We start from the raw sequence: 53,255 nt of genomic DNA on the forward strand, positions 1-53,255 counted from the left end.
CGCCGGGTTGCGGGTCTCGAACACGAGGCGCCCGCCGGGGGTCAGGCCCGCCGCGACGCGCTGCAGGGTGGCGTGCCAGACGTCGCCTATCAGGTGCATGGCCACGTTCCCGCTCATCACCACCAGGTCCGCCGACGCCGGCTCGATCAGCTCCGCCGTGCCCTGCCGCCACGTCACCGCGTTCCCGCCGGGGCGGGCGCGCGCCACGGCCAGCATGGCCTCGGCCGGGTCGATCCCGACGACGGCGCGCCCCTCGTCCGCGAGCGTGACGGTCAGCGATCCCGTGCCGCAGCCGAGGTCCACGATGCGCGTCGCGCCGGCCTCCTCCGCGACCTGCCGGAAGAAGGCGTGGTCCTCCCCGGGCGGGTTGTCATGGTCGTAGAGGGCGGCGAGCCGGGCGTCGTCATAGGTGGCGAGGTTCGTCTCGGCGGGGGAGGGGGTCATGGGCCGATCCTGGGCGGGGTACGTGCCGTGCCGGGCGGTCATGCGGCCTCGGCCACGGCGTCGATCTGGAAGCGGGCGCCCAGGGGCAGGCCCGGCACCTGGAGGGTGACGCGCGCCGGGAACGGGGCGGGCAGCGCCTCGGCGTACACGCGGTTGAGGACGCCGAAGTCCGCGTAGTCGACCAGGCAGACCGTCACCTTCACCAGGGCGGCGGGGCCCACTCCGAGGTCCTCGAGGAGCAGGCGCAGGTTCGCGAAGAGGCGCACCAGCTGCTCGGCGGGATCGTCCGAGACGACGGCGCCGGTCTCCGGGTCCTGTCCGATCAGGCCGGAGATGAACCACAGGTCGCCCGCTCGGCGCGCGTGCGAGAACGGGGCGTCCGAGGCGAACAGGCGGTCGCTGAAGTGGTGACGGGGCGAGTCGATGCTCATGGAGCGAACCTAGTCCCCTCTGGGCCTACGCGCGGCGGCGGCGGTCCGGCAGGATCATCACATGACCGAGCCCGCATCCGTGTTCACCTCCGTGTCCGGGACCTTCCACCGCGCCGTGGACGAGCGGTTCCTGGATGCCGCTCTGCAGGGTTCGCGGTCCGCCGGCCGCTACTCGCCGCCAGACGTGCCGACGCTCTACCTGAGCTCGTCCGAGGAAGGCGTCGCCGCCGCGATGGTGGCCCACACGGACGCGGATTCCCCGCAACGGCGGACCCTCGCGTTCCAGGTCGAGGCGGAACGCATCGTGGACCTGCGGGACGCGGTCGCGCTCGCCCGTCTCGGCGTGGACCTCGCCGACGCCGTCGCCCCCTGGAAGCCGGATGTCGAGGCGGGCCGACGGCCGTCGTCGTGGGCGGTCAGGGAGTCGCTGGAGGCCGCCGGTGCGCACGGGCTGATCGACCCGTCCAGGACGGCGCCCGGCCTGTGGCACCTCACCCTGTTCCGCTGGAACGACGACGGCGGGCCGCGCGTCCGTCTCGTCGAAGCCGGGACCTGACCCGGGTTCTCAGTCCTCCCACGGCACCGGTGTCACCGTGCCGTCCTCCCAGTCCTGCCGCAGGATCGCGTAGGCCACGGAGGCCAGGGGCTCCCCGCCCTCGACCGGCCAGCCGCGCCGGTAGTGGGCCTCCTTCACCCAGCCGGCGCGGCGGAACGTGCGGAGCATGGGGAGGTTGTCCTCGCGGGTCTGGCCCTCGAGCCGGTCCACGGCCGGCATGGTCTCGAACACGAGCCGTGTGAGGGAGGTGAGGATCTCCGCGCCCAGGCCCCGGCCCCGGAAGGGTTCGGCCACGCGCAGGTCGAACAGCGGCGTCGGGTCGGTGAGGTCCTCGAGCCGCACGACGCCGACCCGGCCGTGGGCGTCGTCGTCGATCCAGTAGGCGGCGTGGTCCTCGTCGCCCCAGGCGCCGGCGTCGACGGCCTCCTCCGCCTGCCGCCGCGTGGGGCGCGGGTCCACGTGGAACGGCCACGCGTTCTCGCTGAGGAGGGCGACGAGCGCCTCGCGGTCCGGGCCGGCGAGGTCGAGGCGGACGAGGGTGACGGTCATGGACTGAGCGTAGAGGGGCGGGCGGCGGGGCGCGTCCCGGCGTCAGCGCTCCCCGAACCAGAGCCGGTGCGCGGTCGACTCGGTGTCAGCGATGACGCGGGTGATCGCGTCGTCGAGCTCGTCGAGCAGGCGGTCCGAGCCGTCGTCGCACGCATCGCACCCGCAGAACGGGAACCGGGCGCGCAGGTCCTCCACCCGCCCCGCCGAGAGGTGGAGCAGGGGCAGGGTCTCGGGGCCTGCAGGGGTGAGCGACTCCACCAGCCACAGCGGCGCCGCGCCGTCCACGCCGGCGGGCGGGTCCACGCGCAGCGCTCGGTGCACGAGCACGGTCTGCCCGGGGGCGGTCTCACCGTCCGGGGTGACGGTCTCGAGGGGGACCTCGGCGACGGCGGCCCCCGCCTCGGCGAGCACCTCAGCCCATAGCCGGGCCCGGGCGGCCACGATCCGGTAGCGCTGCGGGTCGCTCACGCGCTCGTACTCGGACTCCGACGGGGCACGGTCGGCGTGGGGGTCCGGCCAGGAGGGCAGGGCCAGGGCCGCGTAGCGGTCGGCGACCTCTCCGCGCAGGCGAGCGGGCGTGTCCATGACCCACAACACCTAGTCATCACAATGCCAACCGTCTGAATGGATGGCCCTGATTGGCCAGCCGGGCTCGTCAGCGCTCGTGGAGCAGGACATCGGCCACCTCGTCCGGGGTGTCGAGGTGCACGTCGTGTCCGGCCTGCTGTACCTCCACCACCCGCATGGTCGGCTGCAGCTGGTTCATCCGTGCCACTTCCTCATCCCGCATGAAGCCCTGCCCGCCGCGGATGAGGTCCACGGGGCAGCGCAGGGCCGCCCATTCCGCCCACCGCGCTTGTGCATGCACCGGGCTCAGCGCAGCCCGCAGGACATCCACGTCGAACTGAGGCATGAGGCCCGCGGGCGTCCTTTGCAAGCCTGCCGCCCAGATGGCTCCGGTCTCCCCGCCGCCGAAGAAAGCCGCGGCATCCGCCCGGGAGGGAAACGGTGCCGGCCATCCCTGGAACCACTGAATGGTTCCTTCGGTGGCTTCCGCACCTTCCCCTCCGACTCCTCCCTCCACCAACACCAGGCGGCGGACGAGATCAGCATGGCGGGCGGCCGTCAGCATCGCCGTGTGCGCTCCCATGGACTGCCCCACGAGCACCAGCTCGGTGATCCCCAAGTGATCCGCCACCTCGACGACGTCGGCCACGTGCGCCTCGCGGCTGAGGTCGTCAGGGCGCCGCGTGCTCAGGCCATTGCCGCGCTGATCAAAGGCGACCACTCGGAACCGATGGCGGATGCGGTCGATGACCGGGGACCACTCCCCGGAGCGACCCGCGAGCCCATGAAGCAGAAGGACGGCGGGGAGAGCTCCCCCACTGTCGACTCCGTGCAGCTCGACGCCGGCGTGCGTCACGGTGAATCGCTCCATGGCGCCATCCTGCCTTGTACGCCGCCTGCTCACCCAGGGTCCTTGTTCTGGGGGGAGCAGCGAGACGAGTCGGCCCTTCACGCGGTGTCCGTGCTCAGCTGGCCCACTATCCATGGGGGAGCGCCCATCCGCCGAACGCCCAAACCGTGGCCCGGGCGCGCGACCTCCTGTGCAGTCTTCACCGCATCTCGACAGGGGTTGGCCCTCGAGTCACTTCTTGAGGGTGCGCTGGGCGACGTTCGGCAACATCGCCCCCACCTGCCTGAGGCCCTCGGGTCCAGCCACTGCACCGATGGCAACGGCACCGACCCCGCCCCGCTCCGCGCACAGGCGGCCGACGAGAGGGGCGAGGTAGTGCTGCTCGGTGTCCTTCCGGACCGGCCCGGATCCGGGCCGGCCTACGGATCGGATGGCTCAGCCCTGGGCCGCCACGACGTCCTCGTCGACCCAGTCGCGGGAGCGTTCCACGGCCTTCTTCCACAGCCGCAAAGCACGCTCAGCCTCCTCCTCGTCCATGGTGGGCTCCCAGCGCTTGTCCTCCTCCCAGTTGGCCACGAGCTGGTCCTGGGACGACCAGAACCCCACCGCCAGGCCTGCGGCGTAGGCGGCGCCGAGGGCTGTGGTCTCGGTGACCTTGGGGCGCACGACGGGCACGCGCAGCAGGTCCGCCTGGAACTGCATGAGCAGCTCGTTGGCGACCATGCCACCGTCGACCTTCAGTTCGGTGAGGTCCACGCCGGAGTCCGCGTTCATGGCGTCCAGGACCTCGCGGCTCTGGAAGGCGGTGGCCTCAAGTGCCGCGCGGGCGATGTGCCCCTTGTTGACGTAACGGGTCATGCCCACCATGGCTCCGCGGGCCGTGGCGTCCCAGTGCGGGGCGAAGAGGCCGGAGAACGCGGGGACGAAGTACACGCCGCCGTTGTCCTCCACACTGGCGGCCAGGGTCTCGACCTCCGGGGCGCTGCCGATCATCCCGAGGTTGTCCCGCAGCCACTGGATCAGCGAGCCGGTGACGGCGATCGAGCCCTCCAGTGCGTACACCGGCTTCTGGTCGCCGATGCGGTACGCCACCGTGGTGAGCAGGCCGTTGTCCGAGTGCACCGGCTTCTCGCCGGTGTTGATCAGCATGAAGTTGCCGGTGCCGTACGTGTTCTTGGCCTGGCCGACCTCGAAACACGCCTGGCCGAAGGTCGCCGCGTGCTGGTCGCCCAGGATGCCGGTGATCGGCGTCTCGCGCAGCAGCTGCTGGCCGGCCACGGTGCCCACCTCGGCGGAGGAGCTGACGATCTCCGGGAGCATGGACATCGGGATGCCCATGTCCGCGCAGATCTCCTCGTTCCAGTCGAGGGTGTCCAGGTTCATCAGCATGGTGCGGGAGGCGTTGGTGACGTCGGTGACGTGCCGGCCGCCCGCGCCGCCGCCGGTGAGATTCCACACGAGCCACGAGTCCGTGGTGCCGAAGATGAGGTCGCCGTTCTCGGCGGCCTCCCGAGCCCCGTCCACGTTCTCCAGGATCCAGGCCACCTTGGGGCCGGAGAAGTACGTGGCCAGGGGCAGTCCGACGCGCTCCTTGTAGCGGTCCGCGCCGACGTCGCCGGCCAGGCGCTCGCAGAGGCGGTCGGTGCGGGTGTCCTGCCACACGATGGCGTTGTACACCGGCTTGCCGGTGTTGCGGTCCCACACCACGGTGGTCTCACGCTGGTTCGTGATGCCCACGGCGGCGACGTCGTGTCGGGTCACCTCGGCGCGGGCCAGGGCCTCGCCGATGACCTCGCGGGTGTTCGTCCAGATCTCCACCGGGTCGTGCTCAACCCAGCCGGCGCGCGGGAAGATCTGCTCGTGTTCGCGCTGACCAGTGGACACGATGGCCCCACTGTGGTCGAAGAGGATCGCGCGCGTGGACGTGGTGCCCTGGTCGATGGCCATCACGTAGCGGGGGGTGGTCATGTCCTACTCCTTCGTAGGTGGTCACGGGGGTGTGGGGGTGGCGGGCACGTTCTTGCAGGGGAACGTGCCCGCCGGGGTTGGACGGGCAGACCGCTCAGACGAACAGCGGCGCGGCGAGGCCGGCCAGGACGGCGCCGACGAGCGGGCCGACGATCGGCACCCAGGAGTAGCCCCAGTCCGAGCTGCCCTTGTGCCGGCGATCTCATGCAGGAAGATCGTGCCCATCGACGGGCTCCTTTCAGTGGGTGGGGGCGGCGTCGGCGGCTGCGAGTGCGGCCGCGGCGGTGACGTCGTCGTGGGCGGTCTCGCCGCGGAGGCGGGCGGCGACGAGGCTCTTGTACGCGCGGATCTCACCCGCGATGCGCTCTTCATCCCAGCCCAGCTCGGGGGCCACGAGGGACGCGATCTCCTCGGCTGCCGCGACGCCGCGGTCGCGGACCTCGGTGGACAGGCGCGTGCGGCGCTCGATGACGTCGTCCAGGTGGACGACGCTCTCGGCCCGGGCCGCGTGGACGATCTCGGCGCGCAGGTAGCGCGGCGCTTCGGCGAGAGGGACGCTCAGGGACGGGTCGGCGTCGATCAGGTCGAGCACGTGGCGCAGCACGGTGCCGTAGCGGAACAGGAGCCGGTCCACGCGGGCTTCGTCCAGGCCGTAGTCGGCGGCGATGCGGTCCGCCTCCGCCTCGATCTCCGAGTAGCCGAGGCCGCCGAGCACGGGGATGCGCTCGGTGAGGCTGGGACGGGTCGGGTGGGTCTCGCGCACCACGAAGTCCACGACGTCCTCGGCCATGGCCCGGTACGTGGTCCACTTGCCGCCGGCGACGGCGGTGAGGCCGGGGGCCACCTCGGTGACGGTGTGCTCGCGGGAGATCTTGGTGGAGCCGCCGTCGGATCCGGTGACCGGCTGCAGGAGCGGGCGCAGGCCGGCGTACGTGGCGATCACGTCGTCTCGCGTGAGGTCCTCCTTCAGCACCGCGTTGGCGTGCTCCAGGATGTAGTCGATGTCGTCCGCGGTGGCGGCCGGATGGGCCACGTCCTCCGCCCACGGGCTGTCCGTGGTGCCGATCACCCAGTACTCGTCCCACGGGATGAGGAACAGCACGGACTTCTCCGTCTTGGTGATCACTCCGGTGGCGGCGTCGGCGCGGATGCGGTCGCGGGGCACGGTGATGTGGGCGCCCTTGGAGGCGAGCACCTCGAGGCCGCCGTCAGCCTCGGCCAGCTCCTGCTGCTCCTGGGTCCACACGCCCCCGGCCAGGATGACGGCGCGCGCGTGCACGTCGAACTCCTCGCCGGAGGTCTCCTCCCGGACGCGCACGCCCTGCACGCGGCCGTCGTCGCCGCGCAGGTAGCCGGTGACGGCGGTGTAGTTGGCGGCCACGGCGCCGTGGTCCACGGCGGAGCGCACGACCATCATGGCCAGGCGGGCGTCGTCGAACTGGGCGTCGGCGTACTCCACCGCGCCGACGATCTTCTCGTCGTCGAGGGAGGGGAAGGTCGCGGCCATGGAGCGGCGGCTGAGATGGCGGTGTGCGCTCACCGCGCGGCGGCGGCCGAGCGACTGCATGGCGTCGTACATGGTGACACCGGCGCCGATGAAGCCGCGGTCGATCACCTTGTGGAAGAACGGGAAGACGAAGCGCAGGGGGCGCACCAGGTGGGGCGCGGTCTGGGTGAGCAGCAGGTCGCGCTCACGCAGCGCCTCGTACACCAGCTTGACGTCCAGCATCTCGAGATAGCGCAGGCCACCGTGCATGAGGCGAGAGGAGCGGGACGAGGTTCCGGAGGCCCAGTCGCGGGCCTCGACGATGCCCACGTCAAGGCCGCGGGTGGCCGCGTCGAACGCGGCGCCCACGCCGGTGGAGCCGCCGCCCACGATCAGGATGTCAAGGGGGGCCTCCGGGCTGGTGGCCCGGAGGCGGGCGAGATGATCCTCCCGCGTGGCAGCGGAGAGGGGCACGGTTCGCAGGGTCGGCATGGAGAGGTTGCTCCTTCATCAGTGGAGGCACAGCGTAGTGGCGTGGCTCACGATGCCCGGTGTCATATCACGAGACCCGGTATCAGTGCGATCCGAGGTCCATGGTGTCACTTCCGCACCGCGGGTACCCACGCGGCGGCCACGCGCCGGGTGGGCGTGGTCAGGCTTCCTCCCGCATGGCGGGTTCACGGAGATCGGGCCCGTCCCCGGCTGCGCGGATCTGGTGGCCCTGACGCGGAGGTCGCGACCGCCACCGGGCTGGGGGAGGTCGTCTTCACAGCAACCTACGAGCCTGTGATGCCCGAGACTCCCCGCCCAGACGGATGGCTCCTTGACCTGGAGATCCTCGCGGACCTCGGTCGGCGCACCTGGTACGTCGCGGCTCCGCAGATCCCAGCGAACCGCCCCATCACCCGTGCCGCTACCGTGACCCCATGCCCACCCTTTTCGCCGACCTCGCCGCGCGCCGCGGCGTCGTCTTCCCGCTGCGCACCGAGCGGCTGACGCTCACCCCGTTCGCCGCCGAGCTTCGGGAGAGCCGCCTCGCCGCCGGCGACCGACTGACAGTCCGCGCGGGCGAGTCGATCATCGACGTGGGGAAGCTGGCCGTGCAGGACGCGTGGAGCCAGGGCGGCCCGCGCGAGGAGGCCCGCGACGCACAGGGGGAGATCGGCTCGACCATCCACCCGATCCATGCCGGCCAGGGCTACGCCACCGAGCTCGCCGGCGCCCTGCTGAAGCTCGCCTTCACAGGCCTGGGCGTGCATCGCGTGGACGCGGCGGCCTTCGCGGACAATGCGCCCAGCCTGCGCGCCTCGGGGAGCAACCTGCCCCCGTGGGACGCCGACCGCTGGGCCGCCCACGTGGACCGTCTGACCGCCATCGCGGAGGGGAGCGGCGGGCCGGGCCGGAACTGAAGGCACATGCCTCCCGTGCCCGACCTGCCCGCCTGCCTCGAGTGCAAGCCGCTGACCCGCTCCGTCGTCACCGGCTACGCCGCGAAGGTGACCGCCGAGGCGCTCGCGGCCCTCGGCGTCGACCTCGCCGACGCCATGGCCCTGTGAAGGCCGGCCGTGGAGGCGGGGGAGGAGCCGTCGTCGTGGGCGGTGCGCCGCCGCCTGGGGGAGGCCGGTGCGCACGGGCTGATCGACCCGTCCAGGACGGCGCCCGGCCTGTGGCACCTCACCCTGTTCCGCTGGGACGAGGGCGGTGCGCCCCGGGTGACGCGTGCCCCCGGCGGTGTCACTGCTGGCTCTGGAGCATCTCCACGACGTACCCGATGAACAGGGCGAGCGGGAAGCTGGCGACAGCCAGCGCGCCGGACAGCAGCGCCAGCAGAACGCGTTTCGCCGCAGCGAAGCAGAGCGCGGACAGTGCGTAGCAGCCGATGATCAGGGCGAAGAAGACCATCGTCTCCCGAGGCGTCTCCGAGCCCGTGATCAGCAGGAGAACCAGGATGCCGGTGGAGACGGCGAAGAATGACATGCCGACGACGCCGGCCGCCTTCTCTCTCATCATGGCGTCCATTCTCCGTCGGGGCCGACGGGAGGAGCGGTCGACGCGGTATCCCGGGTCATCCCATTGAAGTCCTGCCCCGCCTGGATCACCAGCGCGGACTCGCCCGCGGCGTCGGCGACCCCGTGCGTGTGCGCATCCAGGAGGTCACGCGCACGTACGTGACCGTCGCTCCAACCGTGAACGGCGCCGTGGGGGAGGTCGCCAAGAGCATCGACCCCGCTGCGAGCATCACCCTGTCCCTGCCCACCGAGCGGCTGTGCCCGGCGTCGTGAGGGCGTGTGGGGAGCCACGGGCATTCTGCGCACCAAAGTTGCTCAAAGTTATGGCAAGCATGCCCCAACATTGGTTCGAGTCCTCATAACTATGGATACTTATGGGATGGACCTTGGACCCCTCCTCGCCGCGGGCGAGACCCTGGACGTCGAGTTCAAACGACGCCTGGGGAAGGACGACCTCTACCAGGCCGTCGTCTGCATGGCCAACGGCATCGGGGGACGCATCCTCGTCGGGGTCGACGACGACGGCACCGTCGTCGGGACGACGGCCGACCATGGCGGTGCCGTGGACGCAGACCTGCTGGCCGGTCGCATTCAGAACGGGATCGAACCACCGTTGAGCGTGGACGTGGAGGTGGTGCCGTGGGAGGGCAAGGACGTGGCAGTCATCACCGTCCCCCAGGCGAAGTCCTCGTTCGTCGGCACGCGCAAGGGGTTGTTCGTCAAGCGCGTCGTGGGGCCGGACGGTCGCCCCGCGTGCATGCCCATGACGCCCATGGACGTCCTGCGGGCTGGGTTTGACGTCGTCGGCCTGGACTATGCCCGGGCGGAAGCGCGCGGGGCCGAGTGGGGCCACCTCGATCCAACCGAGTTCGACCGGTTCCGGCGACTGGCCGGCCAATCGGCTGGTGACAGCGGGCTTGCGGAACTCACGGATGCGGAACTGCTGCGGACACTGGACCTCCTCACTCCGGACGGCGGCATCAGTCTCGGCGCGGTTCTGGTCTTCGGCACGTCGGATGCGCTGAGCAGGTGGGCCCCGACTGCGGAAGTCCTCTTCCAGGACTCCCGACCCCACGGTGTGGAAGCGAATGAGGACCTGCTGCTTCCCCTGTTGAACGCATTCGAGGAGATCGAGACCCGCTTGGCTCTGCGGAACTCCATCACACCCGTGGAGGTGGGCCTCGTCCGCGTCGATGTACCTCTGCTGGCCGAGAGCGTGCGGCGCGAGTCGATCGCCAATGCCCTTGTGCACCGTGATTACGCCGAGGCGGGGCCGATCCAGGTGACCCTCACCGGGTCCACGTTCTCCGTCGCAAGCCCTGGCGGGTTCCCCCGTGACGTTTCGCCGGCCAACATACTGAACCGCTCGGCTCCTCGCAGCCCTGCCCTGGCGAATGTGTTCAAGCGCGCCGGGCTCGTCGAGCGCCGGGGCAAGGGTGTGCAGGACATGTTCGCCTCGCAGCTCCGAGCTGGCCGGGGTGCGCCGGACTACAGTCGCTCCACGCATCGGTCCGTGATCGTCGACATCCCCTTGGGTGATGAGGACAGGGAGCTGCTGATCTTTCTGGCCCGCCGGCAGAACGAGGGCCAGCGTGCACTCACCCTGACCGAGCTGCGGGTGGTCCACGAGATCAAGCACGGGGGGCCTGCGGGGGCGGCGGAGGCAGCGGAACGCCTTCGACTGCCCGTGGCGGACGTGCGCGCAGCTGCCACCGCGCTCGTTGAGGCCGGCGTCCTGGAATCGAGGGGGAACAGCCGGGCGCAGCGGTACATGCTGACCGCGCGGTTCTACGAGCTGGCCGAAGACCGAGCCGCCTACCTGCGCCTGCGTCCGGTCGACCGAATCCAACAGCGACGGCTGATTGCCGATTACATCCGCGAATACGGATCCATCACCCGCAGCAAAGCCGCGGAACTGTGCCAGATCGCGCCCACGGCCGCGCGGGCAGTGCTCAAAGGCATGACGGAGGAGGGTCTCCTCGAACTGCGCGGGGAGCGGCGCGCAGCGCACTACGTGCTCCCGGACTCGTAGCGGTGTGCTCGACCGCGCGCGCCGAGGCGATCGCGCGGCTCAGCAGTGTCCGTGCACAACGATGGCTCCTACGCAACGATTGATCCATATCGTTGCGTAGGATGCCCTTATGGGCACGGATCAGACCATCAGCACGGCCGTCGGCTGGGAAGAGCGTCCCTGGACCGCGGACCCGGATGACGCCGGCGTCCTCACTCGGCGCGCTCGCGTGCGCGCGTCGGGCCCGTATCGAGCTGCGCTCCCAGCCCGTATCGCCCGACTCGGGTTCGACCTGCCCTCCGATCTGGCGACCGAGGTCGAGGAGGCGACGGCCGCCGTCGTGCGCTTCGACGCCGAGATCAGCCACGCCCTCCCGGGGCTCACTGGAGAGATCGCGCCGATCGACGCGGTGCTTTTGCGCACCGAGTCCGCGTCCTCCTCGCAGATCGAGCACATCACCGCGGGCGCGCGAGCCCTCGCCCTGGCGACTCTTGGCGAACGCACCCGCCCCAACGCAGCGCTCGTGGCGGCGAACGTGAAGGCCATGGGGGCTGCTTCCCGGCTGGCCGCCGACCTGGACGAGCCTGCCCTGCTGGCCGCCCATCGTGCCCTCATGGATGGTCAGGAGCATGCCCGGCCGGGCGCCTACCGCGATGCGCAGGGGTGGATCGGGGGAGGGGCGCCCACGCCGCACACGGCGCAGTTCGTCCCGCCCCACCCGGAGCGCCTGCATGCCGGGATGGACGATCTCTTCGCCTACCTGCGACGCACGGACGTGCCCGCCCTCGTGCAGGCCGCCATCGCGCACGCCCAGTTCGAGACCATCCACCCGTTCGCGGACGGCAACGGCCGCACCGGGCGCGTCCTCGTGCACGCCGTGTTGCACCGGGCCGGCGCGATCACCCGTATGGGGGTGCCCCTCTCAGCGGGACTCCTCACGGACACGGCCGGATACTTCGACGCCCTCACCGCCTACCGCGACGGCGACCCCGAGCCCATCGTGCGCCGCTTCGCGATGGCCGCCCTGGCCGCCGTCGGCAACGGCCGGGAGCTCGTCGCGGACCTGGACGAGGCTCTGACCGGCTGGCGCGAGCGGCTCACCGCCCGGCGGGACGCGGCGGTCTGGCGGGCGCTCGCGGTGATCATCGCTCAGCCTGCCGTGACCGTGGACCACCTGGCCCAGGTGCTGGGGGTCTCGCGCCCGGCCGCCCAGCGGGCCGTGGACCAGCTTGTCGAGGCCGGCGCTCTGCAGGCCGTGTCCGCTCAGCGTCGGAACCGGGTGTGGCTGGCCACCGAGGTGCTCGCCTGTCTGGACGAGTTCGCCGCGCGTGCGGGCCGCCGGGGCTGACGGGGGGTGGTCTACAGGGCTGACCAGCCTCAGTGCCGTGTGTCGTGCCCCGACCATCCGGGCGGGCGTCGGGTTGCGGGCGTCCATTTGCGCCACCACCCGGTGCAGGCCGTACGTCTCGAACCCCAGGTTCAGCAGGGACACCGATCCGGCAGGGCCGGCGAGGTCGTCCTCCCGGTGCGGGCGCGGCGTCAGCCGCGCGGTGCGCAATGGCCAGTCAGGGGCGGGGCCGCCGGCAACCGCGCCCTCCCCGCGCACCCCTGACCTGCACAGGACTCGGCTGACAGCCGCCCGAAGCCACCGCCGGCGTCATCGACTGGTTTCGCGCCTGGCTCATCCCCTTCGCCACCGTGGACGACGCCGTCGCCCACCTTGGCGGCGGGCCTGCCGCCCGGGTGTGGGCCGAGGGGCTCGAGGAGACGGACGCCGGCCGGGTGCCACGCTTCGACGTCGACGTGCTGGAGGCCGCCCTGCGGCCCGTCCACGAGCGGCCTCGGTGGGAGGAATGGGGGCAGGTCACCGCGCCAACCCTGCTGATCACCGGGGAGAACGGGTACGTGCCCGCCGGAGAGCTGGACGAGATGCGTCGGCGGCGCCCGGATGTGCGGCACGTGCAGGTGCCCGGCGCAGGGCACGACGTGCACCTGGACGCGCCGGAGCGGGTGGCCGAGCTCGTGCGGGGGTAATGGTCGAGGTCATGGTGGACGGAGGCGTGGTGGGCTCGGACTTCCCGTGGGACTGCTGGTCGGGTGAGACCACGCTGCAGGCGGCACTGGCCGAGAACCTGGAGCAGCTCCTCTCTCCGTTTGCGGGGGAATCCCGCACCTGACCCGTATAGAACCCGTCTGACAGTCAGTTCCCCCCGGCACGATGGATTCATGACCCACCTGGTCTCCTGGGAACCCCTCACGCTCGACCTCGCACCTGAGGATCCCGCTGGCCTCCTCGCCCGCCTGTGCATGGCCGGGGTCGTGATGAACGAGTGTGCTGAGCGCCTGATCGCCGACCCGCGGATGCGTGTCGAGGGGCTGATCCGGGTGACCGTCGTCGAGCGCACGCTCACCTGGATGGCCGACGTCGTCGACGACACCACGGACCCAGAGCCACTCGCTCGTCTCGACATGGCCACCGCCCAGCGGCTCACGATCAAGTGTGCGCGTGCCCGGAGGCGAATGGGGGTCGTAGAGGGGAGTGAGGTCAGTCCTGTTCCCTCGTCACCCCCCACCCCCGTAAACGCCCATGTCAGAGCGGGGGCAACGCACCGTAGCCGATGTGCTCCGGCAGGTAGCGCCCCCTCCCGTCCCGCCGCATACCCCTGGGTGGACGACCCGGTGCAGACTGTGACCGTCTCCTCCAGGAAAGGACAGGGCCATGGCACTCCCCCAGCGCATCAAGGAGCTCCGCACCCGCAACGGGCTCTCCCAGGCCGCGCTCGCGGACCGGCTGCACGTCTCCCGGCAGGCGGTGACGAAGTGGGAGGCGGGACGCGGCATTCCCGACGTGGACAACCTGCGGGCGATGGCAGCCCTGTTCGGAGTCAGCGTGGACCATCTGCTGGACGGCACCGGAGACGACGCGACGCCCGCCGTGCTACGGCATCCCGTGGACGTCGCCTCCCTCGAGCCGTACAAGCCGGCCGGCCGACCCCTGGGCGCGAAGAGTCACCGGGCCGTGCGCGAGGCCTTCCCTGACGCGGTCATCTACCCCCTCGCGCGGATGCGGTCCAATAACCGGGTGCAGGAGTTACTCGAGTGGGGGCTGATGCTCGCCTTCGACACCCCTTATGGACTCTTCGGTCTCAGCGACAGCCTCAGCAACCGGGACGCCCACTACCTGGTGCAGGAGAAGAACCGCCATGTGCTCGCCCGCGTCACGCCCAAGGCAGTCGAGGGCAAGGAGCTGCCGGAACCTGTCGCGGGCCGCACGTTCACCTTCGGGGCGGACCGGTTCCGTCGAACGAGCCACCCCCTCTGACCTGGCTGGGGCCGGCGAACTGCTCCTCCGGTCGTTGCCTCGGTCCTGGATGTGGAGGTCGAAAGGATCGTGGACCTGCGTGACGCCGCCGCACTTGCGACCCTCGGCATCGACCTCGCCGACGCCTGGAGGAGGCCGGTGCGCACGGGTTGATCGACCCGTCCCGCACGGCCCCCGGGCTGTGGCATCTCACCCTGTTCCGGTGGAACGAGGGCGGAGTGCCCCGAGGACCGGTGGATCCTGGCGCAGTGAGGACTCAGCGATCCATCGCAAGGGCGCCTACCGTGTCCAGGACCCTCCGTAGGCTCGAGGTGCAGTCGGGGTAGATGCCCCGGACGAAGAGAGGACATTGGTATGACCACCAAGGCGGGGCTCATCGCGGCCGCTTCCGACACGCTGCACACCGGACCTCGGCTGTTTGCAAGTTTGGAAGCAGGCGCGACGGTCTTCGGTGGGCCTGACGGTGAGGTCGTGCCGGATTCGCCCGGGCTGTACGCGGTGGTCGCGCAGGATCCGAACGTGGTGCAGACCGAACTGCGCTTGGACGCGTCTGCCAGCGCAGGCGACGTGCTCTACATCGGGAAGGCTGAGGACAGTCTGCGCAAACGTCAGGCCGGTAAGCATTTCGCGGACGGCGGGACCGCGCGCTCCACCCTGCGCCGCACCCTGGCCGCACTCCTGGTGGATCGGCTGGACCTGAAGCCGCTTGCCGTCGCCTCCGCGGGCCGATTCACCCTCACCCCGGAGAGCGGCGAGCAGCTGACCATCTGGATGCGGCGTCACCTCGCCGTCCGCGTGTGGCAGGCACCCGCCGGGTTCGCAGAAGTGACGCCGCTCGGTGGCATCGAGAAGTCTGTGATCGACACGCACACCCCGCCGTTGAACCTCACCTACGGCGGCACCAGCCCCGAAGCACAGCTGCTCCGCCAGCGCATCCGGAAGGCCCGCACGGCCATGGCGGAGCAGGCGAAGCGTGGTGTGGACGTGGTGCAGGCCGACTCGTCGGCGTGCGCGACCGTCGGCGACTTGTTCCGCCGCCGCCCCCGCCAGTACGGGCTGCGGGGAAGCATCGGTCTCTGGGAGGAGCTCGCTGAACGGCTCGACGACACCCCCATGCCCACCAGTGAGTATGAACTCGGCCGGCTCCTGCACGATGCGCTCGAACGCTCCCTCGAGGGGGCCGAGCCCTACGACGAGGACAAGGTCAACGTGGAGCGGTTCAACCGCGGAGGCATGAGTCAGGGCCTCGTCCACCTGCCCTGGTGGGAGGACCAAGCCATCCCGCTCCTCCTCGACCGCTGGGGAGCCTGGGCGGACACCCAGGGTCTCCTCGGCCCGGAGGACTTCATCGGGAGCTGGTGACCCGACAGTGTGTGGTGCCTGCCGCCGTCCTCGATGGCTTCCTTCGCCTCCGGCCGGGTGACGCGCGGGCGCACAGGGAAGGGCCACGCGTTGCCGGTGAGCAGCGCAATGAGCTCCGCGCGGTCCGCGCCGGCGGGGTCGAGACGGGTGATGGCGACCGTCATGGGGCGGGGGTGGGTGCCGGCATCTTGCGCCCCTCCCCACCCGCGCCCCTTCCGAGCCCGACACAATGCATACATCCATGCATGCATCTGATTATTCTGGCCCGCATGACTCCACTCTCCGACCCCTTGTGGGGCAGTCGTGCCACGGCTGCCGGCCGCCTGGCCCACGACGTCGCCTGGCGCATCGTCCGCGGTGAGATCCACGCGGGGGAGATGCTCACCGAGGTCCAGCTCTCCACGGAGGCCGGCATCTCCCGGACGCCGGCCCGGGAGGCCCTCCTCCAGCTCGAGAGCTGGGGTCTGGTGCGGCTCCTCCCCAAGAAGGGTGCGGCCGTGCAGGCCCTCACGCCGCAGAGCGTGGCCGACCTCACGGCCCTGCGCGGCCTCCTCGAGTCCACCGCCCTCGCCACGGTCGCCGCGCGGCCCGACGCCGTCGGGCCCCTCGTCGCCACGCTCACCGCCAACCTGGAGCAGCAGCGCGCCGCCCTGGACGCAGGCGACCTTGCGGCGTTCTCCGCACTGGACGTGCGCTTCCACCGGGACGTGATCGCCACCTGCGGCAACGCCGCCTTCGACGAGGTCGTGCGCACCTTCGCCCCCCGCCTGGCCCGCCTCATCCACGCCGCCACCGGCGGATCCGTCGACGCCGCCCGCCGCCTCCTCGACGGGCACGCAGAGATCTGCGCTCAGCTGGCCGCCGGGCGCGCCGCAGACGCCCAGCGCGCCCTCCAGGCACACCTCGACGCCGCGGGGACCGGCGTCGTCGTCCCCGGCCTGCTGACCGTAGGCCCGTCCGAGGCAGGTGAACCCCGATGATCGAGGGCCTGCTGATCCTGCTGCTCTGCCAGCTGGCGGGCACGCTCGTGGCCGACACACTGCACCTGCCGATCCCCGGGGCCGTGCTGGGCATGCTCCTGCTGCTCGGCCTGCTCGCGTGGCGTCGGCCGGCCGAGGACGCGCCGGTGATGACGGCGAGCCATCACCTGCTCCAGCACCTGCCGCTGCTGTTCGTCCCGGCGGGCGTCGGCGTCGTCGCGGTGCTGGGCCTCATCGGGGAACACCGGGCGCTGATGCTGGTCGGCTTCGTGGTGCCCTGGCTGCTGGGGTTGGTGGTCACCGCCGGCGTCGCCGCCCCGCTCGCCCGCCGCCTCACGGACGGGGAGGACGCACAGTGAACGCCGCCGAACTCACCGACTCCCTCGCCGAGGCCTGGGACGCGCTCCTGCACACACCGCTGTTCGGCATCGCGCTGACCCTCGCCGTGGCCGTGCTCGCCCGCCGCCTGTGGCTCGCCGCCCGGCAGACCGCCCTGCTCACGCCCGTGCTCGTGACGATCGTGCTGGTGGCCGCGTTCCTGGCCCTGACCGGCATCGACTACGAGACCTACATGATCGGCGGCAGCTACCTCACCTTCCTGCTGGGCCCTGCCACCGTGGCCCTCGCCGTCCCCCTGTACCGGGCCGGGCCTGACATCCGGAAGCTGCTGCTGCCGATCGCCGTCGGGGTCACCGTCGGCTCGCTGACCGCCATGGTGAGCGCCGTGCTGATCGTGCGGCTGATGGGCGGGAACGCCGCGCTGGCCGCCACGTTCGCCCCCAAGTCCGCGACGACGCCGATCGCCATGGCCGTGGCCGACGCCGGCGGCGGGATCGTCTCCCTCGCCGCCGTGCTCCCCGTGCTCACCGGCGTGCTCGGCGCCGTGTTCGCCCCCTGGGTGCTCGACCGGCTGCGCGTGCGCGACCCCCGCGTGCGCGGCCTGGCCATCGGCGTGAGCTCCCACGGCATCGGCACCGCCCGCGCCCTCGCCGAGGGGCCCAAGACCGGCGCGTTCTCCGCCCTCGCCATGGCCTGCTCCGGCGTGCTCACCGCCCTGCTGGCCCCGCTGGTGCTGGCGATGACGGGGTGAGGGGCCGGGCGGCCTTCTTACCGTGTCCGCCCCGCCTGCCACCCTGGTCCTCTTCCTTCCCCGCGGGCCGCCCGCCGGCCCGCGCAGGCGCGGTGACGCGGCCCGGTCCTGCGAACGAGAGGACCCCACCCATGATGGGCCCGTCCCACGCGGCCACCGGCGCCGCGGCCTGGCTGGCGCTCACGCACTGGCAGTCGCCGATCGCCGTGCTGCACCTGCCCGCCGAACTCCAGCTGCTCGGCGCCGTGACCACCGCCGGCGCGGCCATGATCAGCGACTGGGACCACCCCCGCGCCACCGTCGTCCACGCCCTGCCGCCCCTGACCGAGTGGATGAGCCGCGGCATCCGCCACGTGGCCGGTGGGCATCGGCGCGGCACACACTCGCTGGTGGGGATCGCGGCGTTCACCGCCATCGCGACGGCGGCCGCCTCCATCCAGGTGCCGATCGCGGGGCACGTCTACACGCCGGGGCAGGGGGTCATCGCCGCGTTCCTGGCGGCCGTGGCCGCCAAGGCCCTCCGACTGCTCCCGAACCGGGGATGGAGGGCCGCGTGGGCGCTCGGCATCCTGGTCGCGATGGCGGCGACCGTCCTCAGCGCCGGGCTGTGGTGGATCCCCGCCTCCGTGGCCGTCGGCGTGAGCGTGCACATCCTCGGCGACGCCCTCACCAACAACGGGGTGGCCCTGCTCTGGCCGCTCAGCCCGGAGCCTCCCGCGCGCCTGTGGTGGTGGCAGTCCTCCGGACGGTTCCGGCTTCCCCTGCTCGGCCGGACCGGGTCCTGGCGGGAGTGGGCGTTCGTCTCGGTGGTCACCGCGTTCACCGTGGTGCGGGCCGTGCGGCTCGTCCCGCTCGCCGCGCGGGGGGTGGCGGCACTGTTCTGAGCGGCCTGGGCCCCAGACGACAGGAATTTGCTCGTGAGTTCCATCCGGTGGGGTGAGGCTTGCTGGTAGACCATCTTCCAAGCGAAACAGCGGGCACTGTCGAAGAGGGCGGTGACAGGCATCAATCCCTCTCGGTGTCGACGACTCCGTCGCCGGTGAGCGGTTGGGCCATGGAAGCAGTTCCGTGATCGTGTACTGCGGTGTCTGGAACGTGGACACGAGGCCAGGTCCTTTCCTTCAGGGGAGCGGGGATCTACGTCATGCCCCCCGGCTGCGCCAGGGCCGTTCGGCGGGCCAGCCCGTATGCCATTGACCGGCCTCTCCCGCCGCTGAGAGGGTCGGGCCATGGCGGAAGGAGCCTCCCGATGACCCGCGTCCACGTCCTTGCCACTGGTGGCACGATCGCCTCGCGCTCTGGCGAGGGGTCCGGGGCGACGGCTGGGGACTCCGCTGAGGTCCTGCTCGAGGGCATGGACGCGACCGCCGACGTCGAGGTCACCAGCGAGGACGTGATGACGGTCGGCAGCTACCGGCTCGGCCTGCCGGAGCTGGCCACGATCGCCCGCGTCTCACGCGAGCGCGCGGAAGAACCCGGCATCGACGGTGTCGTCGTCACACACGGCACTGACACCATGGAGGAGACCGCGTTCCTCGCGGACCTGCTGAACGGCACGGACACCCCCGTGGTCTTCACGGGGGCCCAGCGCGCCGCCGACCACCCGGACACCGACGGACCCCGCAACCTCCGCCAGGCCGTCCTCGCCGCTGCTCACCCGAACGCTCGCGGACTCGGCGCCCTCGTCGCCTTCGACGGCCTGCTGCTCTCGGCACGCGGCACCCGCAAGGGGCACACGATGGTCAGCCAGCCGTTCACCGGCGGCACGCTCGTGGGCACGACGCACGGGGATGAGTTCCGCCTGCACGCTCGCCCGCATCGACCCGGCACCCTCGACCTCCCGGACTCCGGGCTGGACGGCGTCCGCGTCGACCTGATCACCGCGTACCCGGGCGCGGACCCCGCGGCCCTGCCGTCCGCCGTCGATCGCTGCGCCCACGGCATCGTGCTGGCCGGCACTGGCCTGGGCAACGCCGGGCCCGGACACGCGGAGGCGGTGGCCGACGTCGTCGCGCGAGGGGTGCCCGTCGTACTGGCCACCCGCACCCTGGCCGGCCCCGTCCTCGGCGTCTACGGCCGCGGCGGCGGCGCGGACATCCTGGCCGCCGGTGCCGTGGCGGCCGGCGAACTGACCCCGTTCCAGGCCCGCATCCTGGCCGCCGCCCTGCTGGCGCATCGGCCGGATCCCCACGAGTTTGCGGCGCGGTTCACCCGGCTGCGCTGACCCCACCCACGATTCCGAGGAGGAACCCCCATGGCGAAGAAGATCTACGTGAGCGTCGGCATCGATGTGGACGCGGTCGGCGGCTGGCTCGGCTCGTACGGCGGCGAGGACTCCCCGGGCGACATCTCCCGCGGCCTGTTCGCCGGTGAGGTGGGTGTGCCGCGTCTGCTGCAGCTCTTCCAGCGGCGCGAGCTGCCGGTCTCCTGGTTCTGGCCGGGGCACTCGATCGAGACGTTCCCGGAGCAGTTCGACGCCGTCGTCGCCGCCGGTCACGAGATCGGCGTGCACGGGTACTCACACGAGAACCCCATTGCCATGACCCGGCAGCAGGAGACCGAGATCCTGGACTACTGCACGGACCTGATCGAGCGCCGCTCGGGCACCAAGCCCGTGGGCTACGTGGCGCCGTGGTGGGAGTTCTCCAAGGTGACCAACGAGATCCTGCTCGAGCGGGGCTTCCTCTACGACCACTCACTCATGCACGACGACCACACCCCGTACTACGTGCGCGTGGGGGACAGCTGGACGAAGATCGACTACGAGGCCGCGTCGGCGCACGAGTGGATGAAGCCGCTCGTCCGGGGCGAGGAGACCGACCTGATCGAGATCCCGGCGTCCTGGTACCTGGACGACCTGCCTCCCATGATGTTCATCAAGTCCAGCCCCAACAGCCACGGCTTCGTCTCCCCGCGGGACATCGAGCAGCTGTGGAAGGACCAGTTCGACTGGGTGCACCGCGAGATGGACTACGCGGTCTTCCCGATCACGATCCACCCGGACGTGTCGGGCCGCCCGCAGAACCTGCTCATGCTGGAGCGGCTGTTCGACCACATCCAGGGGCACGACGGCGTGGAGTTCGGGTTCATGAAGGACGTGGCCGCGGACTTCGCCCGCCGGTTCCCGCGCGAGCGCGGCTGAGCGCGGATGTGCGGGGCGTGCGGACGCGGGGTGGCGTCCCCGACGACGGCGCTCCTCAACGAGCACGGCCTCAAGCGGCGGGCCCTGGCGCGGCTGCGCGGCGAGCTCGCCCCGGGGTGTCGACTCACGCTCGAGGGGGACGCCTGGACGCTGGTCCGCCGCTCGGGGCGCGGTGAGCACCACGCCGATGTCGAGGGGTTGATCGCCAGCCTCGAGGGCGGCGCCGCGGGGGACTGGGTCGGGGCCGAGCCGCCACGGGAGGTGGTCGCGGCTGTGACGGCGGGGATGGTGGCCCGCGCCCGACGCAGGTCGGACTGACGGCCGCGACACGACCTGGGGTCTGCCGTCAGGTCATGTCGCGATCGACGGGTCATCCCGAATCCATCGCCGCCCCCTCACGCCTCCGGGAACCACCCCGCCCGCACGGTCGCCTCGGTCCCGTGCGGCCGCCTCGGACGGCCGCCGGCGCCCGCCTCCGCGAGCACCTCGGCCCACACGCGGGCCCCGGCGGTCATCCCGAGCTCACTCCGCCGGCGCAAGTTCCCGCTTGAGGATCTTGCCGGTGGCGGTCTTGGGCAGTCCGTCCCGCAGGTTCACGGTGCGCGGGTACTTGTAGGGCGCCACCTGAGACTTCACGTGCTGGATCAGCTCCTCCTCCGTGGCGTGCGCGCCGGGGGCGAGCACCACGTGCGCGGCGACCTCCTGGCCGAGCTCCGGGTGGGGCACCCCCACCACGGCGGCCTCCGCGACGGCTGGGTGCTCGTAGAGCACCTCCTCGATCTCGCGCGGGTACACGTTGAGCCCGCCGCGCAGGATCATGTCCTTCGTGCGGTCCACGATGTAGTAGTTGCCCGCGGCATCGCGCCGGGCGAGGTCGCCGGAGCGGAACCAGCCGTCCTCGGTGATGGCCTGGGCGGTGGCCTCCGGCTTGCCCCAGTAGCCCTTCATCACGTTCTCACCCCGGATCCACACCTCGCCCAGGGTCTCTTCTTCGTCCTCGGGCACGACGGCCCCGTCCGGCGTCACCAGCTGCAGGTCGCACCCGCGGACGGCGCGTCCGATCGAGCCCGGATGGTGCTCCTCGCCCGGATGGTTGAAGCACGCCACCGGGGAGGTCTCGGACAGGCCGTAGCCCTCCAGGATCTCGGAGTCGAAGGTGGCCTCGAAGCGGCGCAGCAGCTCCACGGGCAGGGCGGATCCACCGGAGACGCCCAGGCGCAGGCTGGCCAGGTCCTCCGGACGGTCCTTGGCCGCGGCCAGCACGGCCCCGTACATGGTGGGCACGCCGATGAACACGTCCACCGCGCACTCCCGGACGGTCTGCGCGGCCACGGCGGGATCGAAGCGGGGGATCAACGCCAGGCTGGCGCCCATCGTCACGGACGCCATGAGCGCACACGTGAGGCCGAACACGTGGAACAGCGGCAGGCAGCCGAGCACGGTCTCCCCGTGCTGGAGCTGGATCAGCGTCTCCGCCGCGGTGTCCGCGTTGGTGCCCATGTTCCGGTGGGTCAGCTGGGCCCCCTTGGGGCGGCCGGTGGTGCCGGAGGTGTAGAGGATGACGGCGTCGTCCTCGAGGTCCCGTTCAACGGTCTCGGTCACCGGGCCGGGGCTCTCCGCCAGGTGCGGGGCGAGGCCGTCCTCGCCGAGGGTGCGCAGCGGCACACCGCGCTCGCGGGCGCCCTCCACGGCATCCTCGGACGGCACGGACCACAGCATCGACGCGCCCGAGTCCTCCAGGTAGTACTCGATCTCGCGGCGCTTGAACAGCGGGTTCATCGGGACGACGACGGCGCCCAGCTGCAGGGCCGCGAAGAACACCACCGGGAACGCCGGGATGTTCGGCACCATGAGCGCCACGCGGTCCCCGGGGCCGATGCCCTCCTGTCGCATGAGCCCGGCCAGACGCTGGGACTGGTCCTGCAGCTCCGCGTACGTCATGCGGTTCTCGCCTAGGATCAGGGCGGTGGAGTTCGGGTGCTCGGCGGCGTGCGCTCGAGACGGGCGGGGTGTGCCGGTCGACCTCACGCCAGCGACATCACCGCGGGTCTGCCCGGCGGTGATGTCGCTGGCGCGCGGCCATCCACCGGCCCCGCCTCCGACGCCGATCTGTCGTCTTCACGGCCCAGAGACGCAAGACTGTTCCCCGCACACCGCCCGGACCGCCGGGCCAGACCGGAGGACAGACCATGACCGCACAGACCCCCGCCACCCGTGCCGTCCCCGAGACGATGAAGGCCGTGATCATGCGCGCGCCGGGCGACGTCGTCGTCGAGGAGGTGGACACCCCGCGCGTCGCGAAGCCCACGGACGTGGTCCTGAAGCTGGCCGCCGCGTGCGTGTGCGGCTCGGACCTGTGGCCCTACCGCGGCCACAACGACGTCGACCACCGGCGCATGGGCCACGAGTACGTCGGCACGATCGTGGAGAAGGGCGAGGACGTCGCCACCCTCGAGGTCGGCGACTTCGTGATCGGCTCCTTCATGCTCTCGGACAACACGTGTGAGATCTGCCAGGCCGGCTACCAGTCCCGCTGCGTCAACGCCGGCGAGTACACGGGCAGCCAGGCGCAGTACATGCGCGTCGAGCTCGCCGACGGCTCCCTCGTGAAGGTGCCCGGGGGCGAGCCCTCGGACCCGGACCGCCTGGCCGACTATCTCGCCGCCTCGGATGTGCTCGGCACCGGATGGTACGCCGCCGTCGCCGCGCAGGCCGGCCCCGGCAAGACGATCGCCGTGGTCGGCGACGGCGCCGTCGGCCTGTGCGCCGTCCTGGCCGCCAAGACGCTGGGCGCGGAGCAGGTCATCGTGTTCTCCCGCCATGAGGATCGGGCCGCGCTCGCCCGTGAGTTCGGCGCGGACGTCGTGATCGCCGAGCGCGGCGAGGAGGGTGCCGCGAAGGTCAAGGAGCTCACGAACGGCTACGGCGCGCACGGCGTGTGCGAGGCCGTGGGCACGCAGGAGTCGATGGACCAGGCACTGGCCTCGGGGCGCCCGGGCGGGCACGTGGGCTTCGTGGGTGTCTCCCACGATCAGACCATCGACGGCTCGAGGCTCTTCGGTCTCGAGATCCACCTCGAGGGCGGGCCCGCCCCCGTCCGCCGCTTCCTGCCCGAGCTGATCGAGCGCATCCAGTCCGGCGAGATCCAGCCCGGGAAGGTCTTCACCGCACGTCTGCCGATCGACGACGCCGCCGAGGCGTACAAGGCCATGGACGAGCGCCGCGAGATCAAGGTGCTGCTCGAGGTGTGAGGGCAGCCGGGGGCCGGCCCCCGGCCCTCGAGCCGGAGCCAGGGCGCTCCCCGCCCCTGACCCTCGGCGACGCCCCGGGGCTAGCGTGGGCGCCAGTGGCGCGGCCACCTGACGGCCGCGTCGCGGAACCGACCCCCGAGGAGAATCCCATGCCCACCCCGATCACGAGCCAGGCCAGCACCGCGTGGGACGGCGACCTGTTCACCGGCTCCGGCACCACCACCCTTGTCACCTCCGGCTCCGGCACCTTCGACGTGAACTGGAAGGCGCGCGCCGAGGAGGCGGGCTCCACCACGAACCCCGAGGAGCTGCTCGCCGCCGCGCATGCCACGTGCTTCACCATGCAGTTCTCTAACATGCTCAAGAAGAACCGCACCGCCCCCACCCACCTGGACACCACCGCCGACGTCACCTTCGTGGCGGGCGAGGGCATCACCAAGATCGTCCTGAAGGTGACGGGCCAGGTCCCGGAGATCTCCGCCGAGGACTTCGAGCGCATCGCCGGCGAGGCCAAGGAGCAGTGCCCGGTCTCCCAGGCGCTCGCGGGCGTCAAGGACGTCAGCGTCGAGGCCTCCCTGGCCTGAGTCCCGCACGGACTGCGCGTCCACGGACGCACGACGCCGGCCCACGGGCCGCGCGCGACGGCGGACCCCACCTCCGGGTGGGGTCCGCCGTCGTCTGCCCGGAGTCCCCGACCGTCGCGGCGCAGTCGCGGCTCGGCGCGACCCCGAGCGCCCCCGTGCGTCACCCGCTCCCGACGGCATGCTGCGCTCCGTGGCAATAGTGTGTGGCACACAGTATTGTGTGAGGAGTGGATGAAGACCAGGGCAAGATCCTCGCGACCCATCGGCAGGAGCTGCGGCGCGGCACCCTCGTGGTGGCATGCCTGCTCGCCTGCCGCACCCCGCGATACGGCTACGCGCTCCTCGAGCACCTCGCGGACGCCCGCCTCGACGCGGAGGCGAACACGCTCTACCCGCTTCTGCGCCGGCTCGAGGTCCAGGGGCTGCTGCAGGCGGAATGGAACACCGACGAGCCCCGGCCCCGCAAGTACTACCGGACCACCCCGGAGGGCGAGGCGATCGTCGCTGAGCTCAGGGACGACTGGCTCCGACTCACCGACAGCATGACCCGTCTCGGGAAGGACCCGTCATGACCACCCTCACCCACCGGTACATCGACCAGGTCGTCGGCCGCGTGGCCGCCGACCAGCGCGACGACGTCGCCACAGAGCTCGAAGGACTCCTGGCCGACATGGTCGAGGAGCGCACCGCCGCCGGCGTCCCCGAGGCCGAGGCCGAGCGCTCCGCCCTCACCGAGCTCGGCGACCCCGCCCGCCTGGCCCGCCGCTACCGCGGGGCGGAGGAGGTCCTCATCGGGCCTGAGCTCTACCCCATGTTCGTCCTGGCGCTGCGCTGGCTGCTGCCGTTCGTGGCGGTCGTGGCGCTGGTGACGTCCGCGGTGGACTACGCTGCCTCCACCCCCGTGCCGCATCTCGGCCAGGCGATCGGCGCGGTGGCCGGCCCCCTTATCCAGGCCCTGTTCGGGTCCGTCGGCGCGCTCGTCCTCCTGTTCTGGGTCCTCGACCGCGTCCTCCCCGTGGAGAGCCGCGAGGCCGTCCGCCGGGACGTCGCCCCCGAGTGGACCGTCGACGCCCTCGACGACGACCCGGGAAGCGACAGGGAGGCCTGCTCCGAGGCCTGGGCGTCCCTGGTGTTCCTCGCCGTCGCGGCCGTGCTGCCCGTCCTGCCGACCTCGTTCCTGTACGTCGGTCACCTCAACGACGGCGCCCCGTTCGTCAACCAGGCGCTGTGGGACTTCTGGATCCCCACCTACTACGTGCTCCTCGCCGTCGGCGTCGTGCAGGCCGTGTGGGTGCTGATCCGGCGGCGGCAGACGCCGGGCAGCCTCGTGCTCCAGGCGGCGCTCACCCTGGTGACCGCCGTGTTCTTCACGGCCCTCGTGCTCACCCAGCAGGTCATCGACCCGGCGATCGCCGCCGGGCCCGTCCAGACCGGCGTCCACCCCCTCGACTGGGTCGACGGGCTGTACGTGGCCGTGATCTGGCTCGTCGCGCTCTGGGAGCTGTGGACCCTGTCCCGGCAGTGGCGCACCCGCCGGCGCTCGGGGCGGCGCGGCTGACGGAGGGCCTCAGCCCTCGCGCGCCGCCCGGCAGGCGCCCCGCTTCACCCCGCCGTGCCGAGCTCCCGCTTGAGGATCTTGCCGGTCGCCGTTTTGGGCAGCCCGTCCATGAGGTGCACGGTGCGCGGGTACTTGTACGGGGCCACGCGGTCCTTCACGTGGGCGATGAGCTCGGCCTCGGTGGCCTCCGCGCCCGGAGCCAGGACCACGTAGGCCGCCACGTCCTCGCCGAGCTCGGCGTGCGGCACGCCCACCACGGCCGCCTCCGCCACGGCCGGGTGCTCGTACAGCACCTCCTCCACCTCGCGCGGGTACACGTTGAGGCCGCCGCGCAGGATCATGTCCTTGGTGCGGTCCACGATGTAGTAGTTGCCGGCCGCGTCCCGCCGGCCGAGGTCGCCGGAGTGGAACCAGCCGTCGTCGTCGATGGCCTCCGCCGTGGCGTCCGGGCGCCCCCAGTATCCCTTCATGATGTTCTCGCCGCGGATGCACACCTCGCCGATGGTCTCGGCGTCGCCCTCGGGCACCTCCTCGCCGCCCGGGGTGACCAGGCGCAGCTCCACGCCGCGGATCGGCGTGCCGATCGAGCCGGGCTGCCGGTCCGTGTCCGGGTGGTTGAAGCACGCCGCCGGCGAGGTCTCGGAGAGGCCATAGCCCTCGAGGATCTGGCAGCCGAAGGTGGACTCGAAGCGGCGCAGCACCTCGACGGGCATGCTCGAGCCGCCCGAGACGGCCACGCGCAGCGAGGCCAGGGCGGACGGGTCCTTCGCGCCGACCGTCAGGATGGCGCCGTACATGGTGGGCACGCCGATGAACACGTCGACGGCGTCCCGGCGGATGGTCTCGACGGCCTGCGTCGGGTCGAAGCGCGGGATCAGCGAGAGGGTCGCACCCACCGAGACGCACGTGAGCATGCTGCAGGTCAGCCCGAACACGTGGAACAGCGGCAGGCAGCCGAGTATCGTCTCGCCCGCCTTCAGGTGGATCAGCGACTCCACCACCGTGTTCGCGTTGCTCGTCAGGTTGCGGTGGGTGAGTTGGGCGCCCTTGGGCCGGCCCGTCGTGCCGGAGGTGTAGAGGATGACGGCGTCGTCCTGCGGGTCGCGCTCGGCCGCCTCGGTTACCGGGCCGGGGCTCGCCGTCAGGTGCGGGGCGAGGCCGTCCGCCCCGAGCTCGTGGAACGGGACGCCGACGGCCTGTGTGGCCGCCTCCGCCTCCTCGGACGGGACGCCCCACAGCATCACCGCGCCCGAGTCCTCGAGGTAGTACTGGATCTCGCGGGTCTTGAACAGCGGGTTCATCGGCACGACGACGGCGCCCACCTGCAGTGCCCCGAAGAACAGCACCGGGAACGCGAGCACGTTGGGCAGCATGATCGCCATGCGGTCCCCGGGGCCGAGGCCCTGGCTGCGCAGCAGCCCGGCGATGCGGTGGACCTGGTCCTGAAGCTCGGCGTAGGTCAGGCGCTCCTCGCCCAGGATCAGGGCGGTGCGGTCCGGCTCCGCGGCGGCGGTGCGCTCGAGCAGGATGGGGACGACGACGTCGGGCACGGGGCACCTCCGGGGAGAGACGGCTGAGTGATGCGGGTCACACGCTACTCGCGGGTACGGGGCGGCGGGAAGGGGTGTCAGTGCGGTCCTGCGGGACTGGGGTCGGCGGATCGTTTCGCTGGATCCGCTCTTACGCAACGATCACCCCTGATCGTTGCGTGAGAGCACCGTGCCCTGGACGAGTTCGCTGCCCGGGCGCGGCGCCGGGGGTGAGGGTGTGGTCCTGACACCGTCTACGCTCCGACCATGGATCTGACCGTCGGGCGCCGGCTGCGGGCCTACCTGACCGACTGGGAGCAGGACTGCTGTGGCTCGCCCCTCCGCGTGGGGGAGGGGGGCGAGGTGACGCTCGGGCCGGCCACGGAGTGGGTCCGGGGGCGGGGCTTGGGGCCCGTCGACGCGTACGTGACCATGCACGACGTCGACGTCGACGACGACGCCGCGCCGCCGCACCGCGTGCGCGCCCGGCTGCTCCGCGTCCAAGAGGTGCGGTTCGACTGACGCGCGTCCGCCGACGGGACGGGGCAGGAGAAGGTCCCGGGATCGGCGTGGCTGGCCGACGTCGACGGCATGCCGGGCCGCTATGACATCAACGCCGATCCCGGGGCGGGGGAGTCGTCCGCGGGAGACCCGGGGCCCTCGATCGGGACGGTGACCTACGGGGCGAGCTATCAGGCGCCGCCCGGGTGGGTCCCCGGCCCGGACGGCTGGCTGCTGGACCTGGAGGTGCTTGAGGACCTGGGGCCGGCGTGGTGAGCCGGGCGGGGGAGCTCGGGGGTCGTCGTCCGGGAGTCCTCAGCCCGCCCGTCCCCCCACGGTCCCGGTCCACCGCACCTCGCCGTCCACGACGACGTCGCTCGGCTCCAGCCCGATGTGCCGGGCCACCGCCTCGGACGCCGCGTGGCCGGGGGCGATGTCCGCGATCAGCTCGCGCACCCCCTGCCCGGCCAGGTGCTCGACCAGCTGCGCCGCCGCCTCGCCGCCGAGCCCGCGACCCTGCCACGGCACGCCGATCACCCAGGCCACCTCGGTCGGACCGCCGTCCTTCGGCGTGGTGGCCTGCACGTAGCCCACGGCCTCGCCGGTCTCCTCGAGCACCACGATCAGGTTCTGCCACCGCTCGGAGCCGTCCGCGGACTCGCCCCGGGTCTGGATGCGGTACTGCTGGGTGAGCAGCTCCTCGCTGGGCGGCTCCCCGCCCGTGTGCGCGTAGAGCGCGGGATCGGCGAGGACGGCGGACATCTCCTCCGCGTCGGCCACCGTGAGGGGACGCAGATGCAGGCGGCTGGGCATGAGCAGGAGTGCACTCCCCGGATGGTTGTGCTGTCAACGGCTGGGCCGCACCCGCCCCCTCAGCACACCCCCTCAGCGCACCTCCCTCAGAGCCACCGCAGCGTGGCGGCCCCGTACGCGCCGACGTCGCGCGCCAGCACCTCCCCGTCCAGGGTGAGCGCCGGCGGGACCGCGTGCATTCGTGCTGCCTCCGAGCCCACCTCCTCCCGCGGCACGGGCAGCTCCGCGGCCGGCCCGGGCGGGGGAGGGGAGAGCCCCAGCAGCGTCCGGGCCGCCCCGAGCAGGCTGATCCGCACGACGCCGGCCCATGCCGAGAGCGTGCCGACCACCAGGTGCGGGTGCCGGCGGGCGAGGGTCTCCGGGTCCAGGCCGAAGCGGTCCAAGGAGCCCGGCCGGTAGCCCAGCAGCACGACGTCGGCCCCGGCCAGCAGGTCCTCGACCTCGGCCGCGCGCGCCGGCCAGCTCGCGCACGGCGTCGCGGGCGGCGACGACGGCGTCCCACGCCAGGCTCTCCACGTCCAGGGGGCTCTCCCACCAGCGGCGCGGCGAGGGCTCGCCGTCGGGGTCGGCAGCGGCGTCCACGCCGCCCCTCATCCCTCCCAGACGGGCCGCAGCTCCACGGTGTCGCCGGGGCAGCTGAAGGCGGCGGCGATCTCCTCGGCGCGCTCCTGCGTGGCGACGTCGATGACGAAGAACCCGGCGAGGTGCTCGTCCCCCTGGGCGTACGGGCCGTCGGCGGCGCGGGGCTCGCCGTCGAACCGGACCACGCGGGCGTGGGCCGGGTCTCCGAGGGCGCACCCGGAGACGATCTCGCCGTTCTCCTGGGCCTCGGAGAACACGCGGTCCCAGCGGGCGCCGAGCTCCTCCTGCGTGGCCGGCGGTAGGGCCTGGTACTCGGCGGTGTGCTCGCTCGTGGGGTGGGCCCAGGGCTGCGGATGCGAATGGATGAGGATCACGAACTTCACGGCGGGGCTCCTGTGCAGGGCGGGGCGGTCGGAGGGCGGGCGTGGTCGCCCTCATCCCACCAGGATCGCCCGCCCGGGGGCAGGTCCGGCGGACTCCCGACGACGACGGCCCGCCCTCCGTCGCGCCTGCGGCGACAACATCTCACGTCATCGCCCCGGGTGTGGGTAGGGTCACAGGACCCTGCACCCGACCTGGGAGTCCCCATGGAGCAGTTCATCGCCGGCGCCAACGCGATCATGTGGTCGCTTCCCATGGTCTTCGGCCTGCTGGCCCTCGGCCTGTACTTCACGATCCGCATGGGGGCGCCGCAGCTGCGGCGCATCCCGGACATGATCGGCCAGCTGGTCCGCGGTGGATCCTCCTCGGCGGGCATCAGCTCGTTCCAGGCGTTCGCCATGGCGCTGGGCGGACGCATCGGCGTCGGCAACATCGCCGGCGTCGCCACCGCCATCTCCCTCGGCGGCCCGGGCGCCCTGTTCTGGATGTGGGTGACGGCGCTGCTCGGCGCCCCCGTGGCGCTCGCGGAGAGCTCGCTCGCGCAGCTCTACAAGCACAAGGTGCGTGGCGAGTACCGCGGCGGCCCCGCCTACTACATCCTCGAGGGCCTGGGCCGGAACTGGCGGTGGCTCGCCGTCGCCTACGCCGCGGCCACCGTGTTCGCCACCGTCATCACCGGTCCGCAGATCCAGGCCAACGCGGTCACCGCCGCCACGACGCAGGCGTGGGGCTGGGACCCGCTGTGGGTGGGCCTGGCCATGGCGGTCCTGTTCTGCGTGATCGTCTTCGGCGGCATGCACCGCCTGGCCCGGACGGTCGGCCTCGTGGTGCCGTTCATGGCGGCGGCCTACATCATCGTGGGCGTCGTGGTGGTCGCCCTGATGTGGCAGCAGGTCCCGGCCATGTTCGGCCTGATCTTCTCCAGCGCGTTCGCCGCCGACTCGGTCTACGCCGGCATGCTCGGCGCCGCCATCTCCTGGGGCGTGCGCCGCGCCGTGTACTCCACGGAGATCGGCACCGGCTCCGGCGCCCAGGCCTCCGCGGCCGCCCACGTCTCCCACCCGGTCAAGCAGGGCCTGGCGCAGGCGTTCTCCGCGTTCGTGGACACCCTGTTCGTCTGCACCGTCACCGGCCTGATGATCCTCTCCACCAACAGCTTCAACGTCCTCGGCCCGGACGAGGAGACGCTCCTGGTGGAGCGCGTGCCCGGCATCGAGGCGGGACCGGCGTGGGTGCAGACCGCCGTCGACTCCGTCATCCCGGCGTTCGGGCCGGCCTTCGTGGCGGTCGCCGTGTTCCTGTTCTCCTTCACCACCCTGCTCTCGTTCGCGTTCTACGCCGAGACCAACCTCGCGTACCTGATCCCGAACAAGTCCGTGCAGCGGGCGTGCATCGCGGTGGCCCGCCTGGGCCTGGCCGCGTCCATGGTGTTCGGCGCCGTGCAGACCTCGACGCTCGTGTGGTCCTTCGCGGACTTCGGCGTGGGCCTGTACACGTGGGTGAACATCCTGGCGCTCGTGCTCCTGAGCCCCGTGGCCATCCGACTCATGAAGGACTACGACCGCCAGCGCCGCGCCGGCCAGGACCCCGTCCTGGACCCCCGTGCAATCGGCGTGCGCAACGCCACCCTGTGGGAACAGATCCACGACGAGTACGAGCGCACCGGGGACGTCACCGCCGCCCTGGACCACGTGGCGGACACCGCCCCGGACACCCGCGCCATCTCCGTGGTGCGCCCGCACGGGGAGCGCGGCCAGGGCTGAGCCGCGGCGGGGGCTGAGCCGCGGTCCAGATGATCCGGACCCCGACCCGGGACGTCCGGGCCGGGGCCGATGGGCCCGCCGCGCGTCGCCCGCCGTCGTGTGCCGCGGCGGCCGGCGCGCCGTGCGCTAGCGTCCGCGGTGATGACTCCCCGCTCGCTCGCCGGACTGGCCCTCGCCGTCGCCGCCCTCGCGGCCGCCTTCGCGCTGATGGCGCCCACGGCCCCGGGGCTGTTCGTCGGCGTGCTCACGGCCGGCACCCTCGGCTTCGGCCCGTTCTACGGGGAGCCGACCCGGCACCTCGTGGACCGGCCGTGGCGGCGGGACCGGCGCTGGCACGAGCTCGCCCGCCGGGTCCGCACCGACTGGCTATCCCGCCAGCTGGGCGCCGCCGGGTGGAACGCCGCCATCCGCCGGCGCATCACCGGCCGGGCGGACCTGCGGCGCATCCGCACCGCCGCCGTGGGCTCCCTCGTCAGCCACGCCGCCTCCGTGGGGCTGCACGGGATCGCCGCGCTCGCGCTGGCCGTCGTCGGCCACCCGGGCTGGGGCCTGCTGGCGGTGCTCCTGGGGCTCGTGGTCCACGCGTGGCCGGCCCTGCTGCAGGTGGCGGTGCTCGGCCGCATCGACGGCCTCCAGGCGCAGCTGCGCGGAGACCGGCTGCTCTGGTGAGCCGGGGGGCGACGACGGCGGGCCGCTGCGTGGCGCGCATCACGCTACGCTCGCCTGCATGTCCGACGACCTGCTGCCCGAGCTGACCGCCGCCTTCGGGCTGGTGGACGTCCACCCCGAGTCGCTCTCGTGGTGGTCCCTCGTGCACCGGGCCCGCGTGGTGCCGAGGGGGCAGGCGGAGCCGGTGGACGTCGTCGTGAAGCTGACGGGCCGCACCGCCGAGCGGGCCGCGGGGATGGCCGGGTGGACGCGCGCGCTCGCGGCCGGGGGCTTCCCGGTGGTGGCGCCCGTGGACCTGGACGGGCCGAATCCGCGGCAGGTGGGGGAGCACTGGTACGCGGTGTACCCGTTCGTGGCGGGGCGGCCCTATGACGCGGAGCGCGACGTCGCCGCGCTGGGCGACCTCCTGGGCCGCCTCCACGCGACGCGGCTCGAGCCGGCGGTGCGGGACGCGATGCGGTCATACGCGTGGCCCGAGTCCGGGCGCGACGACGCCGACGCGGACCTGGCCTCCCTCGCCGAGAAGCTCCCCCGCGTGCTCGGCGAGGAGGCCGGCGCCGAGGCGCTGGAGTCCGTGCGGGGGCTCGTGGAGCGGTGGTGGACGGTCTCGTTCCCGGCGCTGCGCGCGGCGGAGGAGGCCGGGGAGCTGCCGCGGGCCGGCGTGACCAGCGACTACAAGTCCGCGAACGTGGTGATCGCCGAGGACGGGCCGGTGATCGTGGACCCGGACAACGGCGGCTGGGAGCCGCGCCTGTTCGACCTGGCCATGGCCGTGGTGCTCCTGCACAACGACTCCGACTCCGCCCCCGGGCGCATGATGACGGCCGCCGAATGGGAGGACTTCCACGCCGCCTACACCCGGCACGTCACCCTCACGGAGCGCGAGCGCGCGCTGTGGCCTGCGGCCCTCGACCACATGCTGTGGGAGGAGGGCACGTGGGCCCTCGAGGACAACGACGACGACGCCTACGCCCAGCCCCGCCAGGGCGGGTACCTGCGGGACCTGGCGACCATGCCGGTGGAGCGCTACCGGCTGCCGGGGGAGTGAGGGGCCGGTGACGGGGCGCCCGGGGGAGGCCGCGGCGGCCGCCTCGGGGCGCCCGCTGTGAGCCGGGGCGGGTGTCTCTCGGGCGGACTGCAATCGAAATGCGGCGAATTTCGATTGCAGTTCCCGGATCGGCACTCGCCCCGCACCGCGTGCCGGCCGCACCGCGCGTCCGCGCCGCACCTCCGCACCGCAGCGCACGTCCGCACCTTCCTCGCCACCCTCGACCCGGACGACGCCGAGCCGTTCCTCGAGATGTCCCCGCGGCTCGTCCCGGAGACGTGGGAGCGGTTCCGGGACCACGCGCTGCCCGGGATCCGCGCGGTGGACGAGGACGCGGTCGAGCGCCCCTCCGCCCGCTACGTCCTGGACGCGGCCGGGCACAACCTCCACCTGGACCGGCCGGAGGCCTCCGGGCCGCTCGTGGGGGAGTGGGCCGCCGAGGCGGCGCGGGCGGCGCGGGACTGAGGCGCCGGCGCGCGAGGCGAGGTCCGCGCACCCCCTCGCGACGCGCCCAGCAGGCTTCCCGTCGGGGACGTGACGTGGTGCACTGGCCCCATGGCCGACCTGATGGGACTCCTGTACCGATCCGACGACCACGGCACGGTGGAGCTGCGCCGCATCCTCCCCGTCGCCCCCGCCGACCTCTGGCCCGAGCTCACAGACCCCGAGCGGCTCGCCGCCTGGTTCGCGCCCGTCACCGGGGGCCTGCGCGAGGGCGGTGACTACCGCATCGCCTTCGAGGAGGACGACGACGAGCCCGGCTCCGCCTCCTGGGGCCGCATCGAGCAGTGCGAGCGCGGCCGCGGCCTGCGCCTGACGTGGCAGTCCGCCGAGGACGAGCCGGCGCCCAGCACCGTGCAGGTCTCGCTCCGCGCCGTCGACGGCGGCACCCGCCTCGTCCTCGTCCACAGCGGCCTGACCCACGGCGAGGACGTGGGCCACGCCGCCGGCTGGGAGGTCTACCTGCGGGACCTCGCCGCGCACATCGAGGGCACGCCGGCCGAGGAGGGCGATTGGTTCGAGCGCTGGGAGCGCCACCGCGCCGCCTACGAGGCCACGCTCTGACCGGGTGACCTTCCCGGGCCGCTCGGCAGGCCGGTGCCGCTAGGCCGCCCCGCCCGTCGTCGCCGCCTCGGGCAGGACCCGCCGCTGGGGCAGGAACGCCACCGCGCCGAGGACCACGATCGCCACGGACAGCGCGATGCCGGCGCGGACGCCGTCGGCGGAGTCCGCGAGCACGCCGGAGAGGACCGGCCCCACGGACTGGCCGAGCGCGAACACCGTGGTGAGCAGCCCGATCCCGTCTGCCACCTGCGCCGCCGGCAGCACCCGCTGCGCCGCGTGCGTCACGGACCCGACGAGCGCGAGGAACGTCCCGCCGAACAGCACCGCCGAGGCCAGCGCCGGCACCGGCCCGGCCCACAGCAGCGGCAGCCCCGCGCCGAGCGCCACGACCACCATGAGCAGGGCCGGCGCCCGCCCGCCCTGCAGGCGCTCCACCACGGGCGCCCACGCGAAGCCGCCGGCCACCGCCGCCAGGCCGAGCACCACCCAGAACACGGCCACCTGCTGGTCGGTCGCGCCGTCGCCGCGCAGCAGCGCCACGATGAACGTCATGTACGCGATGTAGCCCATCCCGAACAGCGTGTAGCCCACCAGCAGCGGCACCATCCCGCGCACGGGCGCCCGGCTGCCCGCGGTCCGCGGGGCCGGCGCCGGCACCCGCCGGGCGGCGCGGGCCGCCACCGCCCAGGCCACCAGCCCGACGGCGCCCAGCAGGCCCCAGCCCACCCGCCAGCCGACGTCGTCCGGGAACGAGTTCAGCGCCCACGGCAGGGCCAGCCCGCTCACCACGATCCCCAGCCCGCCGCCGGCCACGTACACGCCCATGAGCAGGGCCGCCGTCGGGACGCGGGCCGACGCCCCCACGGCCGCGGCGGCCGCCCCCGCGGTGCCCGTCCCCGCCCGCAGCGAGGCGGCCAGCGCCGCCGTCAGGGCCGCGCCGAGGATGAACGTGACCGCACCGGAGAAGCCGGCCACGAGGCGCAGCACGAGCAGCACCGGCAGCAGGGTGCTCAGCGCCGAGGCGCCCAGGGCCAGGGCCGTGGCGAGCAGGCTCCAGCCGAACGCGGCGTGCACGCCCATCCGCCGCCCGAGCCGCGAGGCGAACACCGCGCCGCCCAGGTAGCCGAGCGCGTTCACCGTGTTGAGCAGGGCCGCCGTCGCGTAGGACCACCCCAGGTCCGCCTGCATGGGCGGCAGCAGCACCGCGTACGCGAACCGCGCCAGGCCGAACGCGGAGGCGGGCGCGGCCGCGAGGGCGAGGGCGATCCACAGGGCGCGGGGGAGGCGGGTCACGGCGGGTCCTGGTTCCGTCGCACGCCGGGCAGCGAGGCGACTGTGGTGGGCGTCACGCCCACCGTAGGCCACCGGGGAAGCGGCTCACTCCGCGCGTCGCCGGCCCTCGTCCTGCTGGGCCAGCCGCCGCCGACACCCGCCGCCGATCGACCCGCCGACACCCGCCGCCGCGGCCTCGTCCCCGGGGCGATAATGGCCCCATGCCCGACTCCGCCGCGCGCCACAGCGCAGCCCGCCACGACGTCCCGGCCGCGCCGCCCTTCGGCCCGGTCCTGCACCACCGCGCCCACGGCATGGCCCCCGGCGACGCCATCTCCCCGCCGCTGGTGCACGCGTCCGCGTTCCACCTGCCCGGCGCCGGTCCGGACGGGGCCCCGGCCGAGCCCGCCGCCCAGGGCGGGTTCCAGTACGCCCGCTGGGGCACCCCCACCTGGGCCGCGCTCGAGGCCGCCCTCGGCGTGCTCGAGGACGCCGACGTCGCGGTCGTCCCCTCCGGGATGGCGGCCATCGCCGCCGCCCTGCTGCCCGTGCTCCGCCCCGGCGACCGCGCCCTGCTGCCCGCGGACGGCTACGGCGCCACCCGCGCCCTCGCCGCCGAGCACCTCGTGCCCGCCGGCGTCCACGTGGACTTCGTGTCCACGCCGGGCCTCGCGGACGCCGACCTCTCCGCCTACGACCTCGTGTTCGTCGAGACCCCCTCCAACCCCGGGCTGCGCGTGGCGGACATCGCCGACGTCGCCGCCCGCGCCCACGCGAACGGGCGGCGGGACGGGAAGGGGGCGCTCGTCGTCGTGGACAACACCTCCCTGACCCCGCTGGGGCAGCGGCCGCTGGACCTGGGGGCGGACGTCGTCGTCGCCTCGGACACGAAGGCCCTCAACGGGCACTCCGACGCCCTCGGCGGGCACGTCGCGTCCCGCGACCCCGAGCTGATGGCGCGCGTGCGCGGCTGGCGCACCCTGGCCGGCGGGATCCTCGGCACCCACGAGGCCTGGCTGATCCACCGCGGTCTGGAGACCCTCGAGGTCCGCTTCGCCCGCATGTGCGCATCCGCGCTCGCGGTCGCCGAGCTCGCGACCGGGCACCCGGCCGTGCGCGCGGTGGCCTACCCGGGGCTGCCGGACCACCCGGACGCGGCGATCGTCGCGCGCCAGATGACGGCGGCCGGCGGCGTCGTCGGGCTGGAGTTCGCGGACGCGGCCGCAGCGGAGCGGTTCATCGGGGACGCCGCGTACGTGGTGGCGCAGACGAGCTTCGGCGGCACCCACACCGCGGCCGAGCGCCGCGCCCGCTGGGGCGACGACGTCCCGGCCGGCTTCGTGCGCCTGTCCGTGGGCGTCGAGCCGACGGCGGAGCTGCTCGCCGACCTGGCCCGGGCCATGGACGCCGCGGCCGAACCCGCCTGAGCCCGGCCCTGCCCGCCTGAGCCCGGCCCGGCTACGCTCGCGAACCATCCCCCGCCGCCCCACCCCAGGAGACCCGCCCCATGCAGCTCGACCTGATCGTGGAGAACGCCCGCCTCATCACCGGCGACCCCGCCCGCCCGTCGGCCTCGCGGCTGGGGGTGTGGCGGGGCGTCGTCGTCGGGGTGGACGAGGAGCTGGACGGCCTCGCAGCGCGCGAACGCCTCGACGCGCGGGGGCGCACCGTCCTCGCCGGGTTCAACGACGCCCACGCGCACAGCGTCTGGTTCGGCCAGTCGCGGCTGGACGTGGACCTCGAGGGCGCCCACACCGCACAGGAGGTCTACGACCGGATCCGCGCCCGCGCGGCCGAGCTGACCCCGGGCGCGTGGGTGACCTGCACCGGCTTCGACCCCGGCCACCTCACCGGACCCCAGCCGGACCGGGACAGCCTCGACGCCGCCGCGGCCGGGCGCCCCGTGCTCATCCGCCACAACACCGGCCACGCGTTCACCGTGTCCGGGGCGGTGCTGTTCCTGGCCGGCGTGGGCGAGCAGGTGATGCAGCAGCCCGAGGGCGGGCGGATCCTCACGGACGCCGCGGACCGGCCCACGGGCCTGCTCGAGGAGACCGCCATGAACCTCGTGACCCGGCTGCTGCAGCCGGAGTCCCACGAGCACATCGGCGAGTGCCTGGCCCGCGCCTCCCAGGAGTACGCAGCCGAGGGCATCACCTCGGTGACGGACGCGGGGATCGCCGGCGGCTGGATCGGCCACAGCCCCCTCGAGTTCGGCGCCTACCAGCGCGCCCGGGACGCGGGCCTGCTGCGCACCCGCTTCCAGACGATGGTCACCCTGGACGCGCTGCGCCCCGTGGACGGCCACGCCGACGACGGCACCCACCTCACCCTCGACGCCGGCGTGCGCACCGGCGTGGGCGACGAGTGGCTGCAGATCGGCCCCGCGAAGGTGTTCACGGACGGCTCCATGCTGGGCCAGACCGCCGCGATGACCGCGGACTACTGCGGGCACGGCCACGGCCGCGGCTACCTGCAGCAGGACGCCGGAGAGATGCGCCGGGAGTGCCTCGGCGCGGCCGCCGCCGGCTGGTCCCTGGCCCTGCACGCGATCGGCGACGCCGCCCTGGACTTCGCGCTCGACGTGATCGCCGAGGCGCGGGCCCGGTTCGGGCGGCCTGTGATGCCCCACCGCGTGGAGCACGGGGGCGTGGTCCGCGACGACCAGGTGGCCCGCCTGGCCGAGCTGGAGGTGGTGATGACCACCCAGCCGAACTTCATCAGCGCCTTCGGCGGGTCCGTGGCCGAGCGGATCGGCGCCGAGCGGGCGGCCCTGTCCTACCCCGCCGGCCGGCTGCTGGCCGCGGGCCTCGTGCTGCCCGGCAGCTCGGACCGGCCCGTGGCCGGCGGCCGCCCACTCGACGTGATCCAGGACTTCGTGCTGCGCCGCACCGAGACCGGCGAGCAGTACGGCCCGGACCTCGAGCGGCTGACCGTGGCCCAGGCCCTGCACGCCTACACCGTCGGCTCCGCCGAGGCGACCGGCTGGGGCGGGCGCAAGGGACGGCTCGTGGCCGGCCAGCTCGCGGACTTCACGGTGCTCAGCGCCGACCCCCGCGCGGTGCCGAGCGATGAGATCGCGGCGATCGACGTCGTCGCCACCGCCGTGGGCGGGGAGTTCGTGCACGGCGGGCTGTGACGCCGTCCGGGACCCCCGGCGGGGGCCGGACCGCATCGTGAGACGAATGTCCGGCGGGGTCCGGGCGCGCTAGTAATTTCCACGCATGACCCTCACCGCGGCCCTGCTCTCCTTCGCGCTCCTCGCCCTGCTGATCACCATCACGCCCGGCTTGGACAACGCCCTGGTGCTGCGGTACGCCGGCCGTCAGGGCTCCGGGGCCGCGTTCGCCGCGAGCGCCGGCATCTGCGCCGGTCTGTTCGTGTGGGCGCTGGCGGCGTCCCTGGGCATCAGCGCCCTGCTGGCGGCGTCCGAGGTGGCCTACACGGCGCTGCGCTGGATCGGCGCGGCGTACATGGTCTACCTGGGCGTGCGGATGCTGATCTCGGCCATCCGCGGCGGGTACGGGGCGCCCGGCGGCTCCTCGGTGGCGACCGTGCGCTCCCGGGACGCGTTCCGCACCGGGTTCACGGTGAACCTGCTCAACCCCAAGGTCGGCGCGTTCTACGTGGCCCTCATCCCGCAGTTCATGGTGCCCAGCGTCGCCCCGGCGGCTATGGGCGTGCTGCTGGCCGTGGTGCACATCGCGGTGTGCATGGCGTGGTTCGTGGTGCTGATCGCCCTCGTCGGCGTGGTGAGCGGCTGGCTGCAGCGCCCGTCCGTGCAGCGCGGCCTCGACGGCGTGGTCGGCACCGCCCTCGTGGGCTTCGGCGCCCGCCTGGCCCTCGCCAAGGCCTGACCCGGCCCGCGGGCCCGCCCGGCCGCCCCCGCCCCCACCCACCCCCACGCCCGTCCCCTTCCGCCCCCATGCCCGTCCCCTTCCGCCAGGGCCAGCAGACACGCCGCTACCTCGCGGGGATTGCGGCGTGTCTGCCAGCCCTGGCGGGGGGCTTCGCGGGGGCGGGGCGGGGGGGGGCTTCGCGGGGGCGGGGGCCGGGCCGGCGCTGGGCGGCCCGCCCGGGCCTAGAGCGCGATCGTCCCGTCCACCAGCACGGCCGCGCGCCCGCCCACCCAGATGCGCGCGCCGTCGTCGTGCACGTGGATCCGCCCGCGCCGCCCCACCTGCGAGCCCTGCGCGGCCACGTACCGCGGCGACACCAGTCCGGCCCCGCGCAGCCACTGCGCCAGCGCCCCGTTGAGGCTGCCGGTCACCGGGTCCTCGGAGCCGTAGGCGAACGCGCGCACCTCGCACGCGGTCTCAGCGCCGGCCGCCTCCAGCCCGACGACGCCGACCTTCAGCTCCGCGTGCCCGCGCGGGCGCAGGGCCCGGACGGCGTCGGCGTCGGCGAGCCGGACGAGCTGCCAGGCCGGGCCGTTCTCGCCCCACGCGTGGTCCACGATCGCCTCCCGCTCCACCCCGAGGCCGGCCGCGATGCGCACGACGTCCGCCTCGTCCAGCGGGCCCGAGCGGCGCAGGGGCGGCGTGGCGAAGGCGAGGACGCCGTCGTCGGCCACGGTCACCGGCACCAGTCCGACCCCGCACTCCTGCACGAGCCGCCCCGGCGTGCGGGGCGTGCCGCCGGCGTGCAGCCAGGCGAGCGCGGACCCGAGGGTGGGGTGCCCGGCGAAGTCGAACTCCTCGCGCGGGGTGAAGATCCGCACCCGGTAGTCGGCCTCGGGGTCCGTGGGCGGCAGCAGGAACGCGGTCTCCGAGAACCCGGTCCACGCCGCCAGCGCCTGCATGCGCTCGGCGGGCAGGCCCTCGGCGTCCACGACGACGGCCAGCGGGTTCCCGGTGAGGGGCCCGGTGGCGAACACGTCGACCTCCAGGAAACGGCGGGCGGCGGGGCGGGGCGTGGCGGTCATGCGGGCCACGGTAGCCGGGCGGACTAGTCTCGGCGCATGCCCGCCGCGACCCTCGACGACCTGCGCCGCGCCGGCCGCGTCCTCTTCCACGGGGTGACGGGCGCGGGCAAGAGCACCGCGGCGGTGCGGCTGGGCGCGGTCCTGGACCTGCCCGTGACGCTCGTGGACGAGGAGCTCGGCTGGCTGCCCGGCTGGGTGAGCCGGACCCCGGAGGCGCAGGTCGCGCTGGCGGAGCCGATCCTGGCGGGGGAGCGCTGGGTCCTGGACTCGGCGTACCGCTTCTACCGGGAGGCGGCGGTGGCGCGGGCCGACGTCGTGGTGGGCCTGGACTATTCGCGCGCGGCCACCTTCGCGCGCCTGCTGCGCCGCACCGTGCGGCGCGCCGCCACCGCGGAGCCGGTGTGCAACGGCAACACCGAGACGTGGGGCCGGGCCCTGGGGCCGGAGTCGATCCTGCGCTGGCATGCGCAGACGTTCGAGGCCAAGCGCGCCTGGATCCGGGCCCGCGAGGCGGACGACGCCGGCACCCCGGTGCTGCGCCTGACGCACCCCCGGCAGTGGGAGCGGACGCTCGCCGCGCTCGCCGCCGGCCGCTGAGGCGTGGGTCACACCGCGGCTACGCTGGGCGCATGAGCACCCTCTCCGAGATGCACGTGATCGACTTCCCCGGCTTCCCCACCGTGGTGGTGCGCGGGTCGGGACAGTCCGTGGACGGCCTGCACCACTTCATGGACACATCCTTCCGCGCCCTCGGGGCGGCCATGGGGCAGGGCGTGTTCGCCCCCGCGGGCCCCGCGTTCGCGCTGTACCGGGGCATGACCGGGCAGGGCCTGGGGGAGAGCGTGGACCTCGAGGTCGGCCACCCGGTGGACGCGCCGCCGGCGGCGCCCCTGGACGTCGACGGCGTGCGGGTCGAGCCGTCCTCCCTGCCGGCGGGGCCCCTCGCCGTGGCCAAGCACACCGGCCCCTACGAGCTGCTGCCCGAGGCCTGGGAGGCGTTCCTGAAGGCCCTGCGCGCCGACGGCCACGAGCCCGGGGACCTCTGCTGGGAGGCCTACGACACCGAGCCGGGGCCCGACGTCGACCCCGAGACCCTCGTGACGGGCCTCGCCGTCCCCGTGCGCACCGTGGCCTGACCTGCGACGACGAACCGTGGCCCCGCCACGGGTCCGCTCCCTAGGCTCGCGGGGACGGCGCGCGCACCGCGCGCCGCACCGCAGACGCCGAAGGAGCACGCCGTGGCGAACGACGACGCGAACACCACCACCACCGACCAGCTCACCCTGCAGGACCCGGTGAAGCGCTACCCGGTGATCAGCCCGCCGGAGCAGTCCCTGCCGGGCACCGGCCTGGACGCCGAGATGACCCCCAAGGCCGACCTCGGCGAGCACTCCTACCGCGGCACCGGCCGCCTGACCGGCCGCAAGGCGCTCATCACCGGCGGCGACTCCGGCATCGGCGCGGCCACCGCCATCGCGTTCGCCCGCGAGGGCGCGGACGTGGTGATCACCTACCTGCCCGAGGAGGAGAAGGACGCCCGCAACGTCCTCGCGGTGCTGGAGAAGGAGGGGCGCACCGCCGTCGGGATCGCCGGCGACCTGCGGGACCGGCAGTTCTGCCAGGACGTGGTGGCGCAGGCCGTGGAGGCCATGGGCGGGCTGGACGTGCTCGTGAACAACGGCGGCAAGCAGGTGGCCCAGAAGGAGTTCGAGGCCATCGACGACGAGCAGCTCGAGGCCACCTTCGACGTCAACATCCTGGCCCAGTTCCGCCTGGTGCGGGCCGCGCTGCCGCACCTGAAGGCCGGCGCGTCCATCATCAACACCACCTCCGTGGTGTCCTACATGCCGCCGGAGACCCTGATCGACTACGCCTCCACGAAGGCCGCGATCAACAACTTCACCAAGGGCCTCGGCCAGCAGCTCGCTCCGAAGGGCATCCGCGTGAACGCCGTGGCGCCCGGGCCCATCTGGACGCCGCTGCAGCCCTCGGGCGGCCAGCCCACGGAGGAGCTGCCGGACTTCGGCCAGTCCACTCCGCTGGGCCGCGCCGGGCAGCCCACCGAGCTGGCGCCCGCGTTCGTGTTCCTGGCCTCGGCCGAGTCCTCGTACGTGGTCGGCGCGACCATCGCGGTCACGGGCGGCATGCCCACCCCGTGACCGGGTGAGGCGCCCGGACCCCGCCCGGGAACGGCCCCGCGGCAGGACCCCCACGAGCGCTCGTGGGGGTCCTGCCGCGGGGTGCGTCGCTCAGATGTCGAGGATGCAGAACTCGTTGCCCTCGGGGTCGGCCATCACGGCCCAGCCGAGGTCGCCGCGGCGGTCGTCCACCATGACGGCGCCGATCCGCAGGGCGCGCTCGACCTCCTCGTCCCGCGTGCCGTCCTCGACGGCAAGGTCCATGTGGGCGCGGTTCTTGACGCGCTTGGCGTCCGGCACTTTGTAGAAGAGGACCGTGTACCCGTGCGGCGTGACGAGGTAGCACTCGTCCGAGCCGGGCTCGTAGGAGTCGGGCTCGCTTACGTCCCAGCCCATCAGCTCGCGCCAGAACTCGGCGACGGCGTACGGGTCCAGGGCGTCCCAGGTGGTGTGTGACAGGCGCAGGCTCATGGGCCCATCGAACCACCGGCGCCGGTGACGGGAGGCATACGATCCCGTCATGCCCCACGAGCTGCACCTGGCCCACGACTCCGTCCGCCTGCGCCCCCTGACCCCCGACGACGCCCCGGCGCTGCGCGCGATCGTCGACGCGGCCGCCTGGGCGGGCATGAGTACGCCCCTGCCCGAGACCGACGAGGCCATGGCCGAGCACCTGCGCACCCTCCTGGCCGTGCCGGGGATGCAGGCCTTCGCCGTGGAGCGGGACGGCGAGCTCGTGGGCCGCACCGCGTTCTACGAGCACGTGCCGCGGGTGCGGGTCGACGTCGGCCACACGATCTACGCGCGCCCGTACTGGGGGACCGAGGTGAACCCGGCGTGCAAGCTGCTCCTGCTGCGGCACGCGTTCGAGGAGCTGGGGGTGGCCCGCGTGGGGCTGCGGTGCGACCACCGCAACACCCGCTCCCACCAGGCGATCCTCCGCCTGGGGGCCACCTTCGAGGGGACGCTGCGGGCGTTCCGGAAGGCGGCGGACGGGACCATCGCGGACGCGGACTACTTCAGCGTCACCGCCTCCGAGTGGCCGGCCGTCCGCGCCGGGCTCGAGGCGCGCCTGACGGGGGCCGACGCGGGCTGAGGGGCGCGGCGAGTGAACGGCGAGGAACCGGATCGTCTCACAGGGCGGACGTATATCTCACCATGTGGATGCACGTGGTGACTCGGTGAACCCCGGTTCACTCTTGTGTGCATGACGATCACCGCCGCCGAGACCCAGTCCCTCACCGCCGAGGCCACCGCCGTGCTGGCCGCCATGCCCGGCGTCTCCTACGCGCAGTTCCTCGCCGAGGCTCCCGAGGTCCCCGGCATCGTCGCCGTCGTCGCGGCCGAGTCCGCCCGCGCCCGGCTCGGCGTCGAGGCCGAGGAGACCGGCCTGCTCGCCGTCGCCGTGGCCCCCCACGGCCTGCGCGCCCGTGACGTCCGCGCCGCCTTCCAGTCCGGCCGCACCGTCGTCTCCCCGCTGCGCCAGGCGCTCGCCGCGCTGCTCGAGGACGAGCTGGACCTCGAGGTCGAGCGCACCAGCCCCGGCGCCGCCGGCACCGGCTTCACCCTGACCCCGGAGTCCGAGGACGAGCTGACCGCCTGGATGCGCGCCCACCTCACCCTCCGCGCCTGGGCCACGCAGGACGCCACCGTCCTGGCCGACGTCGCCGCCCAGGTGAACGCGGACCTCGCCCCGGCCCTGGCCGTGGACGGCGTCGCCGCCCCCTCCGCGCACATGCGCGCGCGCCTCGCGGCCATGGCCGCGGCCGCCCGCCGGTCCGCCACGATCTGAGGGGCGGCCGGGCGTCGCCGTCAGGTGGCCTGCGACGACGCCCGGCCGTTCCCTCTTCCTCCCTCTCCTCCGCCCCGACGGCGCCGTCTACACGGGCCAGAACCCGGCGTCCTCCGCGGAGCTGGCGCAGCGGCTCATCGCCGAACTCGGCTGAGCGGGCCTCGCCCGCCCGGCCGGGCTGACGAGGCCGGATGCGGGGCTGTCGGCGCGGACGCGGTAGAACTGTCGGGTGCCCTCCACCTCTCCGGACCCTTTGTCCCCGCACGCCCGCCCCGGGCGGCGCGTGCCGGCGTCGGTCCCGTTCGGCCTCGCGCTGGCCGCCGTCCTGCTGCTCGCCATGAACCTGCGCCCGGGCGCCACCACGCTGGGCCCGGTGATGCAGGAGGTGTCCGCGGCGCTGGGGCTCAGCGGCGGGCTGGCGGGCCTGCTGGCGGCGCTGCCGGGGATCGTGTTCGGCGCGGTCGGCTTCGTGGCGGTGCGCGTGGGCGGTCGGCTCGGCATGTCCGCCACGCTGGCGCTGGGCGCTGGCCTGGCCGCGGCGGGCCTGGCGGGGCGCGCCGTCGTCGACGACGTCACCCCGTTCCTGCTGCTCACCGTGCTGGCGCTGTCCGGCATGGCGCTGGGCAACGTGCTGATCCCGGCGTGGGTGAAGCTGCACGCGGCCTCCCGCACCACCATGCTCATGACGGTCTACAGCGCGTCCCTCACCCTCGGCGGGTCGACGGCGGCGCTCGTCACGGCGCCGATCGCGGCGGCCGCCGGGGCGGACGGGTGGCGCTGGGCGCTCGGCGCGTGGGGGCTGGCGGCGCTCGCGCCGCTGGCCGTGTGGGCGGCGGTGGCGTGGCGCACCGGCCACGACTTCCCGCGGATCCTCACCCCGGAGGGCGGCGGGGTGAGCCTGCTGCGCTCGCCGACCGCCCTCGCGCTCACCCTGCTGTTCGGCGTGCAGTCCATGAACGCGTACGTGCAGTTCGGGTGGGTGCCGCAGATGCTGCGCGACGCCGGCCTGTCCGCGGGCGCGGCCGGGACGTCGCTCGGGGTGACGGCGGGGCTCGGCGTGGTGGGCGCCCTGATGATGCCGACGGTGATCAGCCGCTCCCGGAACCTGAAGGCGTGGATGGTGCTGTTCGGCGCCATGACGACGCTCGGGTACGTGGGGATGCTGGCCGCCCCGGTGGCGGGGGTGTGGCTGTGGGCGGCGGTGCTCGGCCTGGGCGGGTTCGCGTTCCCCACAGTGATCACGCTGCTGGCGGCGCGCACCCGGGACCCGCACGTGACGGCCCGCCTGTCCGGGTTCGCGCAGCCGGTGGGCTACGTGTTGGCGGCGATCGGCCCGTTCGCAGTGGGCCTGCTGCACGACCTCACGGGCGGGTGGACCCTCGTGTTCGTGCTGCTCGCGGCGTCCGGTGTGGTGATGGCGGCGGCGGGCCTGCGCGCCTCCGAGCCGGTCTACGTCGACGACGAGCTGGCCGCGCGCGCCTAGGCCCCGGCTGGTCACCCCGTCGTCTCCGTCTCCCATGCCGGCGCATTCCTCGGCGGCGGGGCTGCCACCGCCGTGCTCGCGGAGCCAGGCCCGGTCCCGGTGGGTCCGCACGGCGGCCGCGGCGCGACAGCGGTCCGAGCAGAACCGGCGACGTCGGCCGCGGTCCCTCTCGTCCACGAACGCCGCGCGGCACCCGGGCAGGCCGCACAGGCCGAGCCGGTCGCCCTCACCATCCACGACGAGCCAGGCCAGCGCCCCCGCCGTCGTCGCCTGGACCTGTCCCAGGACGTCGTCCAGCGAGCCCGAGCCGTCCGCGCTCGCCGCGGTGAACCGCCAGACGGGCGAGGTCTCGGGGCAGGCCGACGCGCTCAGGAGGGCGCGGATCGGCACCGCCTCCAGGAGGGCGGCCACGGCGTCGGCGCGGTCGCGGGGGCCGTCCGCCGCGAAGACCGGACGCAGGCGCCCCGCCCATCGGCTCAGCCGCCCGGCGAGCACGAGGCGCTCGCGCACGGGGAGCGCATCCGGTCCGCCGAGCCCGTGCTCCTCCAGCAGTGCGGCGTGGTCCTGGGCGTCGCCGTGGCGCCGCGCCACCCGGATCAGGCCGGCCGCGAGTCGGGCACCGGCCAGGGTCTCTCCACGCACGCTCACGGCACCATTGCACACCCGGGGCCGGACGGGGCCCGCGGTCGTCCACAGCCCCTGCGACCACCGAGTCCGGCACTGCCCCGCCCGCCGGGAGGCCGCCCCCCCCCTCAGCGCCGGGCGCGGGAGACGAGCAGGTCCGCCGTCGTCGCCGCGACCACGCCGAGCGCGTAGAGGGCCAGGTCGCTCGCCACGAAGGACGTCCCGAACACCAGCCGTGCCGGCCCGAACGCCTCCGCCCACGCCAGGGGCAGGCCGGTGAGCTGGAACAGCTCGATCGCCGTGCACAGCGCCAGGGCGATCGCGCCCACCGCCCACGCCGACCGCCGCGGCAGCAGGAACGCGACCCCCAGGTACACGAGCACCGCGTAGAGGGCGTCGCCCACGGGTCCGGTCCACGCCCCCGCCAGGAGCAGGCGCACCCCCAGCCCCGTCAGCACCACCACGACGGCGGCCCCGGCCACCAGTGGCCGACGTCGGCGCGGGCGTGCGGCAGGGCGCGGGCCGGGGTCCGAGGTCGACGTGCTCACGAGGGTCCTTCCGCGGGATCGGGGCGCCGGCACGCGGCGGTGCGGGGCGGGGAGGGCGCCGCCCGCCCAGTCTGCCCCAGCCCCCGGCGCCGGTGACACAGTGGGCGCATGAGCGAGAACACCGCCGACACGCCCCGCCCCGACCCGTTCCACGTCCTGCGCACGAGCGAGGTGGCCGCCGCCGACCTGGCCGACTGGCGCCTGCTCGCCGGCCGGCTCAAGGCCCGGTTCGTGCCGGAGGACTACGCCGCCGGCCTCGAGTTCGTGGCCGCGGTGGGGGCGGCCGCCCAGGCCGCCGACCACCATCCAGACCTCACGCTGACCTACGGGGACGTGGTCGTCGCCCTCTCCAGCCACGACGTCCACGGCGTCACCGTCCGGGACGTGCGCATGGCCCGCCGGATCAGCGACCTCGCCCGGGAGCACGGGCTGCGCTCGGAGCCGACCGGGCTGTCCGTCGTCGAGATCGGCCTGGACACCGCCCGGGACGAGGAGCACGGCCGGTTCTACGCGGCCCTGCTGGGCGCCGAGACGGTGCCCGGCGGCAGCGTGGAGCACCCGGGCGGGCAGACCCCCGCGCTGTGGTGGCAGGGCCCCGAACCGGCCAGCTCGGCGGGGCACTTCACCCTGCCCGAGCCGGAGGTGGAGCAGCGCTGGCACCTGGACGTGTGGGTCGCCCCCGAGGAGGCGCAGCCCCGGCTGCAGGCCGTGCTCGACGCCGGCGGGCGGCTCCTCAGCGACGCCTCGGCGCCGGCGTTCTGGGTGGTCGAGGACGTGGAGGGCAACCGCTCCTGCATCTGCACGGCGCTGCGCCCGGACCACGAGGACCAGGAGTGAGCGCGGGCCCGGGCTGCTGAGGGGTCAGCGGCCCGGGCCCGCGCCTCCGCGCCGTGGGCGGATCAGCGGCCCGGCTTCTCCGCCCACGCGGTGGCCAGCGCGCGCTGGAACACCTCGAGGGGCTGGGCGCCGGAGATGGCGTACTTGCCGTCCACCACGAAGAACGGGACGCCGTGGATGCCCAGGCGTCGGGCGGTCTCCACGTCCTCGTCCACGTCCTGCGCGTGGGCGTCCGAGGCGAGGGCGGCGAGCGCGGCGTCCCGGTCCAGGCCGGCCTCCGCGGCGAGGTCGGCGAGCACCTCGTGGTCGGCCACGTTGCGGCCCTCGGTGAAGTAGGCCTCGAAGAGGCGGCGGATCACCGCGTGCTGGAGGCCGTGCTCGGCCGCGAGGTGGGAGAGCCGGTGCGCGTCCCGCGTGTTCACGGCCTGCGCGATGTCCTGGCGGAACGTCACGCCCACCTCGGCGCCGCGGGCGGTGATCTGCGCGTCCATGGCCTCGGCCTGCTCGCGGGTGATGCCCTTGGCGGCCACGAGCATGTCCAGGACGGGCTGCGGGCGGTCCGCCGGCAGGTCCGGCTGGAGCTGGAACGAGTGGTACCGGATGTCCACGGGGTGCTCGGCGGCGTCCGCGGCCTGGTCCAGCAGCGTGTCCCCGATCAGGCAGAACGGGCACATCACGTCGCTCCACACGTCCACGGTGACGCGGTCCTCGGCGGTCTCGAAGGGGCTCATGCGCACACCCCGTCCACGCCGCACACCGGGGCGTCGGCCTCGCCGTCCGCGGCGAGGAGGGTGAAGGTGGGCAGGGCGGCGTCGGGCTGGTCGGCGTCGGCCGGGGCGGCGACGTCGGCCCGCGCGTCGTCCGCGGGGCGGGGCGGGGCGGGCTGGTCGGGGGTCTGCATGCCCTCACCCTAGGCGCGACGGCGTCCCGGGGCCCCGCCTGATCGCTGACAGGGAAGACGCCGGGTCGACGGGGCGGGTCGTCGGTCGCCCGCCGCTCAGCGCCCGCCGATCCGCCGGGCCAGCGCCGCCGACTCCGCCTCGTCCAGCACCGCGCCCGGATGCGGGCCGCGGGCGAGCAGGGCGGCGGGGGTGAGCGGACCGGCGTCGCCGTCCGCGTCGCTCGGGGTGCCGCCCGGCGCGGCGCCCGCGCGCAGGGCCGGCCCGGCCGCCAGCACCGCGTTGCCCAGCTCGAGCCGCTCGAGCATGTCCGCCGAGGCCAGCGTCCACGGCCCGGGGACGCCCGCCTCGGCGCACGCCGCCTCCAGCGCGCCCAGCTCGGCGGCGAGGAAGCGCAGGCCGTCGTCGTCGCCGATGTTGACCAGCAGCGCCCCCGTGTCCGTCAGCAGGCCGAGCAGCTCGCCGTAGAACGCGGCGCCGCGCAGGTGCTCGGCCCCGTCCTCACCGGTGCCGATGTCCAGGACGACGGCGTCGAACCGCTCCCCGTCCATGAGCAGGTCGACCGCGGCCAGGCGGGCGTCCGCGACCACCGAGTCCAGGTCCGTGCCGGCCGGCATCGGCAGCTCGGCGAGCACGAAGGACACGAGCTCGCGGTCCAGGTCCACGGCCGTCTGCGCCGAACCGGGGCGGGTGGCCTGCACGTACCGCGGCAGCGTCAGCGCGCCCGCGCCCAGGTGCAGGACCCGCACCGGCGCACCCGCCGGGGCGACGCCGTCGAGCACGTTCGCCACCCGCCGCAGATACTCGTACCGGATGGCCGTGGGCTCGGCCGGGTCCACGTGAGACTGCACCGCGCCGCCGATCTCCAGGACGAACCCGCCCAGCTCGTCGGGCAGGATCCGGGCGTCCTCCCCGGAGGCGGAGAGATGGACGGTGCGGCCGGAGGCGGGGTGCGCTGACATGGGTCCAGTGTGCCGGTCCCGGGTGGGAGACCATGGACGCCATGAGCCCCGAGCCCGTCCGACCCCCGCGCGCCGATGCCCCGCGCCCCGGTGAGCCCGCGCGCCCCGGTGTCCCCGCACGCGCCGGCGCCGCCGGTCGCGGGGTGCTGTTCCTGCTGGCGATCGCCGCCGGCGCCACCATCCCCGTGCAGGCCCGGCTCAACGGCGGGCTCGCCGAGCGGGCCGGCGACCCGACGCTGGCCGCCGTCGTCTCCTTCACCGCCGGGCTCCTGCTCATCGCCGCGATCGCGCTGGCCACCCCGTGGGGGCGACGCTCCCTGACCGCGGTGCGGCCCGCGCTCGCGGACGGGCGGGTGGGGTGGTGGTACCTGCTCGCGGGCATGGTGGGCGGCTCGATGGTGCTGACCCAGGCCCTCACGGTGGGCGTGATCGGCGTGGCGGTGTTCACCGTGGCCGTGGTGGCCGGCCAGCTGATCGGCGGGATGACCGTGGACCGGCTCGGCCTCACGCCGGCCGGGGTGCGGACGCTGACGCCGCGGCGGATCGCCGGGGCCGTGCTCGCCCTGGCCTCCGTGGCGCTCGTGGTGGGCCCGCAGCTCGCGGACGCCCGGGGCGGGCCGCTGTGGCTGCTGGTCGCGCTCGCGCCGCTGGCCGTGGGCCTGGCCACGAGCGGGCAGCAGGCCCTGAACGCGCGCCAGGCCGCGGCCTACGGGAGCATCGTCCCGGTGACGCTGATCAACTTCGTGGCCGGCGCCTCCGCCCTGGCCGTGGTGCACCTGGCGGCCGTGGCGGTGCGCGGGGGCGGGGGAGTCCTGCCCGGCCCCGCGCACTGGTGGCTGTACCTGGGCGGCCCGCTCGGGTGCCTGTTCATCGCCGTCAGCGCCTACCTGGTGCCGCGGGTGGGCGCGTTCCTGGCCCTGCTCGGCTTGGTGTGCGGCAAGCTGCTGGGCTCGCTCGCGGTGGACGCCCTCGCCCCGGCCGGTGGGGCCGGCGTCACGGCGCTCACCCTCGTGGGCACCGCCGGCGCCCTGGCCGCGGCGGTGCTGGCGGCGGGCGGGTCGCGCCGGAGCGGGCCGCGCCCTCAGCTCAGTCGTTGAGGCGCTGCCCGCTCTCGGCGTGGAACAGGTGCACGCGCGCCGGGTCCGGCACCACGTGGACCACGGCGCCCTTCTCCGGGGCCGTGTAGCCGGCGGTGCGCAGGGTGATCAGGCGCTCCTCGCCGCCGATCGTGGCGTGGCCGTACACGTAGGCGTCGGCGCCGAGCTCCTCCACGGTGTCCACCTCCACGGCCAGGCCGCCCCGGTCCGTGATCTCGAGGTTCTCCGGGCGGACGCCCAGGTCCACGCTCTGCCCGGCGTCGGCCAGGGTCGCCCGGTCCACGGGGATCACGCTCTCGCCCCAGTGCACGCCGTCGGCGGCCACCGGCATGCGGAAGATGTTCATCGCGGGGGAGCCGATGAACCCGGCCACGAACACGTTGACGGGCTTCTCGTAGAGGCTGCGGGGGGTGTCCACCTGCTGGAGGGTGCCGTCCTTGAGCACCGCCACGCGGTCGCCCATGGTCATGGCCTCGGTCTGGTCGTGGGTCACGTACACGGTGGTGGTGCCCAGGCGCCGCGTGAGCTGGGCGATCTGCGCGCGGGTCTGGACGCGCAGCTTGGCGTCCAGGTTGGACAGCGGCTCGTCCATGAGGAAGACCTGCGGGTTCCGCACGATCGCCCGGCCCATGGCCACGCGCTGGCGCTGGCCGCCGGAGAGCGCCTTGGGCTTGCGGTCCAGGTACTCCGTCAGGTCCAGCAGCTTCGCGGCGTCCTCCACCCGGCGCCGGCGCTCGTCTGCGGGGACGCCCGCGATCTTGAGGGCGAAGCCCATGTTGTCCGCCACGGTCATGTGGGGGTAGAGCGCGTAGTTCTGGAACACCATCGCGATGTCCCGGTCCTTGGGGTCCACGTCCGTGACGTCCCGGTCCCCGATGTGGATGCTCCCGGAGGAGAGCTCCTCGAGGCCGGCGAGCATGCGCAGGGAGGTGGACTTGCCGCAGCCGGAGGGGCCCACGAGCACGAGGAACTCGCCGTCGGCGATCTCCAGGTCCAGGCGGTTCACGGCGGGGCGCGGGGCGTTGGGGTACTGACGGGTGGCGGAGCGGAAGCTCACGGAGGCCATGGGGGTGTCCTTTCACGGGCAGGCACGTGCCCGACGATCCGAGGTGAAGGGGGGGGTGGATGGGGGACGACGACGGCGAGGCCGGCGCCGGCACGCCGCTCACGGCGGCGCGGTGCTCGCCCGGGGTTGCAGGGCCAGGTGGTGGAGGATGCGGGGCGGGTGGGGGGTGCCGTCGAGGGCGCCGAGCGCGAGGCGCACGGCGCGGCGGCCCTGGTCCACGGGGGTCTGGTCCACGGTGCTGATCCCGAGCCGGGCCGCGTCCGGGTGGCCGTCCAGGCCCATCACGGACACGTCCTCGGGGACGCGCAGGCCCAGGGACTGCGCGGCCAAGAGGGTGCCCATGGCCATCTCGTCGGAGATGCAGAGCACGGCGGTGGGCCGGCGCTCCGGGTCCGCGAGCAGGGCGCGGGCGCGGTGGTAGGCGTCGCCCATCGTGAAGTCGGCGGGCAGCATCCAGTCGGCCGGCGTCCGCAGGCCCGCCGCGGCGAGGGCGTCCAGGAAGCCGCGGGTGCGCTCGGTGCTGACCTGGAACTCGATGTCGTCCGCCACGCGCCCCATGTAGGCGATCTGCCGGTGCCCCAGCTCGATCAGGTGCCCGGTGGCCATGCGGGCCGCCCGCGCGTCGTCCACCTGGACCGCCGTGAACCACTCCGGGAGCGCCTCGCCGGAGGGCAGGCGGCCGCCCACCACGACGACGGGCCGGCCGAGCCGCGCCAGGCCGTCGAGCTCGAACGGGCTGAGCCGGAAGGAGAGGGTGACGAGGGCGTCCAGGCGGCGGCGGGGCAGCAGGTCGGTCAGGACGGCCGAGCGGCGGTCGTGGTCCTGGCCCACGTCGTAGAGCGTGAGGTCGTAGCGGCGGCGGACGAGCTCGTCCGCCGCGCCCTCCAGGACGGCGGCGAAGAACCAGCGGTGGACGGAGGGGGTCACGAGGCCGATGTTCCGGGTCCGGCCGGAGGCCAGCGAGGAGGCCGCGGCGTCGGGCACGTAGCCGAGGGCGGCCACGGCCTCCTGGATGCGGGCGCGCGTGGACGGCGCCACCGGGCCGGAGCCTGTCAGGGCGCGGGAGGCGGTGGCCGCCGAGACGCCCGCCATGCGGGCGACG

The 53,255-nt window shown here is 73.8% G+C and carries 61 protein-coding genes and 2 pseudogenes (2 of these 63 only partly in view); 39 read left to right on the top strand and 24 right to left on the bottom strand.

The window, feature by feature from the left end:
* Together HDA33_RS12785 and HDA33_RS10140 are read right to left on the bottom strand one after the other, a co-directional pair.
* On the bottom strand, positions 1–444 hold the 5' portion of the coding sequence (locus HDA33_RS12785) for a class I SAM-dependent methyltransferase (RefSeq protein WP_246416936.1). Its footprint begins 21 nt before the window's first position; only the first 444 of its 465 coding nucleotides appear in the window; it begins with the start codon at positions 442–444; its stop codon lies beyond the left edge, outside the window.
* A 38-nt stretch (positions 445–482) separates the two neighbouring features.
* On the bottom strand, positions 483–875 hold the full coding sequence (locus tag HDA33_RS10140) for a RidA family protein (RefSeq protein ID WP_184172972.1): 393 nt from the start codon (positions 873–875) through the stop codon (positions 483–485).
* A gap of 61 nt (positions 876–936) precedes the next feature.
* Here HDA33_RS10140 and HDA33_RS10145 point away from each other — a divergent pair, with 61 nt between their 5' ends.
* Entirely contained in the window at positions 937–1,431 is a 495-nt protein-coding gene (locus tag HDA33_RS10145; protein WP_184172975.1) for an RES family NAD+ phosphorylase, read from the top strand.
* A 9-nt stretch (positions 1,432–1,440) separates the two neighbouring features.
* Here HDA33_RS10145 and HDA33_RS10150 read toward each other — a convergent pair whose 3' ends face one another.
* The 6 genes and pseudogenes from HDA33_RS10150 to HDA33_RS10175 all read right to left on the bottom strand — a co-directional run bounded on the left by HDA33_RS10150 (position 1,441) and on the right by HDA33_RS10175 (position 7,343).
* Positions 1,441–1,980, bottom strand: coding sequence for a GNAT family N-acetyltransferase (locus HDA33_RS10150; RefSeq protein ID WP_184172977.1), 540 nt, complete (start codon positions 1,978–1,980; stop codon positions 1,441–1,443).
* Between the two features lie 42 nt (positions 1,981–2,022).
* Complete coding sequence (locus HDA33_RS10155) at positions 2,023–2,565, bottom strand: DUF6226 family protein (protein ID WP_184172979.1); 543 nt, start codon at positions 2,563–2,565, stop codon at positions 2,023–2,025.
* Positions 2,566–2,635: 70 nt separating this feature from the next.
* The gene (locus HDA33_RS10160; RefSeq protein ID WP_184172981.1) at positions 2,636–3,418 is read right to left on the bottom strand and encodes an alpha/beta fold hydrolase; all 783 of its coding nucleotides are present in this window, start codon (positions 3,416–3,418) and stop codon (positions 2,636–2,638) included.
* 414 nt (positions 3,419–3,832) lie between these two features.
* The gene (gene glpK / locus HDA33_RS10165; RefSeq protein ID WP_184172983.1) at positions 3,833–5,365 is read right to left on the bottom strand and encodes a glycerol kinase GlpK; all 1,533 of its coding nucleotides are present in this window, start codon (positions 5,363–5,365) and stop codon (positions 3,833–3,835) included.
* Between the two features lie 94 nt (positions 5,366–5,459).
* A pseudogene (locus HDA33_RS10170) lies at positions 5,460–5,561 on the bottom strand (aquaporin family protein); the annotation flags it as partial.
* Positions 5,562–5,603: 42 nt separating this feature from the next.
* The gene (locus HDA33_RS10175) at positions 5,604–7,343 is read right to left on the bottom strand and encodes a glycerol-3-phosphate dehydrogenase/oxidase (protein WP_184172985.1); all 1,740 of its coding nucleotides are present in this window, start codon (positions 7,341–7,343) and stop codon (positions 5,604–5,606) included.
* Positions 7,344–7,777: 434 nt separating this feature from the next.
* Between HDA33_RS10175 and HDA33_RS10180 the strand changes: the two genes are divergently transcribed.
* Positions 7,778–8,260, top strand: a complete 483-nt coding sequence (locus tag HDA33_RS10180; RefSeq protein ID WP_184172987.1) for a GNAT family N-acetyltransferase — start codon at positions 7,778–7,780, stop codon at positions 8,258–8,260.
* 6 nt (positions 8,261–8,266) lie between these two features.
* Positions 8,267–8,407, top strand: a complete 141-nt coding sequence (locus tag HDA33_RS10185) for a hypothetical protein (protein WP_184172989.1) — start codon at positions 8,267–8,269, stop codon at positions 8,405–8,407.
* A 178-nt stretch (positions 8,408–8,585) separates the two neighbouring features.
* Here the strand turns inward: HDA33_RS10185 and HDA33_RS10190 are convergent, their stop codons facing one another.
* Positions 8,586–8,861 carry a hypothetical protein gene (locus HDA33_RS10190; RefSeq protein WP_184172991.1) on the bottom strand — a complete coding sequence of 92 codons (276 nt, stop codon included), beginning with the start codon at positions 8,859–8,861 and terminating at the stop codon, positions 8,586–8,588.
* 122 nt (positions 8,862–8,983) lie between these two features.
* On the opposite strand from HDA33_RS10190, the gene HDA33_RS10195 reads away from it, so the two are divergent.
* From HDA33_RS10195 to HDA33_RS10255, 14 genes are all read left to right on the top strand, one after another.
* Positions 8,984–9,133, top strand: a complete 150-nt coding sequence (locus HDA33_RS10195) for a hypothetical protein (RefSeq protein WP_184172993.1) — start codon at positions 8,984–8,986, stop codon at positions 9,131–9,133.
* A 106-nt stretch (positions 9,134–9,239) separates the two neighbouring features.
* A complete protein-coding gene (locus HDA33_RS10200) occupies positions 9,240–10,892 on the top strand; it encodes a DNA glycosylase AlkZ-like family protein (RefSeq protein ID WP_184172995.1) in 1,653 nt (550 codons plus the stop codon).
* Positions 10,893–11,001: 109 nt separating this feature from the next.
* Entirely contained in the window at positions 11,002–12,219 is a 1,218-nt protein-coding gene (locus HDA33_RS10205; RefSeq protein ID WP_184172997.1) for a Fic family protein, read from the top strand.
* A gap of 311 nt (positions 12,220–12,530) precedes the next feature.
* Positions 12,531–12,905 carry an alpha/beta fold hydrolase gene (locus HDA33_RS10210; RefSeq protein WP_184173923.1) on the top strand — a complete coding sequence of 125 codons (375 nt, stop codon included), beginning with the start codon at positions 12,531–12,533 and terminating at the stop codon, positions 12,903–12,905.
* Positions 12,906–12,916: 11 nt separating this feature from the next.
* Positions 12,917–13,048, top strand: a complete 132-nt coding sequence (locus HDA33_RS12950; RefSeq protein ID WP_276510934.1) for a hypothetical protein — start codon at positions 12,917–12,919, stop codon at positions 13,046–13,048.
* Between the two features lie 542 nt (positions 13,049–13,590).
* Positions 13,591–14,193 (top strand): helix-turn-helix domain-containing protein, encoded by a 603-nt coding sequence (locus HDA33_RS10215; RefSeq protein ID WP_184172999.1) that lies wholly within the window; start codon positions 13,591–13,593, stop codon positions 14,191–14,193.
* 354 nt (positions 14,194–14,547) lie between these two features.
* On the top strand, positions 14,548–15,555 hold the full coding sequence (locus HDA33_RS10220) for a GIY-YIG nuclease family protein (RefSeq protein WP_184173001.1): 1,008 nt from the start codon (positions 14,548–14,550) through the stop codon (positions 15,553–15,555).
* 269 nt (positions 15,556–15,824) lie between these two features.
* Positions 15,825–16,535 carry a GntR family transcriptional regulator gene (locus HDA33_RS10225; RefSeq protein ID WP_184173003.1) on the top strand — a complete coding sequence of 237 codons (711 nt, stop codon included), beginning with the start codon at positions 15,825–15,827 and terminating at the stop codon, positions 16,533–16,535.
* The gene (locus HDA33_RS10230; protein WP_184173005.1) at positions 16,532–16,894 is read left to right on the top strand and encodes a CidA/LrgA family protein; all 363 of its coding nucleotides are present in this window, start codon (positions 16,532–16,534) and stop codon (positions 16,892–16,894) included. The genes HDA33_RS10225 and HDA33_RS10230 overlap by 4 nt, the downstream gene beginning before the upstream one ends.
* On the top strand, positions 16,891–17,625 hold the full coding sequence (locus HDA33_RS10235; protein WP_184173007.1) for an LrgB family protein: 735 nt from the start codon (positions 16,891–16,893) through the stop codon (positions 17,623–17,625). Before HDA33_RS10230 ends, HDA33_RS10235 begins: the two co-directional genes overlap by 4 nt.
* A 131-nt stretch (positions 17,626–17,756) precedes the next feature.
* Positions 17,757–18,509 carry a metal-dependent hydrolase gene (locus tag HDA33_RS10240; RefSeq protein ID WP_184173009.1) on the top strand — a complete coding sequence of 251 codons (753 nt, stop codon included), beginning with the start codon at positions 17,757–17,759 and terminating at the stop codon, positions 18,507–18,509.
* Between the two features lie 365 nt (positions 18,510–18,874).
* Positions 18,875–19,849, top strand: coding sequence for an asparaginase (locus tag HDA33_RS10245; protein WP_184173011.1), 975 nt, complete (start codon positions 18,875–18,877; stop codon positions 19,847–19,849).
* A gap of 30 nt (positions 19,850–19,879) precedes the next feature.
* On the top strand, positions 19,880–20,767 hold the full coding sequence (locus HDA33_RS10250) for a polysaccharide deacetylase family protein (RefSeq protein WP_184173014.1): 888 nt from the start codon (positions 19,880–19,882) through the stop codon (positions 20,765–20,767).
* Positions 20,768–20,797: 30 nt separating this feature from the next.
* Positions 20,798–21,085, top strand: a complete 288-nt coding sequence (locus HDA33_RS10255) for a hypothetical protein (RefSeq protein ID WP_017488477.1) — start codon at positions 20,798–20,800, stop codon at positions 21,083–21,085.
* A 204-nt stretch (positions 21,086–21,289) separates the two neighbouring features.
* On the opposite strand, the gene HDA33_RS10260 is transcribed toward HDA33_RS10255, so the two are convergent.
* Positions 21,290–22,708, bottom strand: a complete 1,419-nt coding sequence (locus tag HDA33_RS10260) for a long-chain-fatty-acid--CoA ligase (RefSeq protein ID WP_246416938.1) — start codon at positions 22,706–22,708, stop codon at positions 21,290–21,292.
* Positions 22,709–22,956: 248 nt separating this feature from the next.
* On the opposite strand from HDA33_RS10260, the gene HDA33_RS10265 reads away from it, so the two are divergent.
* The 4 genes from HDA33_RS10265 to HDA33_RS10280 all read left to right on the top strand — a co-directional run bounded on the left by HDA33_RS10265 (position 22,957) and on the right by HDA33_RS10280 (position 26,160).
* Positions 22,957–24,018: a zinc-binding dehydrogenase gene (locus tag HDA33_RS10265; protein WP_184173018.1), complete on the top strand. Its 1,062-nt coding sequence runs from the start codon at positions 22,957–22,959 to the stop codon at positions 24,016–24,018.
* A gap of 149 nt (positions 24,019–24,167) precedes the next feature.
* Positions 24,168–24,602 (top strand): OsmC family peroxiredoxin, encoded by a 435-nt coding sequence (locus HDA33_RS10270; RefSeq protein ID WP_158493784.1) that lies wholly within the window; start codon positions 24,168–24,170, stop codon positions 24,600–24,602.
* 227 nt (positions 24,603–24,829) lie between these two features.
* A complete protein-coding gene (locus HDA33_RS10275; protein ID WP_184173021.1) occupies positions 24,830–25,174 on the top strand; it encodes a PadR family transcriptional regulator in 345 nt (114 codons plus the stop codon).
* Positions 25,171–26,160 carry a permease prefix domain 1-containing protein gene (locus HDA33_RS10280; protein ID WP_184173023.1) on the top strand — a complete coding sequence of 330 codons (990 nt, stop codon included), beginning with the start codon at positions 25,171–25,173 and terminating at the stop codon, positions 26,158–26,160. Before HDA33_RS10275 ends, HDA33_RS10280 begins: the two co-directional genes overlap by 4 nt.
* Before the next feature lie 44 nt (positions 26,161–26,204).
* Here the strand turns inward: HDA33_RS10280 and HDA33_RS10285 are convergent, their stop codons facing one another.
* Positions 26,205–27,710, bottom strand: coding sequence for an AMP-binding protein (locus HDA33_RS10285; protein ID WP_184173025.1), 1,506 nt, complete (start codon positions 27,708–27,710; stop codon positions 26,205–26,207).
* 246 nt (positions 27,711–27,956) lie between these two features.
* Between HDA33_RS10285 and HDA33_RS10290 the strand changes: the two genes are divergently transcribed.
* A complete protein-coding gene (locus HDA33_RS10290) occupies positions 27,957–28,211 on the top strand; it encodes a hypothetical protein (RefSeq protein WP_184173027.1) in 255 nt (84 codons plus the stop codon).
* 69 nt (positions 28,212–28,280) lie between these two features.
* Positions 28,281–28,466 carry a hypothetical protein gene (locus HDA33_RS10295; RefSeq protein ID WP_184173029.1) on the top strand — a complete coding sequence of 62 codons (186 nt, stop codon included), beginning with the start codon at positions 28,281–28,283 and terminating at the stop codon, positions 28,464–28,466.
* Between the two features lie 39 nt (positions 28,467–28,505).
* Here the strand turns inward: HDA33_RS10295 and HDA33_RS10300 are convergent, their stop codons facing one another.
* The 3 genes from HDA33_RS10300 to HDA33_RS10310 all read right to left on the bottom strand — a co-directional run bounded on the left by HDA33_RS10300 (position 28,506) and on the right by HDA33_RS10310 (position 29,968).
* Positions 28,506–29,003 carry a GNAT family N-acetyltransferase gene (locus HDA33_RS10300; protein ID WP_184173031.1) on the bottom strand — a complete coding sequence of 166 codons (498 nt, stop codon included), beginning with the start codon at positions 29,001–29,003 and terminating at the stop codon, positions 28,506–28,508.
* 86 nt (positions 29,004–29,089) lie between these two features.
* Positions 29,090–29,413 (bottom strand): hypothetical protein, encoded by a 324-nt coding sequence (locus tag HDA33_RS10305; RefSeq protein WP_420826920.1) that lies wholly within the window; start codon positions 29,411–29,413, stop codon positions 29,090–29,092.
* Positions 29,414–29,593: 180 nt separating this feature from the next.
* A complete protein-coding gene (locus tag HDA33_RS10310) occupies positions 29,594–29,968 on the bottom strand; it encodes a YciI family protein (protein ID WP_184173033.1) in 375 nt (124 codons plus the stop codon).
* A gap of 204 nt (positions 29,969–30,172) precedes the next feature.
* On the opposite strand from HDA33_RS10310, the gene HDA33_RS10315 reads away from it, so the two are divergent.
* The 5 genes from HDA33_RS10315 to HDA33_RS10335 all read left to right on the top strand — a co-directional run bounded on the left by HDA33_RS10315 (position 30,173) and on the right by HDA33_RS10335 (position 34,511).
* The gene (locus HDA33_RS10315) at positions 30,173–31,729 is read left to right on the top strand and encodes an alanine/glycine:cation symporter family protein (RefSeq protein WP_184173035.1); all 1,557 of its coding nucleotides are present in this window, start codon (positions 30,173–30,175) and stop codon (positions 31,727–31,729) included.
* A 141-nt stretch (positions 31,730–31,870) separates the two neighbouring features.
* Positions 31,871–32,398 (top strand): hypothetical protein, encoded by a 528-nt coding sequence (locus HDA33_RS10320; protein ID WP_017489525.1) that lies wholly within the window; start codon positions 31,871–31,873, stop codon positions 32,396–32,398.
* A gap of 58 nt (positions 32,399–32,456) precedes the next feature.
* Positions 32,457–33,446, top strand: coding sequence for a phosphotransferase enzyme family protein (locus HDA33_RS10325; RefSeq protein WP_017489524.1), 990 nt, complete (start codon positions 32,457–32,459; stop codon positions 33,444–33,446).
* 114 nt (positions 33,447–33,560) lie between these two features.
* Positions 33,561–33,911 carry a hypothetical protein gene (locus HDA33_RS10330; protein WP_017489523.1) on the top strand — a complete coding sequence of 117 codons (351 nt, stop codon included), beginning with the start codon at positions 33,561–33,563 and terminating at the stop codon, positions 33,909–33,911.
* 90 nt (positions 33,912–34,001) lie between these two features.
* A complete protein-coding gene (locus HDA33_RS10335) occupies positions 34,002–34,511 on the top strand; it encodes an SRPBCC domain-containing protein (RefSeq protein WP_184173037.1) in 510 nt (169 codons plus the stop codon).
* Between the two features lie 39 nt (positions 34,512–34,550).
* On the opposite strand, the gene HDA33_RS10340 is transcribed toward HDA33_RS10335, so the two are convergent.
* Entirely contained in the window at positions 34,551–35,804 is a 1,254-nt protein-coding gene (locus HDA33_RS10340; protein ID WP_184173039.1) for a YbfB/YjiJ family MFS transporter, read from the bottom strand.
* Positions 35,805–36,004: 200 nt separating this feature from the next.
* Here HDA33_RS10340 and HDA33_RS10345 point away from each other — a divergent pair, with 200 nt between their 5' ends.
* From HDA33_RS10345 to HDA33_RS10355, 3 genes are all read left to right on the top strand, one after another.
* Positions 36,005–37,210, top strand: coding sequence for a cystathionine gamma-lyase (locus HDA33_RS10345; protein WP_184173041.1), 1,206 nt, complete (start codon positions 36,005–36,007; stop codon positions 37,208–37,210).
* 80 nt (positions 37,211–37,290) lie between these two features.
* Positions 37,291–38,922: an amidohydrolase gene (locus HDA33_RS10350; RefSeq protein ID WP_184173043.1), complete on the top strand. Its 1,632-nt coding sequence runs from the start codon at positions 37,291–37,293 to the stop codon at positions 38,920–38,922.
* Positions 38,923–39,007: 85 nt separating this feature from the next.
* Complete coding sequence (locus HDA33_RS10355; protein WP_184173045.1) at positions 39,008–39,640, top strand: LysE family translocator; 633 nt, start codon at positions 39,008–39,010, stop codon at positions 39,638–39,640.
* Between the two features lie 224 nt (positions 39,641–39,864).
* Here HDA33_RS10355 and HDA33_RS10360 read toward each other — a convergent pair whose 3' ends face one another.
* A complete protein-coding gene (locus HDA33_RS10360; RefSeq protein WP_184173047.1) occupies positions 39,865–40,707 on the bottom strand; it encodes a PhzF family phenazine biosynthesis protein in 843 nt (280 codons plus the stop codon).
* 36 nt (positions 40,708–40,743) lie between these two features.
* On the opposite strand from HDA33_RS10360, the gene HDA33_RS10365 reads away from it, so the two are divergent.
* The 3 genes from HDA33_RS10365 to HDA33_RS10375 all read left to right on the top strand — a co-directional run bounded on the left by HDA33_RS10365 (position 40,744) and on the right by HDA33_RS10375 (position 42,866).
* Positions 40,744–41,304, top strand: coding sequence for a P-loop NTPase family protein (locus HDA33_RS10365; protein ID WP_184173049.1), 561 nt, complete (start codon positions 40,744–40,746; stop codon positions 41,302–41,304).
* 32 nt (positions 41,305–41,336) lie between these two features.
* Positions 41,337–41,843: a GyrI-like domain-containing protein gene (locus HDA33_RS10370; protein WP_184173051.1), complete on the top strand. Its 507-nt coding sequence runs from the start codon at positions 41,337–41,339 to the stop codon at positions 41,841–41,843.
* Positions 41,844–41,945: 102 nt separating this feature from the next.
* Positions 41,946–42,866, top strand: a complete 921-nt coding sequence (locus tag HDA33_RS10375; protein ID WP_338104336.1) for an SDR family oxidoreductase — start codon at positions 41,946–41,948, stop codon at positions 42,864–42,866.
* Positions 42,867–42,956: 90 nt separating this feature from the next.
* Here HDA33_RS10375 and HDA33_RS10380 read toward each other — a convergent pair whose 3' ends face one another.
* Positions 42,957–43,316, bottom strand: a complete 360-nt coding sequence (locus HDA33_RS10380) for a VOC family protein (RefSeq protein ID WP_184173054.1) — start codon at positions 43,314–43,316, stop codon at positions 42,957–42,959.
* Between the two features lie 49 nt (positions 43,317–43,365).
* Here HDA33_RS10380 and HDA33_RS10385 point away from each other — a divergent pair, with 49 nt between their 5' ends.
* The 3 genes from HDA33_RS10385 (at position 43,366) to HDA33_RS10395 (ending at position 46,120) form a co-directional block, all read left to right on the top strand.
* On the top strand, positions 43,366–43,941 hold the full coding sequence (locus HDA33_RS10385) for a GNAT family N-acetyltransferase (protein ID WP_184173056.1): 576 nt from the start codon (positions 43,366–43,368) through the stop codon (positions 43,939–43,941).
* A gap of 111 nt (positions 43,942–44,052) precedes the next feature.
* Positions 44,053–44,637: a hypothetical protein gene (locus HDA33_RS10390; RefSeq protein ID WP_184173058.1), complete on the top strand. Its 585-nt coding sequence runs from the start codon at positions 44,053–44,055 to the stop codon at positions 44,635–44,637.
* A 229-nt stretch (positions 44,638–44,866) separates the two neighbouring features.
* Positions 44,867–46,120: an MFS transporter gene (locus tag HDA33_RS10395; protein ID WP_338104337.1), complete on the top strand. Its 1,254-nt coding sequence runs from the start codon at positions 44,867–44,869 to the stop codon at positions 46,118–46,120.
* Positions 46,121–46,222: 102 nt separating this feature from the next.
* Here HDA33_RS10395 and HDA33_RS13105 read toward each other — a convergent pair.
* A pseudogene (locus tag HDA33_RS13105) lies at positions 46,223–46,783 on the bottom strand (CGNR zinc finger domain-containing protein); the annotation flags it as partial.
* 89 nt (positions 46,784–46,872) lie between these two features.
* Positions 46,873–47,292, bottom strand: a complete 420-nt coding sequence (locus HDA33_RS10405) for a DUF2809 domain-containing protein (RefSeq protein WP_184173060.1) — start codon at positions 47,290–47,292, stop codon at positions 46,873–46,875.
* A gap of 108 nt (positions 47,293–47,400) precedes the next feature.
* Here HDA33_RS10405 and HDA33_RS10410 point away from each other — a divergent pair, with 108 nt between their 5' ends.
* Positions 47,401–48,129, top strand: a complete 729-nt coding sequence (locus tag HDA33_RS10410) for a 4a-hydroxytetrahydrobiopterin dehydratase (RefSeq protein ID WP_184173062.1) — start codon at positions 47,401–47,403, stop codon at positions 48,127–48,129.
* A 62-nt stretch (positions 48,130–48,191) separates the two neighbouring features.
* Here HDA33_RS10410 and HDA33_RS10415 read toward each other — a convergent pair whose 3' ends face one another.
* From HDA33_RS10415 to HDA33_RS10425, 3 genes are all read right to left on the bottom strand, one after another.
* Positions 48,192–48,860 (bottom strand): DsbA family oxidoreductase, encoded by a 669-nt coding sequence (locus HDA33_RS10415; protein WP_026107041.1) that lies wholly within the window; start codon positions 48,858–48,860, stop codon positions 48,192–48,194.
* On the bottom strand, positions 48,857–49,030 hold the full coding sequence (locus tag HDA33_RS10420) for a hypothetical protein (RefSeq protein ID WP_184173064.1): 174 nt from the start codon (positions 49,028–49,030) through the stop codon (positions 48,857–48,859). The genes HDA33_RS10415 and HDA33_RS10420 overlap by 4 nt, the downstream gene beginning before the upstream one ends.
* A 96-nt stretch (positions 49,031–49,126) precedes the next feature.
* Positions 49,127–49,990, bottom strand: coding sequence for a spermidine synthase (locus tag HDA33_RS10425; RefSeq protein ID WP_184173066.1), 864 nt, complete (start codon positions 49,988–49,990; stop codon positions 49,127–49,129).
* A 41-nt stretch (positions 49,991–50,031) separates the two neighbouring features.
* Between HDA33_RS10425 and HDA33_RS10430 the strand changes: the two genes are divergently transcribed.
* A complete protein-coding gene (locus HDA33_RS10430; protein ID WP_184173068.1) occupies positions 50,032–51,087 on the top strand; it encodes a DMT family transporter in 1,056 nt (351 codons plus the stop codon).
* On the opposite strand, the gene HDA33_RS10435 is transcribed toward HDA33_RS10430, so the two are convergent.
* Together HDA33_RS10435 and HDA33_RS10440 are read right to left on the bottom strand one after the other, a co-directional pair.
* The gene (locus tag HDA33_RS10435; protein ID WP_184173070.1) at positions 51,077–52,153 is read right to left on the bottom strand and encodes an ABC transporter ATP-binding protein; all 1,077 of its coding nucleotides are present in this window, start codon (positions 52,151–52,153) and stop codon (positions 51,077–51,079) included. The genes HDA33_RS10430 and HDA33_RS10435 overlap by 11 nt on opposite strands.
* Before the next feature lie 99 nt (positions 52,154–52,252).
* A protein-coding gene (locus HDA33_RS10440; protein ID WP_184173072.1) for a LacI family DNA-binding transcriptional regulator crosses the window boundary here: on the bottom strand, positions 52,253–53,255 show its 3' portion. The gene runs 17 nt beyond the window's last position; the window shows 1,003 of its 1,020 coding nt (coding positions 18–1,020); the start codon falls outside the window, past its right edge — the gene reads right to left on this strand; the stop codon is at positions 52,253–52,255.

The sequence above is a fragment of the Micrococcus endophyticus genome, assembly GCF_014205115.1.
In the GTDB taxonomy this organism is placed as follows: Bacteria; Actinomycetota; Actinomycetes; order Actinomycetales; family Micrococcaceae; genus Micrococcus; species Micrococcus endophyticus.

What these genes read in the sequence shown, in the direction of transcription:
- HDA33_RS10140 (WP_184172972.1), bottom strand. Translation starts at nt 875, where the DNA reads ATGAGCATCGACTCGCCCCGTCACCACTTCAGCGACCGCCTGTTCGCC.
- HDA33_RS10145 (WP_184172975.1), top strand. Translation starts at nt 937, where the DNA reads ATGACCGAGCCCGCATCCGTGTTCACCTCCGTGTCCGGGACCTTCCAC.
- HDA33_RS10150 (WP_184172977.1), bottom strand. Translation starts at nt 1,980, where the DNA reads ATGACCGTCACCCTCGTCCGCCTCGACCTCGCCGGCCCGGACCGCGAG.
- HDA33_RS10155 (WP_184172979.1), bottom strand. Translation starts at nt 2,565, where the DNA reads ATGGACACGCCCGCTCGCCTGCGCGGAGAGGTCGCCGACCGCTACGCG.
- HDA33_RS10160 (WP_184172981.1), bottom strand. Translation starts at nt 3,418, where the DNA reads ATGGAGCGATTCACCGTGACGCACGCCGGCGTCGAGCTGCACGGAGTC.
- glpK (WP_184172983.1), bottom strand. Translation starts at nt 5,365, where the DNA reads ATGACCACCCCCCGCTACGTGATGGCCATCGACCAGGGCACCACGTCC.
- HDA33_RS10175 (WP_184172985.1), bottom strand. Translation starts at nt 7,343, where the DNA reads ATGCCGACCCTGCGAACCGTGCCCCTCTCCGCTGCCACGCGGGAGGAT.
- HDA33_RS10180 (WP_184172987.1), top strand. Translation starts at nt 7,778, where the DNA reads ATGCCCACCCTTTTCGCCGACCTCGCCGCGCGCCGCGGCGTCGTCTTC.
- HDA33_RS10185 (WP_184172989.1), top strand. Translation starts at nt 8,267, where the DNA reads ATGCCTCCCGTGCCCGACCTGCCCGCCTGCCTCGAGTGCAAGCCGCTG.
- HDA33_RS10190 (WP_184172991.1), bottom strand. Translation starts at nt 8,861, where the DNA reads ATGATGAGAGAGAAGGCGGCCGGCGTCGTCGGCATGTCATTCTTCGCC.
- HDA33_RS10200 (WP_184172995.1), top strand. Translation starts at nt 9,240, where the DNA reads ATGGACCTTGGACCCCTCCTCGCCGCGGGCGAGACCCTGGACGTCGAG.
- HDA33_RS10205 (WP_184172997.1), top strand. Translation starts at nt 11,002, where the DNA reads ATGGGCACGGATCAGACCATCAGCACGGCCGTCGGCTGGGAAGAGCGT.
- HDA33_RS12950 (WP_276510934.1), top strand. Translation starts at nt 12,917, where the DNA reads ATGGTGGACGGAGGCGTGGTGGGCTCGGACTTCCCGTGGGACTGCTGG.
- HDA33_RS10215 (WP_184172999.1), top strand. Translation starts at nt 13,591, where the DNA reads ATGGCACTCCCCCAGCGCATCAAGGAGCTCCGCACCCGCAACGGGCTC.
- HDA33_RS10220 (WP_184173001.1), top strand. Translation starts at nt 14,548, where the DNA reads ATGACCACCAAGGCGGGGCTCATCGCGGCCGCTTCCGACACGCTGCAC.
- HDA33_RS10225 (WP_184173003.1), top strand. Translation starts at nt 15,825, where the DNA reads ATGACTCCACTCTCCGACCCCTTGTGGGGCAGTCGTGCCACGGCTGCC.
- HDA33_RS10230 (WP_184173005.1), top strand. Translation starts at nt 16,532, where the DNA reads ATGATCGAGGGCCTGCTGATCCTGCTGCTCTGCCAGCTGGCGGGCACG.
- HDA33_RS10240 (WP_184173009.1), top strand. Translation starts at nt 17,757, where the DNA reads ATGATGGGCCCGTCCCACGCGGCCACCGGCGCCGCGGCCTGGCTGGCG.
- HDA33_RS10245 (WP_184173011.1), top strand. Translation starts at nt 18,875, where the DNA reads ATGACCCGCGTCCACGTCCTTGCCACTGGTGGCACGATCGCCTCGCGC.
- HDA33_RS10250 (WP_184173014.1), top strand. Translation starts at nt 19,880, where the DNA reads ATGGCGAAGAAGATCTACGTGAGCGTCGGCATCGATGTGGACGCGGTC.
- HDA33_RS10260 (WP_246416938.1), bottom strand. Translation starts at nt 22,708, where the DNA reads ATGACGTACGCGGAGCTGCAGGACCAGTCCCAGCGTCTGGCCGGGCTC.
- HDA33_RS10265 (WP_184173018.1), top strand. Translation starts at nt 22,957, where the DNA reads ATGACCGCACAGACCCCCGCCACCCGTGCCGTCCCCGAGACGATGAAG.
- HDA33_RS10270 (WP_158493784.1), top strand. Translation starts at nt 24,168, where the DNA reads ATGCCCACCCCGATCACGAGCCAGGCCAGCACCGCGTGGGACGGCGAC.
- HDA33_RS10280 (WP_184173023.1), top strand. Translation starts at nt 25,171, where the DNA reads ATGACCACCCTCACCCACCGGTACATCGACCAGGTCGTCGGCCGCGTG.
- HDA33_RS10290 (WP_184173027.1), top strand. Translation starts at nt 27,957, where the DNA reads ATGGATCTGACCGTCGGGCGCCGGCTGCGGGCCTACCTGACCGACTGG.
- HDA33_RS10295 (WP_184173029.1), top strand. Translation starts at nt 28,281, where the DNA reads ATGCCGGGCCGCTATGACATCAACGCCGATCCCGGGGCGGGGGAGTCG.
- HDA33_RS10300 (WP_184173031.1), bottom strand. Translation starts at nt 29,003, where the DNA reads ATGCCCAGCCGCCTGCATCTGCGTCCCCTCACGGTGGCCGACGCGGAG.
- HDA33_RS10315 (WP_184173035.1), top strand. Translation starts at nt 30,173, where the DNA reads ATGGAGCAGTTCATCGCCGGCGCCAACGCGATCATGTGGTCGCTTCCC.
- HDA33_RS10320 (WP_017489525.1), top strand. Translation starts at nt 31,871, where the DNA reads ATGACTCCCCGCTCGCTCGCCGGACTGGCCCTCGCCGTCGCCGCCCTC.
- HDA33_RS10325 (WP_017489524.1), top strand. Translation starts at nt 32,457, where the DNA reads ATGTCCGACGACCTGCTGCCCGAGCTGACCGCCGCCTTCGGGCTGGTG.
- HDA33_RS10335 (WP_184173037.1), top strand. Translation starts at nt 34,002, where the DNA reads ATGGCCGACCTGATGGGACTCCTGTACCGATCCGACGACCACGGCACG.
- HDA33_RS10345 (WP_184173041.1), top strand. Translation starts at nt 36,005, where the DNA reads ATGCCCGACTCCGCCGCGCGCCACAGCGCAGCCCGCCACGACGTCCCG.
- HDA33_RS10350 (WP_184173043.1), top strand. Translation starts at nt 37,291, where the DNA reads ATGCAGCTCGACCTGATCGTGGAGAACGCCCGCCTCATCACCGGCGAC.
- HDA33_RS10355 (WP_184173045.1), top strand. Translation starts at nt 39,008, where the DNA reads ATGACCCTCACCGCGGCCCTGCTCTCCTTCGCGCTCCTCGCCCTGCTG.
- HDA33_RS10360 (WP_184173047.1), bottom strand. Translation starts at nt 40,707, where the DNA reads ATGACCGCCACGCCCCGCCCCGCCGCCCGCCGTTTCCTGGAGGTCGAC.
- HDA33_RS10365 (WP_184173049.1), top strand. Translation starts at nt 40,744, where the DNA reads ATGCCCGCCGCGACCCTCGACGACCTGCGCCGCGCCGGCCGCGTCCTC.
- HDA33_RS10370 (WP_184173051.1), top strand. Translation starts at nt 41,337, where the DNA reads ATGAGCACCCTCTCCGAGATGCACGTGATCGACTTCCCCGGCTTCCCC.
- HDA33_RS10380 (WP_184173054.1), bottom strand. Translation starts at nt 43,316, where the DNA reads ATGAGCCTGCGCCTGTCACACACCACCTGGGACGCCCTGGACCCGTAC.
- HDA33_RS10385 (WP_184173056.1), top strand. Translation starts at nt 43,366, where the DNA reads ATGCCCCACGAGCTGCACCTGGCCCACGACTCCGTCCGCCTGCGCCCC.
- HDA33_RS10390 (WP_184173058.1), top strand. Translation starts at nt 44,053, where the DNA reads ATGACGATCACCGCCGCCGAGACCCAGTCCCTCACCGCCGAGGCCACC.
- HDA33_RS10410 (WP_184173062.1), top strand. Translation starts at nt 47,401, where the DNA reads ATGAGCGAGAACACCGCCGACACGCCCCGCCCCGACCCGTTCCACGTC.
- HDA33_RS10415 (WP_026107041.1), bottom strand. Translation starts at nt 48,860, where the DNA reads ATGAGCCCCTTCGAGACCGCCGAGGACCGCGTCACCGTGGACGTGTGG.
- HDA33_RS10420 (WP_184173064.1), bottom strand. Translation starts at nt 49,030, where the DNA reads ATGCAGACCCCCGACCAGCCCGCCCCGCCCCGCCCCGCGGACGACGCG.
- HDA33_RS10425 (WP_184173066.1), bottom strand. Translation starts at nt 49,990, where the DNA reads ATGTCAGCGCACCCCGCCTCCGGCCGCACCGTCCATCTCTCCGCCTCC.
- HDA33_RS10430 (WP_184173068.1), top strand. Translation starts at nt 50,032, where the DNA reads ATGAGCCCCGAGCCCGTCCGACCCCCGCGCGCCGATGCCCCGCGCCCC.
- HDA33_RS10435 (WP_184173070.1), bottom strand. Translation starts at nt 52,153, where the DNA reads ATGGCCTCCGTGAGCTTCCGCTCCGCCACCCGTCAGTACCCCAACGCC.